Origin of the sequence: Pseudomonas sp. NPDC086581, assembly GCF_044746165.1 — a bacterium.
Taxonomy (GTDB): Bacteria; Pseudomonadota; Gammaproteobacteria; order Pseudomonadales; family Pseudomonadaceae; genus Pseudomonas.
This window is the reverse complement of record NZ_JBIVBR010000011.1, coordinates 1-56,642: the sequence shown is the minus strand read 5'-3', so window position 1 is coordinate 56,642 and position 56,642 is coordinate 1. Positions and strand designations below refer to the sequence as shown.

Annotated in this window: 49 protein-coding genes and 1 riboswitch (1 of these 50 running past the window's edge); of the genes, 20 read left to right on the top strand and 29 right to left on the bottom strand. The window is 66.2% G+C overall.

The genetic code is table 11. The features are described 5' to 3' along the window. From hflK to ACIPK7_RS21605, 8 genes are all read right to left on the bottom strand, one after another. Positions 1–188 carry the beginning of an FtsH protease activity modulator HflK gene (gene hflK, locus ACIPK7_RS21640; RefSeq protein ID WP_192434095.1) on the bottom strand. The gene continues 985 nt to the left of window position 1, outside the view, so only the first 188 of its 1,173 coding nucleotides appear in the window; its start codon is at positions 186–188; its stop codon lies beyond the left edge, outside the window. Positions 189–283: 95 nt separating this feature from the next. Continuing rightward, positions 284–1,585: a ribosome rescue GTPase HflX gene (hflX, locus tag ACIPK7_RS21635; RefSeq protein ID WP_401090081.1), complete on the bottom strand. Its 1,302-nt coding sequence runs from the start codon at positions 1,583–1,585 to the stop codon at positions 284–286. A 12-nt stretch (positions 1,586–1,597) separates the two neighbouring features. Next, complete coding sequence (gene hfq / locus ACIPK7_RS21630) at positions 1,598–1,846, bottom strand: RNA chaperone Hfq (RefSeq protein ID WP_017520393.1); 249 nt, start codon at positions 1,844–1,846, stop codon at positions 1,598–1,600. Positions 1,847–1,952: 106 nt separating this feature from the next. Continuing rightward, positions 1,953–2,915, bottom strand: coding sequence for a tRNA (adenosine(37)-N6)-dimethylallyltransferase MiaA (gene miaA, locus ACIPK7_RS21625; protein WP_401090079.1), 963 nt, complete (start codon positions 2,913–2,915; stop codon positions 1,953–1,955). Positions 2,916–2,993: 78 nt separating this feature from the next. Next, positions 2,994–4,898, bottom strand: a complete 1,905-nt coding sequence (mutL, locus tag ACIPK7_RS21620; RefSeq protein WP_401090077.1) for a DNA mismatch repair endonuclease MutL — start codon at positions 4,896–4,898, stop codon at positions 2,994–2,996. Continuing rightward, positions 4,895–6,325, bottom strand: coding sequence for an N-acetylmuramoyl-L-alanine amidase AmiB (gene amiB, locus ACIPK7_RS21615; RefSeq protein WP_401090075.1), 1,431 nt, complete (start codon positions 6,323–6,325; stop codon positions 4,895–4,897). The genes mutL and amiB overlap by 4 nt, the downstream gene beginning before the upstream one ends. 7 nt (positions 6,326–6,332) lie before the next feature. Continuing rightward, on the bottom strand, positions 6,333–6,800 hold the full coding sequence (tsaE, locus tag ACIPK7_RS21610; RefSeq protein ID WP_192434089.1) for a tRNA (adenosine(37)-N6)-threonylcarbamoyltransferase complex ATPase subunit type 1 TsaE: 468 nt from the start codon (positions 6,798–6,800) through the stop codon (positions 6,333–6,335). Continuing rightward, positions 6,788–8,284 (bottom strand): NAD(P)H-hydrate dehydratase, encoded by a 1,497-nt coding sequence (locus ACIPK7_RS21605; protein ID WP_401090073.1) that lies wholly within the window; start codon positions 8,282–8,284, stop codon positions 6,788–6,790. Before ACIPK7_RS21605 ends, tsaE begins: the two co-directional genes overlap by 13 nt. A 104-nt stretch (positions 8,285–8,388) precedes the next feature. On the opposite strand from ACIPK7_RS21605, the gene queG reads away from it, so the two are divergent. Continuing rightward, positions 8,389–9,456: a tRNA epoxyqueuosine(34) reductase QueG gene (gene queG, locus ACIPK7_RS21600; protein WP_401090340.1), complete on the top strand. Its 1,068-nt coding sequence runs from the start codon at positions 8,389–8,391 to the stop codon at positions 9,454–9,456. 53 nt (positions 9,457–9,509) lie between these two features. On the opposite strand, the gene orn is transcribed toward queG, so the two are convergent. Continuing rightward, a complete protein-coding gene (orn, locus tag ACIPK7_RS21595; protein WP_192434078.1) occupies positions 9,510–10,052 on the bottom strand; it encodes an oligoribonuclease in 543 nt (180 codons plus the stop codon). Positions 10,053–10,141: 89 nt separating this feature from the next. On the opposite strand from orn, the gene rsgA reads away from it, so the two are divergent. Then, positions 10,142–11,173 carry a small ribosomal subunit biogenesis GTPase RsgA gene (gene rsgA, locus ACIPK7_RS21590; RefSeq protein WP_184595179.1) on the top strand — a complete coding sequence of 344 codons (1,032 nt, stop codon included), beginning with the start codon at positions 10,142–10,144 and terminating at the stop codon, positions 11,171–11,173. Positions 11,174–11,465: 292 nt separating this feature from the next. On the opposite strand, the gene motB is transcribed toward rsgA, so the two are convergent. Both motB and motA read right to left on the bottom strand, forming a co-directional pair. Next, positions 11,466–12,524 carry a flagellar motor protein MotB gene (motB, locus tag ACIPK7_RS21585; protein ID WP_401090070.1) on the bottom strand — a complete coding sequence of 353 codons (1,059 nt, stop codon included), beginning with the start codon at positions 12,522–12,524 and terminating at the stop codon, positions 11,466–11,468. 15 nt (positions 12,525–12,539) lie between these two features. Beyond that, positions 12,540–13,391 (bottom strand): flagellar motor stator protein MotA, encoded by an 852-nt coding sequence (gene motA, locus ACIPK7_RS21580; protein ID WP_081515523.1) that lies wholly within the window; start codon positions 13,389–13,391, stop codon positions 12,540–12,542. A 133-nt stretch (positions 13,392–13,524) separates the two neighbouring features. On the opposite strand from motA, the gene ACIPK7_RS21575 reads away from it, so the two are divergent. The 6 genes from ACIPK7_RS21575 (at position 13,525) to ACIPK7_RS21550 (ending at position 21,979) form a co-directional block, all read left to right on the top strand. Continuing rightward, complete coding sequence (locus ACIPK7_RS21575) at positions 13,525–15,036, top strand: HDOD domain-containing protein (RefSeq protein ID WP_401090068.1); 1,512 nt, start codon at positions 13,525–13,527, stop codon at positions 15,034–15,036. Positions 15,037–15,150: 114 nt separating this feature from the next. Then, positions 15,151–15,966 carry a thiosulfate sulfurtransferase gene (gene rhdA / locus ACIPK7_RS21570; protein WP_401090066.1) on the top strand — a complete coding sequence of 272 codons (816 nt, stop codon included), beginning with the start codon at positions 15,151–15,153 and terminating at the stop codon, positions 15,964–15,966. 3 nt (positions 15,967–15,969) lie between these two features. Beyond that, positions 15,970–16,839 carry an archaetidylserine decarboxylase gene (gene asd / locus ACIPK7_RS21565; protein WP_401090064.1) on the top strand — a complete coding sequence of 290 codons (870 nt, stop codon included), beginning with the start codon at positions 15,970–15,972 and terminating at the stop codon, positions 16,837–16,839. Positions 16,840–16,914: 75 nt separating this feature from the next. Continuing rightward, positions 16,915–17,892 (top strand): HPP family protein, encoded by a 978-nt coding sequence (locus ACIPK7_RS21560; RefSeq protein ID WP_401090063.1) that lies wholly within the window; start codon positions 16,915–16,917, stop codon positions 17,890–17,892. A 128-nt stretch (positions 17,893–18,020) separates the two neighbouring features. Beyond that, positions 18,021–19,829, top strand: coding sequence for a molecular chaperone (locus tag ACIPK7_RS21555; protein WP_401090061.1), 1,809 nt, complete (start codon positions 18,021–18,023; stop codon positions 19,827–19,829). A gap of 65 nt (positions 19,830–19,894) precedes the next feature. Further along, on the top strand, positions 19,895–21,979 hold the full coding sequence (locus tag ACIPK7_RS21550; protein ID WP_401090060.1) for an EAL domain-containing protein: 2,085 nt from the start codon (positions 19,895–19,897) through the stop codon (positions 21,977–21,979). A gap of 70 nt (positions 21,980–22,049) precedes the next feature. Here ACIPK7_RS21550 and serB read toward each other — a convergent pair whose 3' ends face one another. After that, positions 22,050–23,261: a phosphoserine phosphatase SerB gene (serB, locus tag ACIPK7_RS21545; RefSeq protein WP_401090058.1), complete on the bottom strand. Its 1,212-nt coding sequence runs from the start codon at positions 23,259–23,261 to the stop codon at positions 22,050–22,052. Positions 23,262–23,495: 234 nt separating this feature from the next. On the opposite strand from serB, the gene ACIPK7_RS21540 reads away from it, so the two are divergent. Together ACIPK7_RS21540 and ACIPK7_RS21535 are read left to right on the top strand one after the other, a co-directional pair. Then, the gene (locus ACIPK7_RS21540) at positions 23,496–25,064 is read left to right on the top strand and encodes an AhpA/YtjB family protein (protein WP_192434066.1); all 1,569 of its coding nucleotides are present in this window, start codon (positions 23,496–23,498) and stop codon (positions 25,062–25,064) included. A gap of 49 nt (positions 25,065–25,113) precedes the next feature. Further along, complete coding sequence (locus tag ACIPK7_RS21535) at positions 25,114–25,650, top strand: metal-dependent hydrolase (protein ID WP_192434064.1); 537 nt, start codon at positions 25,114–25,116, stop codon at positions 25,648–25,650. 1 nt (position 25,651) lies between these two features. On the opposite strand, the gene ACIPK7_RS21530 is transcribed toward ACIPK7_RS21535, so the two are convergent. The 11 genes from ACIPK7_RS21530 to ACIPK7_RS21480 form a co-directional block, all read right to left on the bottom strand. Then, positions 25,652–26,890 carry a calcineurin gene (locus ACIPK7_RS21530; protein WP_192434388.1) on the bottom strand — a complete coding sequence of 413 codons (1,239 nt, stop codon included), beginning with the start codon at positions 26,888–26,890 and terminating at the stop codon, positions 25,652–25,654. Beyond that, positions 26,890–28,446: an ArnT family glycosyltransferase gene (locus ACIPK7_RS21525; protein WP_401090338.1), complete on the bottom strand. Its 1,557-nt coding sequence runs from the start codon at positions 28,444–28,446 to the stop codon at positions 26,890–26,892. Before ACIPK7_RS21525 ends, ACIPK7_RS21530 begins: the two co-directional genes overlap by 1 nt. Before the next feature lie 245 nt (positions 28,447–28,691). Beyond that, a complete protein-coding gene (locus tag ACIPK7_RS21520; RefSeq protein ID WP_192434062.1) occupies positions 28,692–29,414 on the bottom strand; it encodes a membrane integrity-associated transporter subunit PqiC in 723 nt (240 codons plus the stop codon). 151 nt (positions 29,415–29,565) lie between these two features. Continuing rightward, positions 29,566–31,830: a DNA topoisomerase IV subunit A gene (parC, locus tag ACIPK7_RS21515; protein WP_192434060.1), complete on the bottom strand. Its 2,265-nt coding sequence runs from the start codon at positions 31,828–31,830 to the stop codon at positions 29,566–29,568. 7 nt (positions 31,831–31,837) lie between these two features. Continuing rightward, positions 31,838–32,362 carry a TIGR02281 family clan AA aspartic protease gene (locus ACIPK7_RS21510; RefSeq protein WP_192434059.1) on the bottom strand — a complete coding sequence of 175 codons (525 nt, stop codon included), beginning with the start codon at positions 32,360–32,362 and terminating at the stop codon, positions 31,838–31,840. Then, positions 32,359–33,387 (bottom strand): esterase-like activity of phytase family protein, encoded by a 1,029-nt coding sequence (locus tag ACIPK7_RS21505; protein WP_401090054.1) that lies wholly within the window; start codon positions 33,385–33,387, stop codon positions 32,359–32,361. Before ACIPK7_RS21505 ends, ACIPK7_RS21510 begins: the two co-directional genes overlap by 4 nt. Continuing rightward, the gene (gene parE, locus ACIPK7_RS21500) at positions 33,387–35,282 is read right to left on the bottom strand and encodes a DNA topoisomerase IV subunit B (RefSeq protein ID WP_138214018.1); all 1,896 of its coding nucleotides are present in this window, start codon (positions 35,280–35,282) and stop codon (positions 33,387–33,389) included. Before parE ends, ACIPK7_RS21505 begins: the two co-directional genes overlap by 1 nt. Before the next feature lie 11 nt (positions 35,283–35,293). Continuing rightward, complete coding sequence (locus ACIPK7_RS21495) at positions 35,294–35,923, bottom strand: YqiA/YcfP family alpha/beta fold hydrolase (RefSeq protein WP_401090052.1); 630 nt, start codon at positions 35,921–35,923, stop codon at positions 35,294–35,296. A 75-nt stretch (positions 35,924–35,998) separates the two neighbouring features. After that, positions 35,999–36,808 carry a 3',5'-cyclic-AMP phosphodiesterase gene (gene cpdA, locus ACIPK7_RS21490; RefSeq protein WP_401090050.1) on the bottom strand — a complete coding sequence of 270 codons (810 nt, stop codon included), beginning with the start codon at positions 36,806–36,808 and terminating at the stop codon, positions 35,999–36,001. A 159-nt stretch (positions 36,809–36,967) separates the two neighbouring features. After that, positions 36,968–37,426 (bottom strand): DUF1249 domain-containing protein, encoded by a 459-nt coding sequence (locus ACIPK7_RS21485; protein WP_192434049.1) that lies wholly within the window; start codon positions 37,424–37,426, stop codon positions 36,968–36,970. Continuing rightward, positions 37,417–38,034 carry an NUDIX domain-containing protein gene (locus ACIPK7_RS21480; protein ID WP_192434047.1) on the bottom strand — a complete coding sequence of 206 codons (618 nt, stop codon included), beginning with the start codon at positions 38,032–38,034 and terminating at the stop codon, positions 37,417–37,419. Before ACIPK7_RS21480 ends, ACIPK7_RS21485 begins: the two co-directional genes overlap by 10 nt. A 228-nt stretch (positions 38,035–38,262) precedes the next feature. Between ACIPK7_RS21480 and ACIPK7_RS21475 the strand changes: the two genes are divergently transcribed. Further along, entirely contained in the window at positions 38,263–39,015 is a 753-nt protein-coding gene (locus ACIPK7_RS21475; RefSeq protein ID WP_401090048.1) for an RsiV family protein, read from the top strand. A gap of 179 nt (positions 39,016–39,194) precedes the next feature. On the opposite strand, the gene cytX is transcribed toward ACIPK7_RS21475, so the two are convergent. Then, positions 39,195–40,481, bottom strand: a complete 1,287-nt coding sequence (gene cytX / locus ACIPK7_RS21470) for a putative hydroxymethylpyrimidine transporter CytX (RefSeq protein WP_401090046.1) — start codon at positions 40,479–40,481, stop codon at positions 39,195–39,197. Between the two features lie 163 nt (positions 40,482–40,644). Continuing rightward, on the bottom strand, positions 40,645–42,525 hold the full coding sequence (thiC, locus tag ACIPK7_RS21465; protein WP_192434041.1) for a phosphomethylpyrimidine synthase ThiC: 1,881 nt from the start codon (positions 42,523–42,525) through the stop codon (positions 40,645–40,647). A gap of 113 nt (positions 42,526–42,638) precedes the next feature. Next, positions 42,639–42,746, bottom strand: a riboswitch (TPP riboswitch). A gap of 172 nt (positions 42,747–42,918) precedes the next feature. Between thiC and ACIPK7_RS21460 the strand changes: the two genes are divergently transcribed. Beyond that, positions 42,919–44,367, top strand: a complete 1,449-nt coding sequence (locus tag ACIPK7_RS21460) for a TolC family outer membrane protein (protein WP_192434039.1) — start codon at positions 42,919–42,921, stop codon at positions 44,365–44,367. Between the two features lie 97 nt (positions 44,368–44,464). Here ACIPK7_RS21460 and ACIPK7_RS21455 read toward each other — a convergent pair whose 3' ends face one another. Next, positions 44,465–45,253, bottom strand: coding sequence for a class II aldolase/adducin family protein (locus tag ACIPK7_RS21455; RefSeq protein WP_192434036.1), 789 nt, complete (start codon positions 45,251–45,253; stop codon positions 44,465–44,467). A gap of 62 nt (positions 45,254–45,315) precedes the next feature. Continuing rightward, positions 45,316–46,386, bottom strand: a complete 1,071-nt coding sequence (locus ACIPK7_RS21450; RefSeq protein ID WP_192434035.1) for an ABC transporter substrate-binding protein — start codon at positions 46,384–46,386, stop codon at positions 45,316–45,318. Between the two features lie 335 nt (positions 46,387–46,721). On the opposite strand from ACIPK7_RS21450, the gene ACIPK7_RS21445 reads away from it, so the two are divergent. The 4 genes from ACIPK7_RS21445 (at position 46,722) to ACIPK7_RS21430 (ending at position 50,354) form a co-directional block, all read left to right on the top strand. Then, complete coding sequence (locus tag ACIPK7_RS21445; protein ID WP_401090043.1) at positions 46,722–47,072, top strand: cupin domain-containing protein; 351 nt, start codon at positions 46,722–46,724, stop codon at positions 47,070–47,072. 164 nt (positions 47,073–47,236) lie between these two features. After that, a complete protein-coding gene (locus ACIPK7_RS21440; protein ID WP_401090042.1) occupies positions 47,237–49,186 on the top strand; it encodes an FAD-dependent oxidoreductase in 1,950 nt (649 codons plus the stop codon). A gap of 97 nt (positions 49,187–49,283) precedes the next feature. Further along, positions 49,284–49,706 carry a DUF6896 domain-containing protein gene (locus tag ACIPK7_RS21435; RefSeq protein ID WP_192434030.1) on the top strand — a complete coding sequence of 141 codons (423 nt, stop codon included), beginning with the start codon at positions 49,284–49,286 and terminating at the stop codon, positions 49,704–49,706. Between the two features lie 54 nt (positions 49,707–49,760). Next, positions 49,761–50,354, top strand: coding sequence for a helix-turn-helix domain-containing protein (locus tag ACIPK7_RS21430; RefSeq protein ID WP_401090040.1), 594 nt, complete (start codon positions 49,761–49,763; stop codon positions 50,352–50,354). On the opposite strand, the gene waaA is transcribed toward ACIPK7_RS21430, so the two are convergent. Both waaA and ACIPK7_RS21420 read right to left on the bottom strand, forming a co-directional pair. Continuing rightward, a complete protein-coding gene (waaA, locus tag ACIPK7_RS21425; RefSeq protein WP_192434026.1) occupies positions 50,335–51,615 on the bottom strand; it encodes a lipid IV(A) 3-deoxy-D-manno-octulosonic acid transferase in 1,281 nt (426 codons plus the stop codon). The two genes, ACIPK7_RS21430 and waaA, sit on opposite strands and share 20 nt — an antisense overlap. 261 nt (positions 51,616–51,876) lie before the next feature. Beyond that, on the bottom strand, positions 51,877–52,761 hold the full coding sequence (locus ACIPK7_RS21420; protein ID WP_081515494.1) for a LysR family transcriptional regulator: 885 nt from the start codon (positions 52,759–52,761) through the stop codon (positions 51,877–51,879). A gap of 135 nt (positions 52,762–52,896) precedes the next feature. On the opposite strand from ACIPK7_RS21420, the gene ACIPK7_RS21415 reads away from it, so the two are divergent. The 4 genes from ACIPK7_RS21415 (at position 52,897) to ACIPK7_RS21400 (ending at position 56,515) form a co-directional block, all read left to right on the top strand. Next, on the top strand, positions 52,897–53,229 hold the full coding sequence (locus tag ACIPK7_RS21415) for a multidrug efflux SMR transporter (protein WP_151188513.1): 333 nt from the start codon (positions 52,897–52,899) through the stop codon (positions 53,227–53,229). 78 nt (positions 53,230–53,307) lie between these two features. After that, positions 53,308–54,483 carry an NAD(P)/FAD-dependent oxidoreductase gene (locus ACIPK7_RS21410; RefSeq protein WP_401090037.1) on the top strand — a complete coding sequence of 392 codons (1,176 nt, stop codon included), beginning with the start codon at positions 53,308–53,310 and terminating at the stop codon, positions 54,481–54,483. Further along, positions 54,480–55,283 carry an aldo/keto reductase gene (locus tag ACIPK7_RS21405; protein ID WP_401090035.1) on the top strand — a complete coding sequence of 268 codons (804 nt, stop codon included), beginning with the start codon at positions 54,480–54,482 and terminating at the stop codon, positions 55,281–55,283. The genes ACIPK7_RS21410 and ACIPK7_RS21405 overlap by 4 nt, the downstream gene beginning before the upstream one ends. Before the next feature lie 320 nt (positions 55,284–55,603). Continuing rightward, positions 55,604–56,515: a metal ABC transporter ATPase gene (locus ACIPK7_RS21400; RefSeq protein ID WP_081515490.1), complete on the top strand. Its 912-nt coding sequence runs from the start codon at positions 55,604–55,606 to the stop codon at positions 56,513–56,515. Positions 56,516–56,642: the final 127 nt, after the last annotated feature.

Genomic DNA, 56,642 nt, shown 5'->3' with positions numbered 1-56,642 from the left:
CGACCGCTGCCGCCACCGCCCGAACCACTGCCGCGCTTGGGTTTGCCGAAAATTCCATTCAGGCTGTCTTGCAGCTTGCGGAACGCTTCATCCAGATCAGGAGGACCCTGGCGACCACCACCACGGCGTCCACCCCAGGGGTCCTGGTCGTTCTTGTTCGAGTTGTCACCCGGCTCATTCCAAGCCATAGCGCTCTCCATCTGATAACGCGAAAACGCGCCTACGGCGCGCCCACCTATGCTACCGAATGCCCATTACGCTGCCAAAAACAGTGTGCCGGGCTTTATTGCAAAGTGTGTTGCGCAATGAACTCTGCCGGCTGCCAGCCTTCGCGGCTCACCATGCGGTTCAACTCGACACGCGGCAGGCGGACCTGCAAAACGGCGCATCCCTGTTCGTCGTGATTCTCCGACTGTACCGCACCCAGCTCGAAGAACTGAGCCCGGAGTCGTCCCAGCCGCTGTGGCAGGCAGAGCGTTCCAACGAACATGTCCTCCCCCAGCAACTCGGAGATCGCCTGCTCCAGCAACTCCAGCCCGCGCGATTCCCGCGCCGACAGCCAGACGCGGACCGGCTTGCCCAGCTCGTCGCGCTGGATCATCGGTTGCAAGTCCGGCAGCAGGTCGATCTTGTTGTACACCTCGAGCATCGGCAACTCGTTCGCGCCGATTTCCTTGAGCACCGCCAGCACCTGTTCGATCTGCGCATCGCGATCCGGCTCGTGGGAGTCGATCACATGCAGCAGCAGATCGGAGTTGCTGGATTCTTCCAAGGTAGCCCGAAACGCCTCCACCAACTTGTGCGGCAGGTGGCGAATGAAGCCTACGGTGTCGGCCAGTACGATCGGACCGACGTCATCCAGCTCCAGGCGGCGCAGGGTCGGATCGAGGGTGGCGAACAACTGGTCGGCCGCATAGACCTCGGAAGTGGTCAGCGCATTGAACAGCGTGGACTTGCCGGCGTTGGTGTAGCCCACCAGGGACACCGCCGGAATCTCCGCACGGCGACGGCCGCGACGAGCCTGCTCGCGCTGGCTGCGGACCTTCTCCAGGCGTGACTTGATCTGGCGGATGCGCCCACGCAGCAGGCGGCGGTCGGTTTCCAGCTGGGTTTCACCCGGGCCGCGCAGGCCGATACCGCCTTTCTGGCGTTCAAGGTGAGTCCAGCCGCGCACCAGGCGCGTGCTCATGTGCTCCAACTGGGCGAGCTCCACCTGCAGCTTGCCTTCGTGGGTACGGGCGCGCTGGGCGAAGATGTCGAGGATCAGACCCGTACGATCGAGCACGCGGCATTCGAGCGCTCGCTCGAGGTTGCGCTCCTGGCTCGGCGTGAGGGTGTGATTGAAGATGATCAGCTCGACCTTCTCGGCGTGGACGAGGTCGTGCAACTCTTCGACCTTGCCGCTGCCGATCAGGTACTTGGCTGAGGGCTGATGACGCGAAATGCTGACGAAAGCAACCGCTTCCGCGCCTGCCGAACGGGCCAGCTCCTGGAATTCCTGCGGGTCTTCGCGCGCCTCGGGGTCCTGACCTTCCAGATGGACCAGAATGGCCCGTTCCCCACCACCCGGGCGCTCAAAGAACAAGGCGGACTCCCGTCAAACGTTGCCCGGCTCGGCCGGTTGATCACCGGTGGGCAGGCGCACGGGGCGGCTGGGAACCACGGTGGAAATGGCGTGCTTGTAGACCATCTGGCTGACAGTGTTCTTCAGCAGGATGACGAACTGGTCGAAGGATTCGATCTGACCCTGCAGCTTGATGCCGTTGACGAGGTAGATGGAAACCGGAACGCGTTCTTTGCGCAGGGTATTGAGGTAAGGGTCTTGTAGCGAATGCCCTTTTGACATATGCCGCACTCCTTGTAAGGGTAAAAAACTGATTTAGTAGTAGTCGAATTTGGCTTAACGCCGTCCTGAACCCCAAGGATAGACGGCCGGAATTAAGGTCTCGAGCCTATATGGAGACCGCCTCAAAGTATTTCAAGGCACGCGGCAAATTGTCGCTTGCCTGACTGTCCAACCAGTGTAGATCGCTCCAGCTACGGAGCCAGGTGAACTGGCGCTTGGCCAATTGCCGCGTAGCGATGACGCCGCGCTCCACCATCTCAGCGTAGGACAGTTTGCCCTCGAGGTAATCCCATACCTGTCGGTAGCCCACCGCTCTTATGGACGGTAGCCCTACGTGCAAGTCACTCCTTGCGCGAAGGCATTCGACCTCGGCGATGAAGCCCTGTTCCAGCATCTGGTCAAAACGTTGCGCGATACGCTCGTGCAACACCTGGCGCTGCAGAGGCGCGATCGCCAGATGAGCCACAGTATACGGTAATTGTCCACCGCCTTGCGCGCCGAGACCCGCATTTTCACTCGCCTGGCGAAGGCGGTGTGCAGTCATGGACATACCGCTCACGCGGTACACCTCGAGGGCCCGGACAAGTCGCTGAGGGTCATTGGGGTGGATGCGCGCGGCCGACTCCGGATCGACGCGCGCCAACTCTTCATGCAGGGCGCTCCAGCCCTCGGCAGCGGCCCAGGCTTCCAGTTCGGCGCGCACGGCGGCGTCGGCGGCGGGCATATCGGCCAACCCCTCCAGCAACGCCTTGAAATACAACATGGTGCCGCCGACCAGCAGCGGGATCTTCCCCGCCGCGGTGATCTCGGCCATGGCCGCCAGGGCGTCGGCGCGGAATTCCGCCGCCGAATAGGCCTCGCTGGGGTCACGGATATCGATCAGGCGATGCGGGAATTCCTCAAGCACCTCGCGGGGCGGCTTAGCGGTACCGATATCCATGCCGCGGTAGATCAGCGCCGAATCCACGCTGACCAGCTCCACCGGCAGCAAGCGCGCAAGCTCCAGCGCCAGGTCGGTCTTGCCGGCGGCGGTGGGGCCCATGAGGAATATCGCGGGAGGCAGGGACATCGGGAGCTCGTTACTGCGGACTGCTGAATCGATTGGCGTGCAGTTTACTGCACTTTCCTGAACGCAAGCTTACGAAAATCAACGGCCCCGCAAGAACAGCTTGTCCAATTCGTCGAGCCCCAACTGAGTCCAGGTCGGCCGGCCGTGGTTGCACTGGCCACTGCGCTCGGTCACTTCCATGTCGCGCAGCAGGCCGTTCATCTCCGGCAGGGTCAGCCGGCGGTTGGCGCGCACGGCGCCGTGGCAGGCCATGGTGCCGAGCAATTCATTGAGATGCGCCTGGATGCGGTCGCTGGTGCCGTATTCCAGCAGATCGGCGAGGACGTCGCGCACCAACTGGGTAGCTTCGGCCTGCTTGAGCAGCGCGGGAATCTGACGGATCGCCAGGGTTTCCGGGCCGAGCCGCTGCAGTTCGAAGCCGAGCCGGGAGAACCAAGCCCCATGCTCTTCCGCGCAATCTGCCTCGCGCTCGCTGACGGCGATGGACTCCGGCACCAGCAACGGCTGGCCCCGCAGGCCTTCGCTGGCCATGGCAGTCTTCAGGCGCTCGTACATGATCCGCTCGTGGGCGGCGTGCATGTCCACCAGAACCAGGCCGTGGGCGTTCTCCGAAAGGATGTAGATGCCCTTGAGCTGCGCCAGGGCATAACCCAGCGGCGGCACGTCCTGGCTGCTTTCCGGCAGCGCCTGCGGCGCCTGGTCGGACAGCGGCGCGAAATAAGCCTTGTAGGCGCCCTGGGCTTCCTGAATGGGCGGAATTTCCGGACGAGTTGGCTGGTAGCTGTAGCCACCACCACCACTGGAACCGCCGGAGGCTGGGCTCGGCTGCCAAGCACGCGCGGCAGCCGGGGCCTCCAGCACGGTCTCGGACAGACGCATTTCGCCCTGCGGGCCGAATTCGCCGGCTTCCGCGCCGGTCGGGCGCGGCACGGTCAGGGTGGTCGCCCCCGGCGGTGCCAGCTGGTCGTCCGGACGCACTTCCGCCAGCGCCCGATGCAGGGTGCCGTAGAGGAAGTCATGGACCATGCGGCTGTCGCGGAAGCGCACTTCATGCTTGGTCGGGTGGACGTTGACGTCCACCACCGATGGGTCGACCTCGAAGAACAGCACGAAGGTCGGATGGCGGCCGTTGTACAGCACATCGCGATAAGCCTGGCGCACGGCGTGGGCAACCAGCTTGTCCCGCACCATGCGGCCGTTCACATAGAAGTACTGCAGGTCCGGCTGGCTGCGGGAGAAGGTCGGCAGGCCGACCCAACCCCACAGGTGCAGGCCGTTGTGCTCCACTTCGATGGGCAACGCCTGCTCGAGGAAGCCGGTACTGCAAACGGCACCCACGCGGCGGGCGCGGGCGGCTTCGTCCTTGGCTTCGTGCAACGAAAGGATGGTCTTGCCGTTGTGGCGCAGATGGAAGGCCACGTCGAAGCGCGCCAGTGCCAGGCGCTTGATGACTTCCTGCAAGTGATCGAATTCGGTCTTCTCGGCGCGCAGGAACTTGCGCCGCGCCGGGGTATTGAAGAACAGGTCGCGCACTTCGATGCTGGTGCCTACCGGGTGAGCCGCAGGCTTCACGGTGGATTCCATGTCGCGGCCCTCGACTTCCACCTGCCAGGCCTGCTCGGCGTCGGCGGTGCGCGAAGTGAGGGTCAGGCGCGAGACGGAGCTGATCGAGGCGAGCGCTTCGCCCCGGAAGCCCAGGCTCATCACCCGTTCAAGGTCTTCCAGCTCGCGAATCTTGCTGGTGGCGTGGCGCGCCAGGGCCAGCGGCAGGTCGTCTGCAGGAATGCCGCTGCCATCGTCGCGCACGCGCAACAGCTTGACGCCGCCTTGCTCGACTTCGATGTCGATGCGCTTGGCACCGGCGTCGAGACAGTTTTCCAGCAGTTCCTTGATGACCGACGCGGGTCGTTCGACTACTTCGCCGGCAGCGATCTGGTTCGCCAGCCGCGGAGTTAGCAGCTGGATACGGCGTACGTCACTCATTGCTGCGACGCCAGAGAGGTGCCCGGAATCTTCAGCACCTGACCTATCTTCAGCTCGTCACTCTTGAGCGAGTTGGCGCTGCGGATCGAAGCGGTGCTGACATCAAAGCGGCTGGCAACCATTGCCAGGCTGTCGCCACTGCGCACGACATATTCGCGTGGGCCGGAAGCCAGCTGGCCGCCGTCACGCAGCGAGGCGATGTAGGTACCCGGTGGCGGGGTCTGCACGAAGTACTGACGCACGCCAGCGGCGATCGAGCGCGCCAGCGCCTGCTGGTGCGAGCCGCTGGCCAGCTTGGCGGACTCGTTCGGGTTGGAGATGAAACCGGTTTCCACCAGGATCGACGGAATATCCGGGGACTTCAGCACCATGAAACCGGCCTGTTCCACCCGGCGCTTGTGCAGTGGGGTGACGCGGCCGACGCTGGTCAGCACCTTGTGGCCAACATCCAGGCTGGAGGACATGGTGGCAGTCATCGACAGGTCGAGCAGCACGCCGGCGAGCATCTTGTCCTTGTCGTCGAGATTCACGCCGCCGTCGCCGCCGATGAGGTCGGAACGGTTTTCCGTGTCGGCCAGCCAGCGCGCGGTTTCGGAGGTTGCGCCACGGTCGGACAGGGCGAACACCGAGGCCCCGAAGGCGCTGCGGCTAGGCGCGGCATCGGCGTGGATGGAGACGAACAGGTCCGCGCCCTTCTTGCGGGCGATCACGGTGCGGTTGCGCAGCGGGATGAAGTAGTCACCGGTCCGCGTCAGTTCGGCGCGGAAGCCTTTCATCTGGTTGATCTGCCGCTGCAGTTCGCGGGCGATCGACAGGGTGATGTTCTTCTCGTGCAGGCCGTTCGGGCCGAGGGCGCCGGGGTCTTCGCCGCCGTGGCCGGCGTCGATGGCAATCACCACGTCACGCTTGCCGCCGCTACTCGGCGCGGGGATCTTGGCGACCGATTGCGCAGGGCTGACGGGCGTGGCGGGCACACTGGCCGTTGGAGTCGCGGGGACGTCCGGAGCGATATCTGCACCCTGATCGTACAGGTCGACGACCAGGCGGTTGCCGTACTGCTGGTTTGGCGGCAGCACGAAGCTCTTGGGCGTGACCGCATTCTTCAGGTCGAGCACCAGGCGCAGGTCGGTGGGCGAGCGCTGGGCAGAGCGCATCGCGGTGATCGGCGTGTTGTTCAGCTTGAGCTTGTCGAGGGCAGCGGACATCTGCGCGCCATTGATGTCGACGACGATGCGGTTGGGCGCGCTCAGGGTGAACAGACTGTGCTGCACCGGGCCGGACAGATCGAACACCAGCCGTGTGTTGTCTGGCGCGCGCCAGATGCGCACGCTCTTGATTTGCGTGGCGGCAGAAACCTCGCCGGCAAAGAATGCCAGCAGAACGGACACCCCGATAAACAACGCCCGAAGGCGCAACCCCCAACCCATCTTTTTTCTATGCTCCCGTGGCCAGGGCGGCACACCAGGCTTCGCCCCGTGTTCCGTGCGGGTCGAGGCGCAGCATGCGTCCGCCCGCATGCGGAACAATGGTAATGTCCATGTCGGCCTTTGGCAAAATGCCTTTGCCGCGCTCCGCCCACTCGATCAGGCACAACGCATCGCCCTCGAAGTAGTCGCGGATGCCGAGGAACTCCAGTTCCTCCGGATCGGCGAGGCGGTAGAGGTCGAAGTGAAAGGCGCGCAGATCGCCGATTTCGTAGGGCTCGACCAGGGTAAAGGTCGGGCTTTTCACCGATCCCCCATGGCCCAACCCCCGCAGGATGCCGCGCGACAGCGTGGTCTTGCCCGCCCCCAGGTCGCCATGCAGGTAGATCACTCCGTGCCCAGCGGTCGCGTCGGCAATCCGGCGACCAAGTTCGACCATGGCCTCTTCGCCGTCGGCGAACAGATTCAGTTCAGGCATGGGGACAGCTCCTCGAGCAACTGACGAACGGCAGGAATCAGATCAGCGGCAGCCAAGCCGCGCCCTTGCGCTCCGAGCGACTCGCCGGCGCGCGCATGCAGCCAGACCGCCAGGCAGGCGCCATCGAATGCAGGCAGCCCCTGCGCCAGCAGCGCACCGAGGATGCCGGACAGCACATCACCCAGCCCGGCACCCGCCATGGCGGGATGCCCGTGATTGCACAGCGCCAGCCGGCCATCCGGGGAAGCAACGAGGCTGCCGACGCCCTTGAGCACGACCACCGCCTGATAACGCTGCGCCAGCGCGTACGCGGCTTTCGGCCGGTCGGCCTGGACTTCGGCAGTGGAAATACCCAGCAGACGCGCCGCCTCGGCCGGATGGGGCGTGATCACCCAGGAGCCGGATGGACGAGCCACCAGTCCCTCAGCCAGCAGGTTTAGCGCATCGGCGTCCCACACCTGCCGGCGCTCCAGGCTCGCGGCAGCGCTGACCAGCACGCGCCCCCAGGCTTCGCGGCCGACACCGGGGCCGACCACCAGTACATCGGCACGCTCGGCGAGGCGCAGCAACTCGGCGGAAGAAGAGACACCGCGCGCCATCAGCTCAGGGCGGCGAGACAGTGCGGCGGGCACATGGGCGGCACGGGTAGCCAGGGACACCAGCCCGGCGCCGCAGCGCAGCGCACTCTCGGCGGCCAGCAGCACGGCGCCGCCCATGCCGGTGTCGCCACCGATCACCAGCGCATGGCCAAACAAGCCCTTGTGCGCAGCCTTCGGGCGCGCGGCCAGGCGCGCCAGCGATGCCGGAGCGAGACGGCGTGCCATGCCATCCACGGAAATCAGCGCAGGATCGGCATCGAGTCCGTCGAACACCAGCTCGCCGCATTGGTCGGGACCGCTGCCGGTGAACAGGCCGAGCTTGAGCCCGATGAAGGTCACGGTCAGGTCGGCGTTTACCGCACAGCCCAGCACTTGCCCCGTGTCGGCGCTGAGGCCGGAAGGAATGTCCACGGCCAGCACCGGCAGGCCGCTGGCGCTGATCACAGCGATGGCCGAGACGTAAGGCTCGCGCACCTCGCCACCCAGGCCGGTGCCCAGCAGCGCGTCCACCACCACTCCGCGTAGCTCGACGCGGTCGCTCCAGGCTTCGATATCCACGCCGACCGAACGCGCTTCGCCATGGGCCGAGGCGGCATCACCGGACAGCCGGGAGGCATCGCCCACCGCCAGCACGCGCACGCGCCAGCCGGCGCGCAGGGCCAGGGCAGCGATCAGGTAGCCATCGCCGGCGTTGTTGCCGTGACCGGCCAGCACGGTGATCTCGCCGGCATCCGGCCATTGCCGACGCAGGGCGCGCCAGGCGGCGTGGGCGGCGCGGCGCATCAGCTCGAAGCCGGGCGTACCGGCGGCGATCAGGCGTGCGTCGAGGTCGCGCACCTGCTGGGCGCTGTACAGATTCAGGGGCAGATCGTCGTGGGCAGTCATCGCTGTTCCGGGCGGCAGAATGTGTCGCCTTGGCGTACGGACGGGCCGACGCCGGCAAGGTCTGGCAGAATTATACGCACCCGGACTTCGCTTTCTCGCCTTCCATGCACGATTCGACACTCGACTATGCCGACCTCGCCCTCTCCATCAAGGACTGGGGGCGCGAACTCGGCTTCCAGCAGGTGGGCATCAGCGGGCTCGATCTGGAGGAGCACGGCGGGCACCTGCAGCGCTGGCTGGAGGCGGGCTATCACGGCGAGATGGACTACATGGGCGCCCACGGCAGCAAACGCTGGCGGCCGGACGAACTGGTGCCCGGCACCCTGCGGGTGGTCTCGCTGCGCACGGATTACCTGCCCGGCGACACGCGCATGGCGCAGGTGCTGGGCGACCCGGAGAAGGCCTACGTGTCGCGGTACGCCCTGGGCCGCGACTACCACAAACTGATCCGCAAACGCCTGCAGCAACTGGCCGAGCGCATCCAGCAGAAGGTCGGCCCATTCGGCTTCCGCGCCTTCGTCGACAGCGCGCCGGTGCTGGAGAAGGCCATCGCCGAGCAATCGGGGCTGGGCTGGATCGGCAAGAACACCCTGGTGCTCAACCGCAAGGCCGGCAGCTACTTCTTCCTCGGCGAGCTGTTCACCGACCTGCCGCTGCCCGTGGACGAGCCCCACGGCACGGAGCACTGCGGGCGCTGCACGGCCTGCATGGACATTTGCCCCACTGCCGCCTTCGTTGCGCCCTATGTGCTGGATGCGCGGCGCTGCATTTCCTACCTGACCATCGAATTGAAGGGGGCGATCCCCGAAGACCTGCGCCCGCTGATCGGCAATCGCGTGTTCGGTTGCGACGACTGCCAGATGGTCTGCCCGTGGAACCGCTTCGCCCGCGCCACCGACCAGGGCGACTTCCAGCCGCGCCACAGCCTGGACAACGCCGCGCTGGCGGAACTGTTCCTGTGGACGGAAGAAGAATTTCTCAGCCGCACCGAGGGCTCGCCGTTGCGGCGGGCCGGTTACGAGCGCTGGCTGCGCAACCTGGCCGTGGGGCTGGGCAATGCGCCGTCGACCATCCCGGTGATCGAGGCGCTGCGCGCGCGGCGGGAGTTCCCGTCGGAACTGGTGCGCGAGCATGTGGAGTGGGCGCTGGCGCGCCATAACGCCGGAATCTGAAGCTTTTCGTAGGAGCGAGCAAGCTCGCTCCTGCAAGAGCAGAATCGCGCCACTTACACCTTGATGAAATGCTCGCGGTAGTAGCGCAGCTCGGCGATGGACTCGCGAATGTCGTCCAGGGCCAGGTGGGTGTTGCCCTTCTTGAAGCCGTCACGCACCGAAGGCGCCCAGCGCGCGGCCAGCTCCTTGAGGGTCGACACGTCCAGGTTGCGGTAGTGGAAGTAGCCTTCCAGCTTCGGCATGTGACGGTAGAGGAAGCGGCGGTCCTGGCAGATGCTGTTGCCGCAGATCGGCGAGCTGCGCTTGGGCACCCACTTTTCCAGGAAGGCAATGGTCATCGCCTCGGCCTCGGCGGCGGAGATGGTGCTTTCGCGCACGCGCTGGGTCAGGCCGGACTGGCCATGCTGACGGGTGTTCCACTCGTCCATGCCGGCGAGCAGCGCCTCGCTCTGGTGCACGGCGATCACCGGGCCTTCCTCGAGGATATTCAGGTCACTGTCGGTGACGATGGTCGCCATCTCGATGATGACGTCCTTGTCCGGGTCCAGCCCGGTCATTTCCAGGTCGATCCAGATCAGGTTCTGCGGGTTCTGCATGATGGGGCTCCTCAGCTCAGCCCTCTAGTTTAGCGGGAAGCACGCCGGCGCATGCTAAACTCCGCCGCGATTTTCCCTGTGGATACCCTATGGCCAAGCGTCACCTCACCCGCCGGCAGAGCTGGCGGATCGAAAAAGTCCAGGAAGAACGCGCCGCGCGCGCGGCGAAGCGCGAGTCGCGCGCCCTGGAAGAACTGGAAGGCGGCGACCTCGGACCGGAACAGACCGGCCAGGTGATCGCCCACTTCGGTGTGCAGGTGGAAGTCGAGGCCCAGGACGGCGACGCTGCCGGCCAGGTGTTCCGCTGCCACTTGCGCGCCAACCTGCCGCCGCTGGTGACGGGCGACCAGGTGGTCTGGCGCCCGGGCAATCAGGGCATTGGCGTGATCGTCGCGCAGCTGCCGCGCACCTCCGAGCTACGCCGCCCGGACATGCGCGGCGTGCTTAAGCCGGTCGCGGCCAACGTCGATCGCATCGTCATTGTCTTCGCGCCGCGCCCCGAGCCCCATGCCAACCTGATCGACCGCTACCTGGTCGCCGCCGAGCACGCGGGCATCAAGCCATTGCTGCTGCTGAACAAGGCTGACCTGATCGACGAGGAAAATGCACCCTTCCTCGACTCGCTGCTGGGCACCTACCGCGAGCTGGGCTACCCGCTGCTGGAGGTCTCGGCCGCCAACGGCCTGGCGCTGGACGCCCTGCGCGCTGCGCTGAACGAGCACGTCAGCGTATTCGTCGGGCAGTCCGGGGTGGGCAAGTCGTCGCTGGTAAATGCACTGCTACCGGGCGTCGACACCCGCGTCGGCGACCTTTCGGAAGTCACCGGCAAGGGCACTCACACCACCACCACCGCGCGGCTGTTCCACTTCCCCGCCGGCGGCGACCTGATCGACTCCCCCGGCATCCGCGAGTTCGGCCTCGGTCATGTCAGCCGTGACGACGTGGAAGCGGGCTTCATCGAGTTCCACGACCTGCTCGGCCACTGCCGCTTCCGCGACTGCAAGCATGACCGCGAACCGGGCTGCGCGCTGCTCAAGGCGCTGGAAGACGGGCGCATCTCGCCGCAGCGGATGGCCAGCTACCGGCACATCCTCGCGAGCCTGCCGGAAGACGAGTATTGATCGGCAGATAACGCCGCAGCGCCGACGCTGCCCCGACCTGTAGGAGCGAGGGGGACGCCATCGTTATTGCTCGCGAACGCATTTGTCCGGGCAGAGACGGCATCAAGCGGGTTCGCGAGCAAGCTCGCTCCTACGAAAGGCCCTCTCACCATCCCATTGCGCATAACCGTAGGGCGCATAACGCCCAAGCGTTATCCGCCATCGGCCTTTGCGACGAGATGGCGGATAAAGCGTTCCGCTTTATGCGTCCTACACGAAGAAGGCCAGCTTTTCAGCTGGCCTTTTTCATTCATCACTGCTGCTTGTTCAACTCGTCGAGCTTCAGCGTGCCGCCGTCGTCGAACAGGTTGAGCTTCTGCTTGAGCTGGTCCGGCGGTAGCGGATCGCCCTGCCCGGCCGCCGGCTCGGCCGGGGTACCGGCGGGAGCCGCCGCGCCCGGAGCGGCCGGAGCCGCGCCGTCGGCAGGCTTGCCAGCCCCGCCATCCTGACCTTCGATGGCGCGCTGAGCCTTCTTGGTCAGCACGATGATGTCGATGCGGCGGTTCACCGGGTTGAGCGGTTTGTCGCGGTCGAACAGCGCAGACGAGGCGTAACCCACCACCCGGGCGATCTGCTCTTCCGGGTAACCGCCGGCTTCCAGCGCACGGCGTGCGGCGTTGGCGCGGTTGGCCGAGAGCTCCCAGTTGCCGAAATCGCCATTGCCCGCGTAGGGCTTGGCGTCGGTGTGGCCGCTGATGCTGATCTTGTTCGGCACCTGCTTGATGGTCTCGGCCAGCGCCAGCAGGATGTCCTCGAAGTACGGCTGCAGGCGCGCGCTGCCCAGGTCGAACATCGGCCGGTTGTCCGAGTCGACGATCTGGATACGCAGGCCGTCCTGGGTGATCTCGAACAGAATCTGGTCCTTGAAGCGCTTCAGGGTCGGGTTCTCGTCGACCTTGTTCTGCAGCTCCTGCAACAGCAGCTCCAGGCGTTCCTTCTCGACCTGCTCGGCGACGTCCTGGGCCTGTTGCTCGGTGATCTTGGCGTTCTCGTCCGGGTTGATCCGCGTCTCGTCCGCGTCCGGCTGGGCCTGGATCTGCGGGTTCAGGGTCTTGTCCGGCGCCGGCGTCGGCGTGCCGCCCAGGTCGATGACGTAGGGGCTGGCGCTCTCGGTGAAACCGATGGGGTCCTGGAAGTAACCGGAGATGGCCTTCTTCTGCTCCGGCGTGGCCGAGGACAGCAGCCAGAGCACAAGGAAGAACGCCATCATGGCGGTGGCGAAGTCGGCGAAGGCGATCTTCCAGCCACCGCCATGGTGGCCGGCGGCATAGCGCTTGATGCGCTTGACGATGATCGGCTGGTTGTTATCCATGCGTCAGACGACCTATCAGCGACCGCGAACGGCCTGCTCCAGTTCGCTGAAGCTCGGGCGGTGCGCCGGCAGCAGCACCTTGCGGCCGAACTCCACGGCCAGCGACGGCGGCATGCCGGAGGCGGAAGCCACCAGGCAGGCCTTGATCGATTCGTAGAGGTTCAGCTCTTCCTTGGCGTCGTGCTCCAGGGCGTTTGCCAGCGGGCCGACGAAGCCGTAGGCGGCGAGAATACCGAGGAAGGTACCCACCAGCGCCGCGGCGACGTGGTGGCCGATCTCGGCCTGGCTGCCCTGGCCGAGCAGGGCCATGGTGATCACGATGCCCAATACCGCCGCGACGATACCGAAGCCCGGCAGGGCATCGGCGACGCGGGTCACCGCATGGGCCGGATGTTCAAGGTCTTCCTTGAGGCTGCCCAGCTCCATGTCGAACAAGCCTTCCAGCTCATGGGGCGCCATGTTGCCGGAGGACATGATGCGCAGGTAGTCGCAGACGTACGCGGTCATGCGTTCGTCCTTGAGCACCGCCGGGTACTTGCTGAAGATCGGGCTGGCTGCCGGGTCCTCGACGTCGGCCTCGATGGCCATCATGCCTTCGCGGCGGCTCTTGTTGAGCACTTCGTAGAGCATGCCCAGCACTTCCAGGTAGAAGGTGTGGGTGAAGCGGTTGCCGAACATCTTCGGCGCTTTCTTCAGCACGGTCATGAAGGTGCTGCCAGGGTTGGCCTGGAGGAAGGCACCCAGCGCGGCGCCGCCGATGATCAGCACCTCGAACGGCTGGATGATGGCCGCGATCTTGCCGCCGGAGAGCATGTAGCCACCGAGCACGCTGGCCATGAGAACGATGATGCCGATGATTTTTGCCATGGGGACCGGACTGAAACGGTGAACAGAAAGGGAGGCATGTTTCCCGCCTCCCTGTTGTTATCGGAGATTTCGGGCAAGACTATAGGCCGAAAACACTAAAAACCAGTTCGGCGCCTCACGCATGTCAAAGCAAATGCTTCATCCAGAGCGTCTCAAGGCCTGGCTCGACCAGTTGGAAGATCTGCCTTTGCCGGTTCCGCTGGAGCAGCGCGATGACATTCGCCGTGCGTTGAACGATAGCCGGCGCTCGATCCGCGATATTGCCGACTTGTTGCAGGACGCGCCGACACTGGCTTTCGCCATCCTGCGCGAAGCCAACCGGGCGCAGAGCGCACGGGACAATCCGGCGGAAAGCCTGGAGGTCGCGCTCAACCGCCTGGGCCTGAGCCGCGCCAGCCAGTTGCTCGACAGCCTGCCCGCGGTACCCGAAGCGCAGATGCCGCGCGCGCTGAACCAGCTGCTGCTGATCAGCCGCCACGCCATGCAGCAGGCCAGCGGCCTGTTCGCCAACCGCCTGGCGCGGCTCTGGCAGGAAATCCACTGGGGCAGCCTGTTCACCCTGGCACCGCTGTGGGCGCTGGCCACCGCAAGACCGGAGCTGATGGAGAACTGGCAGCGCCAGGTCTACGGCCTGGGCCGCTGCAGCAGCGAAGTCGAAGAGGAACTACTTGGCACCCGCCTGCTGCCGCTGTGCCGTGCGCTGGCCGACAGCTGGCGGCTGCCAGACTGGGTCGGCCAGGGCTACGCCCTGCTCAGCGACGACAAGCGCCTGCTGGTGCGCGCCCTGCATGTCGCCCACACCGAACACGATGCGCTGGGACAGCAGCAGCGCCTGGACGCCGACCCGGAGCTGCAGCGCTGGCTGACCCGCCCGGCCAACACCATCCTCCTCGCCAACAGCATCGCCATGGCCGCGCACCAGTCCTGGGGCGGCGTGCACATGCTGCGCTGGCAGCGCCTGACCAGTCTCTACCTGCAGATGCCTCTGGACGAGCTGCAGCGGACTGTCCACGGCCTCGCCGCGCAGAGCGCCCGGCGCCACGCCCGCCCGCAGCTCTGGCACCCAGCCGAGGCGCTGCTCTGGCCTTGGGAAGCCCGCCGTTGGCTCAACGGGCCGAAAGCCGAGGAACCCGCCAAGGCGCCAGACACCCTGGCGCAATGGCGCCAGCACTGCACCCGCCTGATGCAGACGCCCAGCCCGTTCGGCAACGCCGTGCAACTGCTCGACTGCGCCACCGACGCACTAAAGGCCTGCGGGCTGCAACGCGGGATCATCCTGCTGGCCGACAAGAGCGGCAGTTGGCTGCAGGCGCGTCGGCATTTCGGCCTGGACAGCGAGATCGGCGACTTCAAGCTGGAAGTCGCCGCCAGCCCGGTGCTGCGCAAACTCCTGCAACAACCCGGACAGTTACGCCTGAGCCCGGCCAACATGGCTGAGTTCTCGGCGCTGATTCCCGGCGCGCTGAAGGCGCTGATCCCCAGCGAACACCTGCTGCTGCGCTCGCTGGGCAATGGCGTGCGGGTCGTCATGCTGGTCGTCTGCGATCGCCACGGCCAGCCGCTGGCAGACCTGCACGCGCAGGCCTTTGGCCGCACCATGCAGTGCGTCGAGCACGCGGTGAAACACATGGCGCGAGGCGCTTGATCCGCGAAAGGTTTGCGCCCCGCCTCGTCCCCTTTAAACTAACCGCCCTCACGGGGTAGCCCAGGGCGCCTGCTCACGTTGCCTCCCCCACCGTTCCCGCCGGGAGACTCCGACATGTCCGCCTTCTCCGCCCTGCCCCTGGTGATCGAACCGGCTGACCTCGCCAGCCGCCTCGACGCCCCCGAACTGATTCTGGTCGACCTGACCAGCGCTGCGCGCTATGCCCAGGGCCACATCCCCGGTGCCCGCTTCGTTGCCCCTGCGCGCACCCAGCTGGGCGGCACGCCGGCACCGGGCCTGCTGCCGGCGAAGGCCGACCTGGAAGCGCTGTTCGGCGAACTGGGGCACAACCCTGATGCCGTCTACGTGGTCTACGACGATGAAGGCGGCGGCTGGGCCGGCCGCTTCATATGGCTGCTGGATGTGATCGGCCACAGCAACTACCACTACGTCGACGGCGGCCTGCACGCCTGGCTCGCCGACGGCCTGCCGCTCTCCGAGGACGTCCCGGCGCCGGCCGGCGGCCCACTGCCGCTGACCCTGCACGACGAGCCCACCGCCACCCGCGAATACCTGCAGAGCCGCCTGGGCGCCGCCGACCTGGCCGTCTGGGACGCCCGTAACCCCAGCGAATACAGCGGCCAGAAAGTCCTCGCCGCCAAGGCCGGCCACGTGCCCGGCGCCGTCAATTTCGAATGGACCGCCGGCATGGACCCGGCCCGCGCCCTGCGCATCCGTACCGATATGCCGCAGATCCTCAAGGACCTGGGCATCACCCCGGACAAGGAAGTGATCACCCACTGCCAGACCCACCACCGCTCCGGCTTCACCTACCTGGTGGCCAAGGCCCTCGGCTATCCGCGGGTCAAGGGCTATGCCGGTTCCTGGTCGGAATGGGGCAACCATCCCGACACCCCCGTAGAGGTTTAAGGAATGTCGTTCAAAGATCGTCTGTTCATCCTCGCCCAGTACCTGCTGCCGCATCACCTGCTGTCGCGCCTGATCGGCTGCGCCGCGGAATGCCGCGCGCCCTGGTTCAAGGACCGGCTGATTCCCTGGTTCGCTCGCCGCTATCAGGTGGACATGCGCGAAGCCCAGGTCGAGGACCTGCGTGCCTACGAGCACTTCAACGCCTTCTTCACCCGCGCCCTGAAAGAAGGCGCGCGCCCGCTGGACGAAAGTGAAGGCGCGGTGCTCTGCCCCGCTGATGGCGCCATCAGCCAGCTCGGCCCGATCGAGCACGGCCGCGTGTTCCAGGCCAAGGGCCACAGCTACAGCCTGATGGAGCTGCTGGGCGGCGACGCCGAGCGCGCCGCGCCCTTCATGGGCGGCGAGTTCGCCACCGTCTACCTGTCGCCCAAGGACTACCACCGCGTACACATGCCGCTGGCCGGCACCCTGCGCGAGATGGTCTACGTACCGGGCCGCCTGTTCTCGGTGAACCAGCTGACCGCCGAGCAGGTGCCGGAACTCTTCGCCCGCAACGAGCGCGTGGTGTGCATCTTCGACACCGAGCGCGGGCCGATGGCCGTGGTTCTGGTAGGGGCGATGATCGTCGCCTCCATCGAGACCGTCTGGGCCGGCCTGGTCACGCCGCCCAAGCGCGCGCTGAAGTCCTTCTCCTACGACGAAGCGTCCCGCGCGCCGATCCACCTGGAAAAGGGCGCAGAACTGGGCCGCTTCAAGCTGGGCTCCACCGCCATCGTGCTGTTCGGACCCGAGCAAGTCAGCTGGGCGGAAAACCTCGCCGCCACCAGCGCCGTGCGCATGGGCGAGCGCCTGGGTGGCGCGCGCCAGGGCTGACGCCCACTCTTATAAGGCGGGCGGCCAACGAGTCGCCCGCCATCGCTTTTCGCCTCACCGTGCCACTTCCCTGCCATGAAACACTTCCTGCATCTCTTCGGCTGGCGGACAAATGCCACCAGTCATCTGGAAAAATGGCTCTCCGCAATTGGAGCGCTGTGCGGCATCGCCGCCATCTATGCCTTCACTCACTGGGTCCTGCCCAGCGAAGCGGCCATCTGGGTCGTCGCCTCGATGGGCGCCAGCGCCGTGCTGCTGTTCGCCGTGCCCCATGGCGCGCTGTCGCAGCCCTGGGCCGTGCTTGGCGGCCAGGTCCTCTCGGCCATCGTCGGGGTGGTCTGCCAGAAACTCTTTCCCGACCAGCCCTTCACCCCCGCCCTGGCGGTAGGCGCGGCGATCCTGGTCATGCACTACGCGCGTTGCATCCATCCACCGGGTGGCGCCACCGCGCTGGCAGCGGTTTCCGGCGGCCCGGCCGTCACCGCGCTGGGCTTCCACTACGTGCTCAGCCCGGTGCTGCTCAACGTGGTGCTGATTCTCACCGTCGCCGTGCTGTTCAACGGGCTGTTCGCCTGGCGCCGCTACCCCGCGCCGCTGGCGCGCCTGCCGGGCTCGCCAAAGCTGCCCGCCGGCCCGTCCCCGGAAGACCTCTACCACGCGCTGCGCAAAATGGATTCCTTCATCGACGTGCAGTTCGACGACCTGCTGAAGATCCTCCAACTGGCCCAGGAACACGCCCAGGCGCAGCGCCTGACGCCAGACGACATCCAGCTCGGCGCCTGCTACAGCAACGCCCTGAGCGGCGACGCCTGGGCCGTGCGCCAGGTAATCGACGACCACCCGGACAAGCGCGGCCGCCAGGACCAGGTGGTCTACAAGGTGGTGGCCGGCGCCGGCAAGGGCAACACCGGCGTGTGCCGCCGCCAGGATCTGCTCGACTGGGCCGCCCATCCGGTGATCGCCCAGGGCGACGGCTGGGTACGCAGCACGGCGCAGGACTCGGCGAAAAACGCCTTGCAACGCCAGATCAAAGGCGAAGCGCCGCCAGCGTGACCTGCGCGCGCACCATCCGGGCGATGGGCTGCGGCGGGCGACGGATGCTGCTAGAGTTCGGAAAAAGCCGACAGTTATGACCAACCGGTTCGTACAACGAAGCGGATTGTGGAGAAACCATTCCCGCCATGGACAACAGTCCCCAGCAGTTTCTGCGTGTTCCCACCCCGACGCACGAGAGCCTGAGCTTCTGCAACGCCAACCCGCGCGAGCTGAAAAACTGGCTGGATCACCTGCCCAAGGCCAACCTCGGGGAAACGGCCCGCCAGCTCTACCAGGGGCTGATCGAACTCAACCAGCTCAAGCTGCCGGTCGAGACGCGTCTGCAATTGCTGGAATTGTTCCGCCCGGAAGTGCACTTCGTCTGCCATAACCTGGAACGCCACTTCCTCAACCAGTCCATCGTCCTGGACGAACGTCCGCGCAAGGTCGCCAACCTCTGCCAGGCACTGCAGAACCACCTGGCCATCGGCTACAAGCTGATTGTCGTGCGCGAAGCCTCGCGCTTCACCCGCGAGCGCGCCCAGGTCATGACCGCTGCCATCCAGCGCGCGATCCGAAGCCTCTGCGGTCCGCTGGTGCGCGCCTCGCAGCTGTACTGCCCGGTGCCGGAAAACCTCTGGCTGGAACTCCACCAGCTCTACCAACTGGCCCGCCAGCACGGTCTGCAACACACCCCGGTGCGCGACGCGCTGGCCCGCCAGGCCCAGGGACTGTCCATCGAACAGTCCTACCTGGTGGCGCTGATGCTCGGCTCTGCGCGCTGCAACCAGATGCGCCAGAACAACATCGCCCGCGTTGCCGAAGTCCTCGAGGGCTGGGCGGCGCAGGTGAAAGTGCAGGCCGCCGATGCGCCCTCCACCCTGTTCGTCGTAGTTCCGCAAGTGGATGGCCCGCCGCGCTACCGCACCCTGTTCAAGGAGAGCGACCTCGTCGGCGCCCTGGGCATCGACCCGCAGCCGCTGGTGGACGTGATCCGCGAATACCTCCTGCTGCCCCCGGAAAACCGCGCGCAGGCCCGCCTCAAGGTGCCCGAGGGTGTCAGCATCGATCTGCTGCAGCACCTAGCCGCGGCCTGGGGCGATATCGCCGAGCGCACCTTCCACCGCACGCCCGGTCAGAGCCAACTGACCCTGTGCATCGGTATGAGCGCCCTGCACTACTTCCTCGCCGGCCGCAGAAGCTTCAATGACCTGCTGAAGATTCAGGTGCAGGAACAGATACCGACCTTCAAGACCGAGGTGAAAGACGCCTGGTCCGACGCCTTCGACGCGCAGAAGCTCAACGACTGGCAACCCGGCATGCCGCTGGAAGAGATCGAGTACACCGCACCGCGCTCCACCGATGAGAGTGCCCTGGGTGGGGTGACGGAAACTCCGCGCGACGATTACCCGGTACACACCCTGGCCATTGTCAACCACAGCCCCGGCGGCTACTGCCTGACCTGGCCGAAGGACATTCCCAGCCAGCTGCAAGCCGGCGAACTGCTCGGCATCCAGGACACCCCGGAGCACAGCTGGAGCGTCGCCGTGGTGCGCTGGATCCGCCAGGTCCGTGGCGGCGGCACGCAGATGGGTATCGAGCTGATCGCCCCGCTCGCCCAGCCCTGTGGCCTGCAGCTGCTGCGCAAGACCGAGCAGGGCAGCCAGTACCTGCGCGCCCTGCTGCTGCCGGAAATCGCCGCGATCTCCCGCCCGGCCACCGTCATCACCCCGCGCCTGCCCTTCCAGGAAGGCAACCGAGTGCAGCTCAACCTGCATGGGGATGAACGCCGCGCCAGCCTGACGCGCAAGGTCACCGCCACCGCCAGCTTCACCCAGTTCGAATACCAGGCACAGGATGCCGCCGGCGCACCGAGCGATAAGCCCATCACAGCCCCGAACGCTCGCGGCCCTGGCGGGGAGGAAGACTTTGACTCGCTGTGGAAGTCTCTGTAGATTCCGGGGACTTCCCTTTCGTCGCCTTTTTGCTGCCGTCCAGCGCGGTATAAGCAGCCTTCCTCATGGCCAATGAAAAGAAAACCATCCGCCTGCTGATCCTGGAAGACTCGCAGAACGAAGCCGAGCGCCTGGTCAGCCTGTTCCGCAACGCCGGTCGTGCGACCCGCGTCCACCGCATTACCTCCAGTGAAGACCTGACGGACATCCTGCCCCAGGGCTGGGACCTGTTGATCGCCGCCCCGGAAGCCGAGGCGCTGGACCCGAGCGAAGCGCTGGGCGCCATTCGCCGCCAGGCCAAGGACATTCCCTTCATCCAACTGGTCAGCGGCAATGATTCCGACGCCGTGACCGAGGCCCTGGCCCTCGGCGCTCAGGATGCCCTGCCGCAAGGCGAGGACGAGCGCCTGATTCTGGTGGCCAACCGCGAGCTGGCCAACCTTGAGGAACGCCGCGCGCGCCGCTCCGCCGAAGTTGCCCTGCGCGAAGCGGAGAAGCGCTGCCAGTTGCTGCTGGACAGCTCGGTGGACGCCATCACCTACGTCCACGACGGCATGCACATCTACGCCAACCGCGCCTACGTCGGCCTGTTCGGCTACGAGGACGCCGAGGAACTGGAAGGCATGCCGATGATCGACCTGATCGCCGGCTGCGACCAGGCCACCTTCAAGGACTTCCTCAAGGGCTACCACATCACCAAGGAAAGCAGCGAAGACAACGCCGACCTCGCCTGCAGCGGCATCCGCAGCGACGGCCAGGCCTTCGCCGCGCGCATGACCTTCTCGCCCGCCACCTATGACGGCGAGCCGTGCATCCAGGTGGTGATCCGCGCCGAGTCTGACAACGCCCAGCTCGAGGAAAAACTCCGCGAAGTCAGCAGCCAGGACCTGGTCACCGGCCTGTTCAACCGCGCCCACTTCCTCGACCTGATGGACAGCGCCGTGGAGCGCGCGGTGACCGCCGGCCAACCGGCCACCTTCGCCTACATGCAACTCGACCGTGCCCAGGCGCTGCAACTGGACCTGGGCGTCGCCAGCATCGACCTGCTGCTGGCGGACCTGGGCAACCTGCTGCGCGCGCAGTTCCCCGAGCCGGCCCAGCTGGCGCGCCTGGGTGACGACGTATTCGCCGTGCTGCTGCCGGGTGAAGCCCCGGAGCAATCCGCACCACGCTTCAACTCGCTGCTGAAGAAAATCGAAGGCCACCTGTTCGACATCCATGGCCGCAGCGCCCAGGTCACGCTGTCCATCGGCACTGCCGGGCTGGACGAGAAGACCACCCGCGCCCAGGACGTCATCGAACGTGCCCACCGTGGCGCCGACGAGGTCGCCCAGAAGAACGGCAACGGCCTGAAGGTCTTCAATCCGGCCGACGAACTGGCCGCCGCCGCCTACCGTGGCGACATCAGCGCGATCATCCGCCAGGCGCTGGAGCAGAACAGCTTCCGCCTGCTGTTCCAGCCGATCATCAGCCTGCGCGGCGACACCCACGAGCACTATGAAGTGCTGCTGCGCCTGCTCAACCCGCAGGGCGAGGAAGTGCCGCCGGCTGATTTCCTCAACGCCGCCAAGGCCAGCGGCCTGGCCGAGAAGATCGACCGCTGGGTACTGCTCAACTCCATCAAGCTGCTCTCCGAGCATCGCGCCAAGGGACACGAGACCAAACTCTTCGTGCACCTCTCCAGCTCCAGCCTGCAGGACCCGGAACTGCTGCCGTGGCTGAGCGTGGCCCTCAAGGCTTCGCGCCTGCCGGCCGACGCACTGATCGTGCAGATCAGCGAACCGGACGCCATCGCCTTCCTGCGTCAGGCCAAGGTGCTGAGCCAGGGTCTGGCCGAGCTGCACTGCCAGATCGCACTCTGCCAGTTCGGCTGCGCGCTCAACCCGTTCAACACGCTCAAGCACATGAACGTTGACTTCGTGAAGGTCGACGGCTCCTACGTGCAGGACCTGAACGTCCCGGAGAACCAGGAAAACCTGAAGACCCTGATGGCCAGCCTGCACGCCCAGGCCAAGCTGACCATCGTGCCCATGGTGGAAAGCGCCACCGCCCTCGCCACCCTGTGGCAGGCCGGCGCCAACTACATCCAGGGTCGTTACCTGCAGGGCCCGAGCCAGGCGATGGACTACGACTTCGCCTCGGATGAGTGAATCCGACCGGTAGATGCAAAAAAGCCGCCCCCGAAGGGCGGCTTTTTCATTCCGGGTCGCTCAGTGCAGGTCAGGCGCCTTCTCGATCACGGAAGCCGAGCAGGTACAGAATGCCATCCAAGCCGAGGGTGGAGATCGCCTGCTTGGCCGACTGCTTGACCAGCGGCTTGGCGCGGAACGCCACGCCCAGCCCGGCCAGGCCGAGCATCGGCAGGTCGTTGGCGCCGTCGCCCACGGCAATCGTCTGCTCCAGTTGCAGGCCTTCCTTCGCCGCCAGTTCGCGCAGCAGGTCCGCCTTGCGCTGTGCATCGACGATGGGCTCGATGGCCACGCCGGTCAGCTTGCCGTCGACGATCTGCAGTTCGTTGGCGAACACGTAGTCGATGCCCAGCTTTGCTTGCAGTTGCTTGGCGAAGTAGCTGAAGCCGCCGGAAAGAATCGCGGTCTTGTAACCCAGGCGCTTGAGCTCGGCGAACAGGGTTTCGGCGCCTTCGGTCAGGCGCAGCGAAGCGCCGATCTCTTCCAGCACGCCCTCGGAAAGGCCCTGCAGCAGCGCCAGGCGCTCCTTGAAGCTGGCGCGGAAATCCAGCTCACCGCGCATAGCGCGCTCGGTGATCTCGGAGACCTGCTCGCCGACTCCCGCGGCCTTGGCCAGCTCGTCGATCACTTCAGCCTCGATCAGCGTCGAGTCCATGTCGAATACCGCCAGGCGACGGTTGCGGCGAAACACCGAGTCCTGCTGGAAGGCGATGTCGACGTTCAGCTCCTGGGCAACGCTGAGGAACTCGGCGCGCAGGGCCGCCGGATCGGCAGGCTCGCCGCGCACGGAGAACTCAATGCAGCCCTTGCCCTCGTCGGCCGGCATATCCAGCGGCATGCGCCCGGACAGGCGATCGATCTGATCGATGTTCAGGCCGTACTTGGCGGTGATCGAGCTGACGCGCTGCAGCTGCTCAGCGGTCACCCGGCGAGTCAACAGGGTAACGATGTGGCGGGGCTTGCCCTGGCCACCGACCCACTGGCGGTAGTCGTCTTCGGAGACCGGCGTGAAGCGCACCTGCTGGTCGAGCTTGTAGGCCGTGAACAGCACGTCCTTGAGCACCGACGAGGCCCGCTCGTTATCCGGGATTTCCACCAGGATGCCGAAGGACAGGGTGTCGTGGATCACCGCCTGGCCGATGTCGAGGATGTTCACGCCACCCTGCGCCAGGACGCCGGTAATGGCCGCGGTGAGGCCGGGGCGGTCTTCCCCGGTGATGTTGATCAGGACGATCTCGCGCAAGGCGCTGTCTCCGCCATGGAAAAAAGGCGGTCATTCTACCTGCTTTCATTGCTTGCGGATGCTCCGCTCGCCCGTCAGCACCCGGAGCAAGAGACGGCGCCGCCGATCGGAATGCACGCCTGATCGATGCAGCGCGCAGACTTTCGCCGCCTTGACAGCGCCTGCGGCGCTTTGCCCCTCGGTAGGGCATCGTTATACTGCCCCGCATCTGCCCTAAAGAAGACCGAGCCCGCTGTGACCCGGCCCACCTCCGTCAAGCCTGACAATTTCTTCCTGCTGCTCTTCCACGCCCTGCGCCAGCGCCGCGTGCCGATTGCCTTGCGCATTGCCGTCCACGGCTTGCTGCTGGTGGCCACGGCCCTGGTGATCTACGCCTGCGTGATGGGCCTGCAGTTCAAGCAGGCCATGCAGCAGCAGGCCGATGCCCTTGGCCAGAGCCTGACCACGCAGACCGCGCAGTCGGCCACCGAGCTGCTGGTGTCCAATGACATCCTCAGCCTCAATGTGCTGCTCAACAACCTGACCAAAAACCCGCTGGTGGCCCACGCAGCCATCTACAGCGTGGACAACCGCATCCTTGCCGAGTCCGGCACGCGACCCAAGCAAGGCCTGCTGGGCGACGCCGAGGGCCTGTACTCCACGCCCATCACCTTCCAGGAAGTGATCGCCGGCCACCTGCGCATCAGCCTCGACATGCACCAATTCGAGCAGCCGATGACCGTCAGCCTGCAGAGCATGGGGCTGATCAGCCTGATCCTGTTGCTGCTCACCCTGACCTTCGGCCTGCGCCTGGGGCGGCAGATTTCCACCCCCCTGCTACAGCTTCGTGTCTGGCTGCGCGATCCGGACGACAGCGCGCCCGGCGCCGGTCTACAGAACGAGATCGGCGACCTCGCCCGCCAGCTCCAGGCGCGCCTGGCGCCAGAGAAGCCGCCGGTCCCCGAGCCGGTGATCAGCACCCCCGCACCGCGTCCGAAAGCGCCTGCCAAGGCTGGCAAGCCCGCAGCCAAGGAGCCTTCTCTGGAAGCTGCCGACGCCACTGACGAACACGAATTCGACGAGAACATCTTCTCCGACGACGAACTGCTCGCTCCCGCCGCGCGCCGCAAGTCCGAAGCCGACGAGGACTTCCCCGAGGAAGAGTTCGAGGCGGTGACGGACGAGGAAGCCGAAGACGAGATCGGCGTCGAAGAACAAGAGCCCGAAGCCGAGCCGGAGCCGGTTTCCGCCGGCACAAGCGCCGTGCTGGCCGTACAACTGGGCGCCCAGGAACAACTGCGCCGCCTGCCGCGGGCGCGACTGGTCGATTTGTTGCAGCGATACCGCGACTGCCTGGAACAGGCCGCGCGTCTGTACAAGGGCACGCTTTACACCCTCAGCGACGGCGGCAGCCTGATCCTCTTCCACAGCCGCGACCAGGACGAAGAGTTCCTCACCAACGCCCTGTGCTGCGGCGAGCTGATGCGCGCCCTGGGCCATGCCCTGCAGATCGAAGTGGCCGACAGCGGCATCACCCTGCAACTGCAACTGGGCCTGGTGCTGGGCGAGGACATCGCCGACCTCGAACAGTCCGAGCTGCTGCAGGACTCTTCCGCTCAGGATGCGCTAGCCCTCAGCCAGCACAGCCGCAACCTGCTGCTGGTGGAGAAGTCCATCGGCGACGATGAAAAAGTCCGCGAGCGCGCACGTATTCGTCCTATCGCCAGCCCGGAAAACGCCTGCTGCGTGGAATGGCTGAAGGAACCTTATCCTTCCATGCTCGAACGCCAGCTCTCGCGCATGCGCGCCCTGCGCACCACCTGACCCCCAATAGAAAGAAAGGGGCCGCCGGGCCCCTCGTGGAAAGGATTCCATGACCACCCTGATCACCCATCCCCTGCCCGCGCTCGCCGTGGGTCTTGCGCTCGGCTCGCGCTTCATCCCGCCACGCCTGCTCCTGGCCGGCATGCTCGCCGCCTGCCTACCCGACCTCGATGTGCTTGCCTTCAAGCTGGGCATTGCCTACAACGACGCGTTCGGCCATCGCGGCTTCAGCCATTCCCTGCTGTTCGCGGCATGCATGGGTGCGCTCGGGGCGCTGTGCTGCCGCCCGCTGGGCAGCGGCCCGCTGAAGGCCGGCCTGTGGATGGGACTCGCCACCGCCTCCCACAGCGTGCTGGATGCGATGACAGACGGCGGCCTGGGCGTCGCATGGTTCTGGCCGTGGAGCGATCAGCGCTACTTCCTGCCGCTGCACCCCATCGAAGTCTCGCCCATCGGCCTATCGCGCTTCTTCAGCCAGCGCGGGCTGGAGGTGTTGATCTCGGAGGCGCGCTGGGTCTGGCTGCCCTGCCTGGGCGTGGCGGCGGCCGGCATCGGCCTACGCCGCGCAGTGCGTCGGAGCAACTGACTCAGCGCTTGCCCAGCTGCACCTGAAGCTGCTCCAGCAACGGCGCCTGCGCGCTCGGCAAAGGCAGCTTCGCGCTGTAACCCTTGAAGCTGCTGAACCGCGCCTGGTAATCCAGTTCGAGCCGGAAGCGGTTGTCCCAGCCGGGAGAATCTTCCGGCATCAGCTGATCGCAATCATGCAGGGCCTGCGGCGTCGCGCAGGGTTTGTACGCCTGAGGGTAGAACTGGCGCTTCCACAGCACCCAGGGCGACAGCGACAAACCGGCGAGGCTGTTGCGCCGCAGGTCCAGTTCCAGCAGTTGCAGCAGGCCATTACCGCCCAGGTACTGGTGCTGGTAGTCCACCATCACCATGTCCACGCTGTGCCCCAGGTCGTTGAGCATCCGCGTATGCACTGCCCCATCGGAATGGGCGTTCAGGGTGAGGAATACCTGATCGTTACGGCGAATGAGCCGATCCCACAACCGCGCGCCGCTGGCGTTGTCTTCGCGGGACAGCTCCGCCACGCCACCAGCGCTGGGCCTCAGGATGCTATGCGAGGCGAGGATCACCGGCACATGGGGATGCTCATCGATGACGCTCTGCGCCCACGCCAGGGTAGCCTCGGAAGGGCTCCAGTCCAGCGCCAGCAGAAGGAACGACTGGCCGTAGCGCTGGAACAGGTGCACCTGGCTCAGGCCCTTGGGATCGCTGCCGACGTAGGTGCTCTGCCAGGCGGCTCGCTCGGGGCCGAAGTGATCCGCGAAACGATCGAGGAAGGAGCGGCGGTCATCCGTGCTGGCCTCTTCGTGCACATCACGCTCACCCGTAGCGATGCTATAGGGCACGCCGCGCTCCTCCAGCGTGCGCATGGCGCCGCTGGCGGTCTGCCACTGGGTGGCGACACCGGCGTTTTCCACCACGTCGCCCAGGTGCACCACCAGCGGGACCTGCAGTACCTCGGCGTACTTGGCCAGCCAGAAAGTCTGCGCGAAGAACGCCAGCGCCGGCTGATACGGCAGGCCGGGGAAGCGCTGCTCGCTGCGAAACAGGTGACGCTTGCGGTGGTTGTTCTCCGCGTAGAACTGGGTATCAGGCAACAACGGCAGCACGAAGCTGCCGTCGCCTGAAGCGATCTCCAGCGCCGGCAACGGGTGCTGGCGGAAGAATGCCTGGTCCCGCTCGACCACATCCTGGGTATCGGAATCGCCGCAGCCGCTCAGCAACAGGCAGCCGGCAAGCAGGGAAGTCAATGCTTTCATCACGGGTTGGAGCCCACTCCGGGAAGGCGCAGCAGGCGGAAGGTTTCCTTGTCGAAGCTGCCTTCGAACAGCAACTCGGAGGCGGCAGGCAAGGAGGCGGCCATGCGCTTGGCATCACGGGCCTGGATCATGAGGTAGAACGGGCCGCCTTGCGCTGCCAACTGTTCCGGGCGGTCGAGGAACAGTGGCCTCAGGTCGCGGTCGAGGTTGACCATGAGCTTGATCGCCTGCGCGTCCGGCGCCATGCCATAGAGCGCCAGGGGCGCAGGCTGGGCATCGAGCTGGCGCAACACTTCGCGGGAAAAGCCCTGGCTGTCATACAGGCGGTGTTCCATCGGCTCGAAAACCAGGATGTAACTTGCCCAAAGCGCGAGCGCAGCGCCCAGCGCCAATGCTGCTGGACGTCGCCAGCGCAGCGCGCCAAATACCAGCAGCGCGGCAAGCACGACGATACACGCCGGCAAGCGCCAGCCCAACGCGGCAAGCTCCTGCGGATAACGCTTCCAGGCCAGCCACAACCCCACCAGCAACAAGGCCGGCAGGGCCACCCACAGCACACTCAGCAAGCCCCGCAGCACTTGCGCCAGTCGACTGCCGGCGACCATGAACGGGTACCCCGCCACGATGGCGGCCAGCGGAGCCAGCGCGATGATGTAGCGGGCCTTCTTGGCCTGCGGCACCGACAACCCGGCCATAACCACCAGCGCCGCCAGGGCGCAGCCCGCTACCAGACGGAACGCCGGCTCGCGGCGACGCTGCCAGAGCAGCGCCAGTGCCGGCAGTGCCAGCGGGAAGGCCAACGCGTAATTGCCCAGGGAGCTTCGGAAGTAATACAGCGCGTCGCTGGAACCAGCAGAACCGTCCAGTCGACCGATCACTTGCATCCGCAGGACGTCCTGGACGAAGACTTCGCCCCCTACCGAACGCGCCAGGGCGATCAGCGCGAAGACGCAGAGAATCAGCAGCGCCAGCGCGCTCGCCGAGAAGGCGAACAGCGGCTTCCAGCGCCGGTCCAGCAGCAGCTGACTGCACACCATGCCCGCCGGCACCACCAGCCCCAACGGGCCACGCAGAGCGAAACCGAGCAGCAACAGCGGCAAGAGGCGCAGCAGCAAGCCTGGGACGCCATGGCGTTCGGCGTGGAAGGCAACGTAGAAGGCAAGCAGGCCGACGGCGGCCACCATCAGATCCAGGGAGACAGCCCGTGTTTCGCTGACGAAGGTGGCGGTCAGCAGCAGCATAGCCACGCTGACCAGCGCCCAGGAGCGCGAGAACGGAGCCACCAGGCGGTACACGACGCCGGCGCAGATCGCCCCGGCCAGCGCGGTGGGCAGCCATGCGGTGAACTCGGTGACCCGGCCCAGCGGCAGCGACAACAGGTAGGTCAGGAAGGTCGAGGTGGCCGGATAGTCCGGATAGGGTGCGCCGTAGGTGGTCGGGAACCAGCCTGGCCCGTGGCGCAGCATTTCGCGCGCGAACAACACGAAGCGCGAATCGAAGCCGACGAAGGCATCGCCCTGCACACCAAGCAGGAACAGCACCAGCGCTGCCAGCATCACGCACAGCGTCTGACGACCCAGGGCGGAATCCGCCTGAACACCGGAGAATTGAAGGAGTGAAGACACGCGCGAGTCTCTCGCAGGTTCCGCGCGGAAAGCGTCCGAGCGCCAATCACCTGCACAAGCCCCTGTAGATACCACGGGGGCCGTCAAGAAGATGTCAAAACGGGCCACAGTAGAAGCAAAAAGGCCCGCAAAGCTATGCTCTGCGGGCCGTGAATGCTGCGATCACGAAGATCGACTTAGAAGCGGTAGACCTCGACATCAGTGCGGATCGGCACCACCAGCGGGATCTTCGGCCCTTCTTCCTTGGGCTTCGCCGCCTGCTCGGTGTTGGCCACCGCCGGCTTGCGTGGCGGCGCAGCCTGCTGCTCGGCAACCGCTGCGGCAACCGGGCGCACGTCACGGGCCAGTTGCACGGACAGCTTGCGCAGCAGGTCGCCTTGCGCCCGTACCTGGTCCTGCACGCTACCCGAATGCGCCTCTTCCTCGCGGAAAACGCGGCTGTCGCGCAGTTCACCCTTCTGGTCGAGCAGGCGCCAGCGCGCCTCCAGCACCGCCGGCTCCTTGGGGCCGGAGTCCAGGCGGCTGATGGTCAGCATGACCTGGACCTGCGGGGTGAAGCCGGGCTTCTCCGGGAACAGCGCCAGCCGGGTGCTGTCCAGCTCGCCCGAGAGCAGGCGCATCAGCTGCTGGCTGACGTTGGTCTCGAGGCTGCCGGCCCAGCGGGCTTCGGTGGACAGGTTGAGGATACCGTCTGCCTGACGCTGGACCATGGTCTCGCGCTTCAGGTAATCGGCCAGGGAGACCGGGCCGAGCAGTACGGCAACGCCGTTGTCACGGGTAGGGACGGGAACCGCGCCCGCATCCAGCTGGAACAGCTGGGTCGGTCGATTCACCGTGCAACCCGCCAGCCCGAGGAGGCTGACGAGGGAAAGATAGGCCAAGGCGCGCAATGCGCTCATCTGGATCACCGTCATTCGCCGAATATCGGCGCTACTTCCAACAAAACCAATATGACTTCAGGCAACGCGCCGCGGCGCCGGCTACCCAAAGGGACGTATCATCCCTTAACCGGCGCCTCAGCTCCAGAGGCAGAGTGTATCGAGCCGCGTTTCAATCCTGAGACAGCGATTCTACCAGCAAGGCGTCCACTCGCTGGAAACCGCGCGGCAGTTTATTGCCCCGGCGGCCCCTTTCACCCTTGTAGTGTTCCAGGTCGTCACCCTTGAGCGAGAGCGTCCGCTTGCCAGCCTGCAGCACCAGGGTCGCGCCCGTCGGAAGAACGGCGAGGTCGGTGAGGTACTCCTCGCGGCTCGCCACGCGGTCGCCCGGCACGCTGATGATCTTGTTGCCCTTGCCCTTGGCCAGCTGCGGCAGGTCGGACACCTTGAACAACAGCAGGCGACCTTCGGTAGTGACTGCGGCGATCCAGTCCTGTTCCAAATCGTTTACCGGGCGCGGCGCCATGACCTGCGCGCCGTTGGGCAGGCTGAGCAGCGCCTTGCCGGCCTTGTTCTTGGCCTGCATATCCTCGCCCTTGGCGACGAAGCCGTAGCCGGCGTCGGAGGCCAGCACATACAGGGCATTATCCTCCGGCAGCAGCACGCGATCGAAGGAGGCGCCCGGCGGCGGCGTCAGGCGACCGGTGAGCGGCTCGCCCTGGCCACGGGCGGACGGCAGGCTGTGGGCCGCCAGCGAGTAGCTGCGCCCCGTGGAATCGATGAACACCGCGTACTGGTTCGAGCGGCCCGGCGCGGCCACCTTGAAACCGTCGCCAGCCTTGTAAGACAGGCCGGTGGCGTCGATATCGTGGCCCTTGGCGCAACGCACCCAGCCTTTCTCGGACAGCACCACGGTCACCGGCTCGGTCGGCATCAGCTCGGTTTCCGACAGGGCACGGGCCTCGGCGCGGGCGACGATGGGCGAGCGGCGGTCGTCGCCGTAGGTCTCGGCGTCGGCCAGCAGCTCGTCACGCACCAGCTTGCGCAGCTTGGCGTTGGAACCCAGGATCGCCAGTAGTTTGGCGCGCTCCTTGGCCAGCTCGTCCTGCTCGCCGCGTATCTTCATCTCTTCCAGGCGCGCCAGTTGACGCAGGCGAGTGTCGAGGATGTAGTCGGCCTGCAGCTCGGAGAGCTCGAAGCGCTGCATCAGGACCGGCTTGGGCTGGTCCTCGGTGCGGATGATGTGGATGACTTCGTCGAGGTTGAGGAAGGCGACCAGCAAGCCTTCCAACAGGTGCAGGCGCTTCTCGACCTTGTCCAGGCGGAACTGCAGGCGACGGCGCACGGTGTCGGTGCGGTAGGTCAGCCACTCGCTCAGTACCTGGCGCAGGTCCTTGACCTGGGGTTTGCCGTCCAGGCCGATGACGTTCATGTTCACCCGGTACGAGCTTTCCAGGTCGGTGGTGGCGAACAGGTGGGTCATCAGCTCTTCGGCGTCCACGCGGTTGGAGCGCGGAATGATGACGATGCGGGTCGGGTTCTCGTGGTCCGACTCGTCGCGCAGGTCGGCCACCATCGGCAGCTTCTTGGCCTGCATTTGCCCGGCGATCTGCTCCAGCACCTTGGCCCCGGAGACCTGGTGCGGCAGCGCGGTGACCACGATGTCGCCGTCCTCGACGCGGTACACGGCGCGCATGCGCACCGAGCCACGGCCGGTTTCGTAGATCTTCTGCAGGTCGGCGCGCGGGGTGATGATTTCCGCTTCGGTGGGGAAGTCCGGGCCCTGTACATGCTCCATCAGGTCGGGGATGGTCGCCTGCGGCTCATCCAGCAGGCGGATACAGGCAGCGGCCACTTCGCGCAGGTTGTGCGGCGGAATGTCTGTGGCCATGCCCACGGCGATGCCGGTGGTGCCGTTGAGCAGCAGGTTCGGCAGGCGCGCCGGCAGCACGGCCGGCTCGTCCAGGGTGCCGTCGAAGTTCGGCACCCAGTCCGCGGTGCCCTGGCCCAGCTCGGACAGCAGGGTCTCGGCATAGCGCGACAGGCGGGCCTCGGTGTAACGCATGGCGGCGAAGGACTTGGGATCGTCCGGCGCACCCCAGTTGCCCTGGCCGTCCACCAGCGGGTAGCGGTAGGAGAACGGCTGCGCCATCAGCACCATGGCTTCGTAGCACGCCGAGTCGCCGTGGGGGTGGTATTTACCCAGCACGTCACCGACGGTACGCGCCGACTTCTTGTGCTTGGAATCCGCGTCCAGGCCCAGTTCGCTCATGGCGTAGACGATGCGCCGCTGCACGGGCTTCAGACCGTCGCCGATGTGCGGCAGGGCGCGGTCCATGATCACGTACATGGAATAGTTCAGGTAAGCCTGTTCGGTGAAGTCGGCCAGTGACCGGCGCTCCACGCCCTCCAGACTCAGATCGAGGGTTTCGCTCATGCGTGCCTCACGGTGTAGATCGCTGGCGCAGCACCAGGGTGCCGTCCTGCTGGGTGAAATCGAGTTGTCTGAGTGCGCTCATGCCGAGCAGCACCTCGTCGCCTTCCATGCCCGGCGCGATCAGCGCCGGCACATCGGTCAGGCGGATGTCGCCAAGCTGCAGGCTGGGCAGGCGCGTGCGCCAGCCCTGGCTGCGGCCGTTGGCGGTGTCCAGGGTCACCGGCAAGCCGCGCGGCAGGCCGAGGCGGTCGGCCAGGCGCTGCGGCAGGGCCACCTGGGTGGCACCGGTGTCGAGCATGAAGGTCACCGTCTCGCTGCCGATCCTGCCGTCCACCACGTAGTGGCCGCCACGATTGCCGATCAGCCGTACTTCCACGTAGCCGTCGCCGCGGGTCGACTGCGGCTGCGGGTTGGGGTTGTGCTGACGGGTTTCCCAGGCACCGAAATAGCGGGTGGCGAGCAGGATGCCCGCGCCCCAGGCGAGGAACATCATGATCTTGCCGATCCGCTTGCCCGGCACCGCGTCGTTCATTTGCCACCGAGCCAGCCGCCGGCCGGCGCCGCGAAGCGCAGCACGTAGGGGCGACTGTCGCCATCGGCACGGGCATGCTCGCCGTTGTCCAGGCCGATCCAGGCGCCCTGGTCGTCGAGGATCAGCGCTTCGGCCACGCCATAGGGCAGGTCATAGCGCCGTTCCGGGGCCAGGGCGCCAGCGGCGAAGGACCAGCACAGCTCCTGCGCGCCGGACTTCGGATCGCGGCGGCAGATCTGGTGCGCCAGGCGCTCCAGGGTGAACAGCTTGTCCTTGTACAGCGCAAGGTCGGAGAAATCGATTGGCAGGGCGCGCTCGGCGCCCAGCTCCGGGGGCGGCAGCGCGGTGCCGCCTTCGCTGAGCATCACGCAGTTGCCATCGCACTTCCAGGTGCCGTTTTCGTTATGCACCTTGAGCAGGCCGCGGCGCTGACGCTCGGCGGCCAGCCACAGCTGCTTGCCGTCGGCGCTGATGGCGATACCTTCGTAGAGCGCATTGAATTCCATCAGCAGGCCACTGGCGCGGGCCTGACGCAGCAGGTTCTGCGGCAACGGCAGCCAGCTCGGCTCGCCAACGGCGGGTAGCAGCAGGACGGCAGCATAACCCTCGCTGACCACATAGCGGTTGCCTGCCTGGTCGCAGCTGATGCCTTCGAAGTCCATGGCGCCGCCGCGCAGCAGGCCGCCGATGCTGACCCGCGCGCGGGTACCCCAGGACAGGCCGCTTTCCGGCGTGCCCGGCACCAGGAAGGGTTCGGCGCTGGCCTGCCAGGCCTTGCCCGGCGTCTCGTCGATCAACAGGCGGTAGATGCGGTCGTCATCACGGTCGGACACCGTCCACATCTCGTTGCCGCACAGCGCGAGCCCGGAAAGATTGCCGCTGGGCATGCCTTCCACCGGGTGTTCCGCGACGAACTGCAGCGACGCCGGCGCCAGGGGGGCGGCGAGCGGCGCGACAGCCTTGGGAGCCTGGGCGCCGACGGCAAGGCCGGCACAAAGCCCAAGCGAAGCCAACAACCAGCGCATCAGGCGATGTCCGCCAGGTTGCCCTTGGTTTCCAGCCAGGACTTGCGGTCGCCGGCGCGTTTCTTGGCCAGCAGCATGTCCATCATCTCCACGGTGCCCTCGGTGTCTTCCAGGGTCAGCTGGACCAGCCGGCGGGTGTTCGGGTCCATGGTGGTTTCGCGCAGCTGCGGCGGGTTCATCTCGCCCAGGCCCTTGAATCGGGTGACCTGCGGCTTGCCGCGGCGCTTCTCGGCGGCCAGGCGGTCGAGGATGCCGTCGCGCTCGGCTTCGTCCAGGGCGTAGAAGACTTCCTTGCCCAGGTCGATACGGAACAGCGGCGGCATGGCGACGTAGACATGGCCGGCTTCCACCAGCGGGCGGAAGTGACGGACGAACAGCGCGCACAACAGGGTGGCGATGTGCAGGCCGTCGGAGTCGGCGTCGGCGAGGATACAGATCTTGCCGTAGCGCAGCTGGCTGAGGTCGGCCGCGCCCGGATCGACGCCGATGGCCACGGCGATATCGTGGACTTCCTGGCTGGCGAGCACCTCGCCGCCGTCCACTTCCCAGGTGTTCAGGATCTTCCCGCGCAGCGGCATGATCGCCTGGAATTCCTTGTCGCGCGCCTGCTTGGCCGAGCCGCCGGCGGAGTCACCTTCCACCAGGAACAGCTCGGAGCGCATCGGGTCCTGCCCCGCGCAATCGGCCAGCTTGCCGGGCAGCGCCGGGCCCTGGGTGATCTTCTTGCGCTCGACCTTCTTGCCCGCCTTGAGGCGGCGGCCGGCGTTGCTGATGGCCAGTTCGGCCAGCTGCAGGCCCAGCTCGGGGTGGGCATTGAGCCACAGGCTGAAGGCGTCCTTGACCACACCGGAGACGAACGCGGCGGCCTCGCGGGAGGACAGGCGCTCCTTGGTCTGGCCGGAGAACTGCGGCTCCTGCATCTTCATCGAGAGGACGAAGGCGATACGCTCCCAGACGTCTTCCGGGGCCAGCTTCACGCCGCGCGGCAGCAGGTTGCGGAATTCGCAGAACTCGCGCATCGCATCCAGCAGGCCCTGGCGCAGGCCGTTGACGTGGGTGCCGCCCTGGGCGGTGGGAATCAGGTTGACGTAGCTTTCCTGCAGCGATTCGCCGCCCTCGGGCAGCCACAGCAGGGCCCAGTCCACCGCTTCCTTGTTGCCGGCCAGCGAGCCGCAGAACGGCTCGTCGGGCAGGCGCAGGTTCTCGGAGACCGAGTCGACCAGGTAGGAACGCAGGCCGTCCTCGTAGTGCCACTCGATGCGCTCGCCGCTGGACTTGTCCTCGAAGCTGACCAGCAGCCCCGGGCACAGCACGGCCTTGGCCTTGAGCACGTGCTTGAGGCGGCTGACGGAAAACTTGTGCGAGTCGAAGTACTTGGCGTCCGGCCAGAAGTGCACGCTGGTGCCGGTATTGCGTTTGCCGACAGTGCCGACGACCTCGAGGTCGCTGGACTTGAAGCCGTCGGCGAAGGTCATGCGGTACTCGTTGCCGTCACGCTTGACCCGCACCTCGACCAGGGTCGACAGCGCGTTCACCACCGAGATGCCCACGCCGTGCAGGCCGCCGGAGAACTGGTAGTTCTTGTTGGAGAACTTGCCGCCAGCGTGCAGCTTGGTAAGGATCAGCTCGACACCGGGCACGCCTTCTTCGGGGTGGATATCCACCGGCATGCCGCGGCCGTCGTCGATCACTTCCAGCGAGTTGTCCTCGTGGAGGATCACCTGCACGCTCTTGGCGTGGCCGGCGAGGGCTTCGTCGACGCTGTTGTCGATGACTTCCTGGGCCAGGTGGTTGGGCCGCGAGGTGTCGGTGTACATGCCCGGGCGCTTGCGCACCGGGTCGAGGCCGGAGAGAACCTCGATGGCGTCTGCGTTATAGGCGTTCTGCTGGGCCATGGGGTTCCTGCTTAATCAGTCGAAGAGGTGATGGCTTCAAATTCGGAGAAATCCACGTCGCGCCACTGGCTGGACGGCACCCCGGCAAAGGCCAGGAGCGCCGGCAGATGGCTGACGAAGCGCTGGAAGCCGTGGTCGCCGCCGGATTCGATGCGCAATGCACCTGCTCGGTAGTAACGCTCGGCGGCGCGGTAGTCGAGGGTTTCGTCGGCGGTCTGCAGCCACACCTGGTAGCGCGAGCCGTCGATGGGCGCGGGGACTTCAAGTTCCGCCAGCGCAGCGACGTGGTCCGGGGTCAGTTCCCAGGTCTCGCCACTGTAGTAGTTGGTCTGCGGGCCGAGCTGGCCGTCAAACAGCCGGTGCGGCGCCACGGCCGGGTTGATCAGCACGGCCTTCAGGCCATGGCGCTCGGCCAGGTACGTCGCGTAGTAACCGCCCAGGGAGCTGCCGATCAGCAGCGGCTGGCCCAGTTCGGCGATGGCGGCTTCCAGTTGCGCCAAAGCCTTGCGCGGATGGTAATGCAGCGCGGGCACGCGCAGCTGGTCGGCCAGACCCAGGCGCTCCATGGCAGCCGTGAACTGGCGCGCCTTCTGCGAGCCGGGCGAACTGTTGAATCCGTGGATATAGAGGAATGCGGTCATGGGCCGGGAGGCTACAAGCTGCAAGTGGCATGCCGCAAGTGGGTCAGCGTCGCAAGGCGTTCGAAGCGTGACCGTTCAATAGCCCTTGATGCTGTAGTCGACTTCAAACTCGATGTCGGTCACACGCGAAACGCCGGTCTCGACCTGACCATTGGGCAGCAGGCGCAGCCAGCGATAGCCCGGCGCCGGGCTGTCGACGCAGAAGTCCTCGCTGCCCGGAGTGAACTGCACGCAGGTCGACGGCGAGGCGAGCAGACGCACGTCGCCGCGCATGCGGTCGATTTCCTGATGCACGTGGCCCCAGAGCAGGCAGCGCACGTTCGGGTAACGGTCGATGACGGCGAACAGCCGCTCCGGGTTGTAGATGCCGATACGGTCCATCCACTGGCTGCCGATGGACACCGGGTGGTGGTGGAAGCTGATCAGCAGGTGTTTGTCCGGCGCGGCCTGGATGGCACGCTCCAGCAGCTGGATCTGTTCGACGGTCATCTGGCCCGGCACCGCCCCGGGAATGGTCGAGTCCAGCAGGATCACCCGCCAGGCGCCCAGGTCGATCACCGGGTCGAGCAGGTCGGTACCCGCGGCGGCTTCGCGCATCGGCTCCATTTCGTCGTGATTGCCGGGGAACCAGCGGGTCAGCGCAGCGATGGGCGCAGTAATGTCGCGAAAGCGCCGGTAGGACTCGACCGAGCCGTCCTGGGAGAGGTCCCCCGTGGCCAGTACCAGATCGATCGCCGGTTGCTCCTCGCCCACCAGGCGGACGACCTGGGTCAGGCTGTCGGCGGTGTCCATGCCCAGCAGCCGGCCGTTCTCTTGCGCGAACAGGTGGCTGTCAGAAAGCTGGACGACCAGGACGGAATCGGAAGCGCTGGACTGGGTGGGCAAAACGCCTTCTCCTGTGAGGCGGGCGTGCGGGGATTCGTGACGAAGTATGGTGACAGGCGCCCCCCTGAGCAAACCGGGAAAGCGTCACAGATCACAGTTAGGGACACGAGTGAGCGATGGACGGGCAGGATATCATGGCACGCCGCCATCATCCTGATTTCAGCGTTGCAGCACCGGCTCCAGCTCGTGGCCGCAGGACAGGCAGTGGCTCAGCCATTCGCCGAGGAACTGGTTGAGCTGGTTCTTCTCGTCCGGCTGGTGCATCGCCTGGTTCGGGTAGGGGTAGATCGCCAGCAGGCGGCGCGCCTGCTCGGCGCCGACCACTTCGGCCATGCGCGCGTCGTGGTAGACCCGCACTTCCAGCCTGGGTGCCGGCAGCCAGGGCAGCCCCAGTTCCTGGCGCACCTGCAGCACGGTGGTGTAGGGGCAGGCTTCGATCACGTCCAGCGCCAGCACGCCGAGCAACCGCTCGCCTTCACTGAGCGCCACACGGCGCGAGACCTGGGTCTCGCGCATTTCCGGCAGCAGGCGCATCAGGCGCAAGTAGTTCGCCTCGCAGGTCGCCTGCAGGCCCGCCAGGTCGACGCGATAGCGCTCGCGCAACAGATTCACACCCATAACCCCCTTACCTCGGCGCGATTGAGCGCCAGCCATTGCAGGGCGAGCATGCTCGCCGCGTTGTTGATGCGACCGTCACGTACGGCCTGCAGTGCTTCCTCGAACGGCATGACGTGGACGCGAATGTCCTCGCCCTCCTCCTCCAGCCCGTGGATGCCCGAGGCGTTGCTGCTGTCGCAGCGGCCGACGAACAGGTGCACCAGCTCGTTGCTGCCACCGGGCGACGGCAGGTACTGGGCGATCGGCCAGAGCGCGCCGAGGGTCAGGCCGGCCTCTTCCACCGCTTCGCGGCGGGCGACTTCCTCGGGCTCCTCGTCCTTGTCGATCAGCCCGGCCACCAGTTCCATCAGCCAGGGATTGACCCCGGCGTCCATGGCGCCAATGCGGAACTGTTCGATCAGCACCACTTCATCGCGTTGCGGATCGTAGGGCAGCACGCACACGGCATCGTGGCGCACGAACAACTCGCGCTTGAGCACCGGGCCCATGCCGCCGGCGAACTGGCGGTGCCGCAGGTGCAGGCGGTCGACCTTGTAGAAGCCCTTGAAGCACTGCTCGCGCTTCTGGATCTCGATGTCCAGGGGGCCTGGTTTGAACGTTTCCGACATCCCGTTCCTACTCCCGTTCCTACTGACAGTGCATTGAACTTCGCGCCATCCTATCGCGCCGCCGAAGGCGACGCAGCCTCTTTCGCGGGCGGCCGGACGGCCAGATTGGCTGTGACCGCCGCACGCAGCCGGGGTTCGCAAAGTGGTTCATAATCAACCGCCGAACCGGCAGCGCCGATGGCGGTCGAACCACTCCATTGCCGGCGAACGTCCACGACAAGGAATCCCATGCGACTTCTGAAACTAGCAGCCCTGTGCGGCATCAGCCTGTCACTGGGGGCGTGCCAGGGTCTGTTCAAGCCCGCGCTCGACGAACCGCTGCCTGCGCAACACACCGCCTTCGAACATGCCAAGCCGGGTTGCCAGGGTGACCAATGCCCGCTGTTCAACCTCGACACCGTAAGCTTCGACGACGAGCCGGCGCTCAACGAAGCGATCAACACGCAACTGCTGCAACTGTCCCGCGAAGGCGACGGTGCGCCCCCGGCGAGCCTGGACGTCTACGAGAAACGCTTCCTCGATTCGGCCCAGCCCGGCTGGAGCAGCTACCTGCAGGCCAAGATCCGCGAACAGCATGACGGTCTGGTGATCATCGAGCTGTCCAGCTATCGCTTCACCGGCGGCGAGTACGGCCAGCCCGGCCGCGCGTTCATCAATTATGATCGACGCATCCACAAGGTGCTCGCCCTGCAGGACATTCTCCTGCCCGGCCAGGAGGACAACTTCTGGAAGGTGGCGCGCATGGCGCACCAGGCGTGGATCCTGCAGAACAAGCTGGACGAGCAGGACCCGAATTTCTCGAAGGACTGGCCGTTCCAGCCCACCGAGCATTTCGCGCTGACCTACGGTGCGCTGACGCTCAAGTACAACATCGACCGCATCGCCCCGCATTCGGTCGGGCACCCGGAGCTGAAGATTCCGTATCCGCGCCTGAATGGCATCGTGAAGACCTACTACTTCCCGGGACGCGGCGCACAGTAGGCAGGGTTCGCAGCGGCCGGCGGCCAATCGCGGACGGAGTCCGCTCCTACGCCAGGTTTCAATGCGTGCGCGATCAGCCGACAAGGCTGGCGTTGGGCGGGTTCGCGAGCAAGCTCGCTCCTACAAGAGCCGTTGCACCGGCTTCAAGCCTGTAGGAGCGAGCTTGCTCGCGAACCGCGTCACGCCGAAGCCGGCACCTTCGCCCCAATCCGCCCCAGCAGCAGTTGCAGCACAGCCGCCACCGCCAGCGCCGGCAGGGTCGCGCCCAGCTCCGGCAGGTAGTTCGCCAGCAGGTGATACACCACCACGCCACCGCCCCAGGCGATCAGCGAGCCCCAGCGCAGGCCGTGGGGAATCGCTGCCGGGGCGCGGCGGCGCAGGACGAAGTGGTCGATCAGCACCACGCCGAACAGCGGGGCGAACACCGAGCCGATCAGCAGCAGGAAGTTCTGGTACTGCTCAAGTGGCGCAAACCAGGCGATCAGGGTGCAGATCACGCCGATGGCCAGGGCCAGCAATTCGACCTTCAGCGGCAGCAGGATGCCGCTGGAAACCGCCGCCGAGTGGATGTCGGCGAAGGCCTTCTCCGACTCGTCCAGCAGGATCAGCAGCAGCGGGATGCCCATGCCGGCGCCGGCCAGCGCCAGCAGCAGCACATTGGCGTCGCTGCCTTGGGCGAACGCCAGAGTGTAGGCCACGCCCAGGCCCATCAGCCAGAAGCAGCCGATGAAGAAGCCCAGCGCCGCGCCGGTGAAGGTCTGCCCGGCGTGCTTGCCGAAGCGCGAGTAGTCGGCGATCAGCGGCAGCCAGGACAGCGGCATGGCGATGGCGATGTCGAAGCCCACGGCGAAGGACAGCGAGCCGTCGCCGGCCTTGGCCCAGAGCGCGGCCAGGTCTGCGCGCTGGAACAGGTCGAAGGTCAGCCAGACGCACGCCGCGAGCAGCAGCCAGATGCCCCAGCGACGCAGCACCTTGCGCACGAAAGCGAGCGGTCCGGCAATCGCGAGCAGAGTCGCCAGCGCGCCGAATGCCAGGGTCCAGAGGGCTGGATTGGTCCACAGGCTGCCCTCGCCGAAAGCGCGGGTCGCCAGCAGGCTGGCGGCGTCGCGCATGACGATGATCTCGAAGGCACCCCAGCCAATCAGCTGCATCAGGTTCAGCAGCGCCGGCAGCGCGGCGCCGTGGCTGCCCAGGCTGAGCTTTAGCGAGGCCATGGCGGACAGGCCGGTGTCGGTGCCGATCACCCCGGCGCTGGCCAGCAGCAGCACGCCGACCAGGGTGCCGAGCAGGATTGCACCGAGTGCGCCGGCCAGGCCCAGGCCCGGCGCCAGCAGGGCGCCGGTTTGCAGCACCATCAGGCCGATGCCCAGGGAGAACCAGAGGGAGAACAGGTCGCGCAGGCCGAGCACGCGCTGGGCGCTGCCCACGGCGGAGGTCGGTGAATAGTCGATGGCGGTAGTGGTCACGATGCGTGCAGGGCTCGAAAGTTGAATAGGATTTTGTTGTTTTTCGTAGGAGCGAGCTTGCTCGCGAACGGTGCCCGCTGGCGGCTCCGCAGTTGGGCTGTTCGCGAGCAAGCTCGCTCCTACAAGTCTGCCCACCCTTGTCGTCAAGGGTGAGCGCGACCGGTCACACCTGCTTGTAGATCACCGAACCTTCGTCCTTGAAGCGCGCGGCCTGCTCCTGGAAACCGGCCTCGATGGCTTTCTGCTCATCGGTGAGGCCGTTCTCCTTGGCGTAGTCGCGGACTTCCTGGGTGATCTTCATGGAGCAGAATTTCGGCCCGCACATGGAGCAGAAGTGCGCCACCTTGGCCGAGTCCTTGGGCAGGGTCTCGTCGTGGAAGGCGCGAGCAGTGTCCGGGTCCAGGCCGAGGTTGAACTGGTCCTCCCAGCGGAACTCGAAGCGCGCCTTGGACAGCGCGTTGTCGCGGATCTGCGCGCCCGGATGGCCCTTGGCGAGGTCGGCGGCGTGCGCGGCGATCTTGTAGGTGATGATGCCGGTCTTCACGTCATCCTTGTTCGGCAGGCCCAGGTGCTCCTTGGGCGTGACGTAGCAGAGCATGGCGCAGCCGAACCAGCCGATCATCGCCGCGCCGATGCCCGAGGTGATGTGGTCATAGCCCGGCGCGATGTCGGTGGTCAGCGGGCCGAGGGTGTAGAACGGCGCCTCGTCGCAGCACTCCAGCTGCTTGTCCATGTTCTCCTTGATCAGGTGCATCGGCACGTGGCCGGGGCCCTCGATCAGAACCTGGACATCATGCTTCCAGGCGATGCGGGTCAGCTCGCCCAAGGTCTCCAGCTCGCCGAACTGCGCGGCGTCGTTGGCGTCGGCCACCGAGCCCGGACGCAGGCCGTCGCCCAGCGAGAAGCTGACGTCGTAGGCCTTCATGATCTGGCAGATTTCCTCGAAGTGGGTGTAGAGGAAATTCTCCTGGTGATGGGCCAGGCACCACTTGGCCATGATCGAGCCACCACGGGAGACGATGCCGGTGACGCGCTTGGCGGTCAGCGGCACGTAGCGCAGCAGCACGCCGGCATGGATGGTGAAGTAGTCCACGCCCTGCTCGGCCTGTTCAATCAGGGTGTCGCGGAAGATTTCCCAGGTCAGGTCCTCGGCGACACCGTTGACCTTCTCCAGCGCCTGGTAGATCGGCACGGTGCCGATGGGTACCGGGCTATTGCGCAGGATCCACTCGCGGGTCTCGTGGATATGCTTGCCGGTGGACAGGTCCATCACCGTGTCGGCGCCCCAGCGGATGCCCCAGGTGAGCTTCTCCACTTCTTCCTCGATGGAGGAGCCCAGCGCGCTGTTGCCGATGTTGCCGTTGACCTTCACCAGGAAGTTGCGGCCGATGATCATCGGTTCCAGTTCGATGTGGTTGATGTTCGCCGGGATGATTGCGCGGCCGCGAGCGACTTCCTCGCGGACGAACTCGGGGGTGATTTCCTTCGGGATGCTCGCGCCGAAGCTCTGGCCCGGATGTTGGGCATCGAGCAGGCCGGCGGCGCGGGCTTCCTGCAGCTTCATGTTCTCGCGGATGGCGATGTATTCCATCTCCGGCGTGATGATGCCCTGGCGCGCGTAGTGCATCTGCGTGACGTTCTTCCCGGCCTTGGCGCGGCGCGGGGTACGTACGTGGGCGAAGCGCAGGGCGTCAAGGCTTGCATCGGCCAGGCGCGACTGGCCGAACTCGGAGGTCAGGCCGGGAAGGATTTCGGTGTCACCACGCTCGTCGATCCAGCGCGAGCGCACGTCCGGCAGGCCCTTGCGCAGGTCGATGCGCACGTCCGGGTCGGTGTAGGGGCCGGAGGTGTCGTAGACCATCACCGGGGCGTTCTTCTCGCCACCGAAGGCGGTCGGAGTGTCGGCGAGGGAGATTTCCCGCACCGGGACGCGGATGTCCGGGCGCGAGCCGGTCAGGTAGACCTTCTTCGAATTCGGAAAGGGCTGGGTCGACTGGCGGTCCAGCTGTTCAAGGCGGGTGACGTTGTTTTTCTGGGTGCTCATCCTGGCTCTCCTGGGGTTGATTGCCGGGGGAGAACCTGGGACGAGAGGAGCTGCTGGCTGCAGCGAAGGGACGCATCCCGAAGAGGGCTGGGGCCGGGGCGGAATGCGCCGCGGGATGCGTACTTCTTGTTCCCTACGCGGGTGCTAACCCGATCAGGTTCAACGGGATCCGGAACTATCCGATCTCAGCCCCTCGCAATGGGGCACCCCGACAAGAACGCCCGCAGTCTAATCAAGTGCACACGGATAAGCCAACGCCGCCCGGCCGAAAACGCGCAATTGCCTACACGCGGCTACACTCCTGCCTCGGAAGGCTCGTACGAACGTGCCTTGACCGCCACCGGCGGCGACCGTAGCCTTGCCCCACCTCGCATCACTTTCCAGGATGAACGAATGCTGCGCAGACTCTCTCTGGCTGTCGCTGTAGCCGCAACGACAGGCTTTGCCTGGGCTGCACAGCCCGCTCCGGCCGCCCCTTCTCTGCCCACCAAGACGGATCTGATCAGCGTCTACAAGGACGCGGTCGACAACAACGCCGACCTCGCCGCCGCCCAGGCCGACTACCTGGCGCGCAAGGAAGCCGTGCCCCAGGCACGCTCCGGCCTGCTGCCGCAGATCAACGCCGGGGCCAGCACGGGCAGCACCCGCACCTCGCTGGACACCCCCAGCGCCACGCTGAACCGCAATACCCAGCTGGTGCAGGCAACCCTGAGCCAGCCGCTGTTCCGCGCGGATCGCTGGTTCCAGCTCAAAGCCGCGGAAAACACCACCGAACAGGCCCAGCTCGAATTCTCCGCAACCCAGCAGCAGCTGATCCTGCAGACCGCCCAGACCTACTTCGGCGTGCTCCGCGCCCAGGACAACCTGGCCGCCAGCAAGGCCGAGGAAGCAGCGTTCAAGCGCCAGCTGGACCAATCCAACGAACGCTTCGACGTCGGCCTCTCCGACAAGACCGACGTACTCGAATCCCAAGCCAGCTATGACACCGCGCGGGCCAACCGCCTGGTGGCCGAGCAGCAGGTGGATGACGCCTTCCAGGCACTGGTGACCCTGACCAACCGCGAGTACAGCGCCATCGAGGGCATCCTCCATTCGCTGCCGGTCGTCGCGCCGGTTCCCAACGACGCGAAGGCCTGGGTGGACACCTCGGTCCAGCAGAACCTACGCCTGCAGGCCAGCAACTACGCGGTCGATGCCGCCGAAGAGACCCTGCGCCAGCGCAAGGCCGGCCACCTGCCGACCGTCGACGCCGTGGCCCAGTACCAGAAGGGTGACAACGACGCGCTGGGCTTTGCCAACGATGGAAGCCAGCCGCATTACGGCAAGTACGTCGACCAGAGCAGCATCGGCCTGCAGCTGAACGTGCCGATCTACAGCGGTGGCCTGACCAGTTCCCAGGTCCGCGAGGCCTACCAGCGCTTGAACCAGAGCGAGCAACTGCGCGAAAGCCAGCGCCGCCAGGTGGTCCAGGACGCCCGCAACCAGCACCGCGCGGTGAACACCGACGTGGAGCAGGTAAAGGCGCGTCGCCAGGCGATCATCTCCAACCAGAGCTCGCTGGAAGCCACCGAGATCGGTTACCAGGTCGGTACCCGCAACATCGTCGACGTACTGGACGCCCAGCGTTCGCTGTACAACTCGGTGCGCGACTACAACAACACGCGCTACGACTACATCCTCGACAACCTGAGCCTCAAGCAGACCGCCGGCACCCTCGCGCCGAGCGACCTGGAGGCCCTGGGCACCTACCTGAAGCCAGACTACAACCCGGACAAGGACTTCCTCCCGCCGGACCTGGCCAAGGCCGCCGAGGCGCAGCTCAAGGCCGGCGCGAAGTACTGATCCTGCCCCAAGAAAAAGCCCCGCATCGCGGGGCTTTTTCTTGCCGGACAATCGCCCTGGCATTGATCGCAGAAGCGGACCGAAACGACGGCGCCGGTCAGTCGCGATACCCCGGCGACACCCGGTCCAGCATGCGCAGCAATGCCGACCACGCCAGGTCGTAGCCATCCGGGTCGCTCAGTTCCCCTTCCGCCAGCGGCCGCGCCGGAGCGTTGAATTGCTGCTCGGTGTGACGGCACACCTCTTCCGGCGGGATCACCAGTTCACCGCCCGCCTGGGCCGCCAGCTGGATGTCGCAGGCCTTCTCCAAGTAGTACATGCGCAGGAACGCCTGCTGCACCGTCTGCCCTACGGTCAGCAGACCGTGGTTGCGCAGCATCAGGCCGTAGTGGTCACCCAGGTCGCGTACCAGGCGCTCCTGCTCGTCCATCGACAGGGCGATACCTTCGTAGTTGTGGTAGCCGATGCGTCCGTAGAATTCCAGGGATATCTGGTTCAGCGGCAGCAAGCCACAGGCCTGCGCCGCCACCGCACAACCCGCGCGGGTGTGGGTGTGCAACACGCACTGCGCGTCTTCGCGAGCCCCGTGGATGGCGCTGTGGATCACGAAGCCGGCCGGGTTGACCTTGTACGGCGACGGCTCCACGGCATGACCGGTGAGATCGATCTTCACCAGGCTGGAGGCGGTGATCTCGTCGAACATCAGTCCATAGGGATTGATCAGGAAATGGTGTTCGGGACCGGGAATGCGCACCGAGATATGAGTGAAGATCAGGTCGGTCATGCGGTAGTGCGCGATCAGGCGGTAGCAGGCCGCCAGCTCCTCACGCAACTTCCACTCCTCGGGCGAACAGGTGGCGCGACTGGGCGCCTGCAGCGACGTCATGGTGCACTTCTCCTCTTAAGGAAGCCGGGGCACGCGGCCCCGGCGTCACGGTCAGGTCCTGGTCATTGCGCGGCCCAGGCGTTGAAGCGCTCTTCCAGCTCCTCGCCATGGTCGACCCAGAACTCATCGTCCATCGCCAGGCCTTGCGGCAGGTTCTGCGTGGATGTCGGCACCCAGCCGGCCAGGTCGGACGGCAGGCGCTCGGCGGCCTGCTTGTTGGTCGGACCATACGCAATGTGCTTCACGTAGTCGACCTGGGCATCGGGCTGGTTGGCGAAGGCGATGAAGCGCTTCGCCGCGTCGACGTGCTGCGAGCCCTTGATGATCGCCCAGTAGTCCATGCCATACAGGCTGCCTGGCCAGACCAGCTGCAGATTGCGTCCCCCTTTGTAGGCATCGGCGATGCGCCCGGTGTAGGTGGTCGTCATCACCACGTCACCGGCGGCCAGCCACTGCGCCGGTTGCGCGCCGGCTTCCCACCACTGCACGTAGGGCTTGATCTGATTGAGCTTGGCGAAGGCGCGATCGACGCCGGCCTTGGTGCCCAGTTCCTTGTAGACATCGGCGGGCTTAACGCCGTCGGCCATCAGGGCGAACTCCAGGTTGTAGATCGCACGCTTGCGCAGGCCGCGCTTGCCGGGGAATTTCTGCACGTCCCAGAAATCCGACCAGGACTGCGGCGCCGGCTTGAGCTTGTCGGCGTCATAGGCGATGGCCACGCCCCACACCAGCGCGGCCGAGCCGCAATCCTTGGCGGCATTGGGGATCAGCTGGTCCTTGCCACCGATCTGTTGCCAGTCCAGCGGCACGAACAGGCCTTCATCGCAGCCACGGGCCAGGTCCGGCCCCTCGATCTGCACCACGTCCCAGTCGGCGTGGCCGGTGTCGGCCATTACCTTGATACGTGCCATTTCGCCGTTGTATTCGGTCTGGGTCACGCCGACCCCGGACTGCTTGCTGAAGGGCTGGAAGAAGGCAGCTTCCTGGGCCTTCTGGCCAGCGCCGCCGTAGCCGACCACCACCATGTTCTCGGCGGCCTGGGCGCCGCCGCACAGCCCGAGAGCGAGCAGCAGCGGCGAGACGGCAGTCTTGAGGAAGGAGCGTTTGTGGCAGGTGTTGCGGTGGAAAGTCATCGAGCATACCCCCAGTCGTAGGTGGCAATGGGCGCAGCCGGGATGGCCGCGCACACGCTGGACGGGCGCGCCGAAACAACGTTGCAAGAAAGGCAGGGCAGAGAGAAATCGATTGCCAGCGGGTGGGCCCGCCATGCGAGGGGGAACCGTACGGGACGGTTCATGCGCCTCTCCTCTTGTAGTTGTTGTGGAGCACGTCGCGGTTGCCCCGGAGGACTCCGGGTGCGCTATCGAAACTACCCAGTCATCTTTAAAAAAACAAGTTGATTTTTTACTGGTGGTAAATTTTCATAGGAATAACTTAAACAACATTTTCCACGACAGGAGAAGCCGCCGTGTCCCAGGTCCGCCACTTCCAGCAGTCATCCCTGCAGTTCCAGCCCTACGGTGGGCAAGACATCGAAAGTGCCGCCATCTGCCGGCTGATCGGCCCGGCGGACAGCGAAACCATGGGCGCGGGCCTGGCGCGCTTTGACGGCGTCTCCATCGAATGGACGGTGCTCTACGACGAGCTGATCGTGGTGCTCGAAGGCAACTTCCGCCTGCGCCTGGCCGACCAGGTGATCGACGCCAAACCGGGCGACGTGATCTGGGTCCCCGAACGCACGCCGCTGGCCTACGAAGGTGAGAAAGCCTGCGTGTTCTACGCGCTCTATCCGGTGGACTGGCAGGCGCGCAACGCCTAGTTGATCGACCGGCTGCGCGTCGGCGGAACTGCGTTGGAAACCGGCTCGGCATGCTCATTGACTGGAGTCAACTCCGCTGCCTCACCGGTTTCCGCCTTGTTCCGCTCTAGCTCGCGCGGTCGATGTTTAGTGCTGAATTGACAACAAGAATCCGGAGTTGCCCGATGAGCCAGTTTCCCCACTTGTTCAGCCCGCTGCGCATCCGCGGCAAGGAGCTGAAGAACCGCATCATGTCCACCGGGCACGACACCTCGATGCCCACCGACAACCTGGTCAATGACCAGTTGGTGGCCTACCACACCGCCCGTGCCAAGGGCGGCGTCGGCCTGATCGTGCTGCAGGTAGCCGGCGTTCACGACAGCGCCCGCTACACCTCCCACGTGCTGATGGCCACCGATGACGAGTGCATCCCCGGCTACCGACGCATCGCCGAGGCCTGCCATGCCGAAGGCACCGTGGTGCTTTCCCAGGTGTTCCACCCCGGCCGGGAGATCATGGAATCCAGCGACGGCCTGCTGGCCGTGGCCTACGCGCCGTCCGCCTCGCCCAACGAACGTTTCCGGGTGATGCCCCGCGAGCTGAGCCAAGCGATGATCGACGAGATCATCCAGGGCTACGCCGACGCCGCTCGCCGCCTGCATGCCGCCGGCATCGACGGCGTGGAAGTGGTCGCCAGCCACGGCTACCTGCCGGCGCAGTTCCTCAACCCACGGGTGAACCGCCGCACCGACGGCTACAACGGCGACCTCGACGCACGCCTGCGCTTCACCCGCGAAGTGATCGCCGCCATACGCGCCGCCACCGACGAAGGTTTCATCATCGGCCTGCGCATCTCAGCCGACGAGCGTGACCCCGAAGGCCTCACTGAAGACGAATCGCTGCAGGGAGTGAAAGGGCTGCAGAACTCGCTGGACTACGTGCACATAGTCGCCGGCACCTCCGCCTCGCTGGGCGGTGCCATCCATATCGTGCCGCCGATGGCCGTCGAAGCGGCTTACCTGGCGAACGAAGCCGGCACCTTCAAGCGCAACCTGGAGGTACCGCTGTTCGTCACCGGGCGCATCAACCAGCCGCAGGAAGCCGAGCTGATCCTCGCCCGCGGCCAAGCCGACGTCTGCGGCATGACCCGCGCGCTGATCTGCGACCCGCAGATGCCGGGCAAGACCGAAAGCGGCCACGTCGAGGACGTGCGCGCCTGCATCGCCTGCAACCAGGCGTGCATCGGCCACTTCCACCGCGGCTACCCGATCTCCTGCATCCAGCACCCGGAAACCGGCCGCGAACTGATCTACGCCGAACGCAAGATGGCCACCCAGCGCAAGCGCGTGCTGGTAGTCGGCGGCGGGCCGGCGGGCATGAAGGCAGCTGCCGTCGCGGCGCAGCGCGGCCACGCAGTCACCCTCTGCGAAGCCAGCGGCCAGCTTGGTGGGCAGGTCAACCTCGCCCAGCTGCTGCCGCGCCGTGCGGAGTTCGGCGGCGCCTCCACCAACCTGCAGCGCGAAATGCAACTGGCCGGCGTCGAAGTGCGCCGCAACACCCGCGTCGACCGTGCGCTGGTCGAGCAGGAACGCCCCGACATGGTGATCGTTGCCACCGGCGCCAAACCCTATCGCCCGCCTTACGAAGAGGCAGGCGACCTGCAGGTGGTCGACGCCTGGCAAGTGCTGCGCGGCGAAGTGAAGATCGGTCGCTCGGTGCTGGTCACCGATTGGCGCGCCGACTGGATCGCCCCCGGTATCGCCGAGCGCCTGGTGCGCGATGGTCACCAGGTACAACTGGCGGTGAACGGCACCCATGTCGGGGAAAACCTGCCGCTCTATGTCCGCGACCACCTCGCCGGCGAGTTGCACCGCCTGGGCATCACCATCACTCCCTACGCCCGCCTGTACGGCGTCGACGACAGCACCGTCTACCTGCAGCACACCGCCAGCGGCGAGCCGATGCTGGTGGAAAACATCGACACCCTGGTGCTCTGCCAGGGCCACCAGCCGGTGGACGAATTGGCCGAGGCTATCGCCGACCTCGCTGAGGTGCGCCGCATCGGCGACTGCCTGGCGCCGCGCACCGCGGAAGAGGCGATCTACGAGGGGCTCAAGGCAGGGTGGGCAATCTGAGCCTGCTTGAGCCCTGGGGACGGATCAATCCGTCCCCAGGGCCCATCAACCAGGATTGCACTCTAGAATGGCCGTTCTGTAGCCAATCGTTGAAGCCATGAACCCAGGTCTAGCCAAACTCGTCGCCGACTATCAGCGCGCCGTACGCCAGGCAGTGGCGCTGCTCGAACAATCGGCCATCGCTCGCCCCGCCAGTAATCGCGAATGGGCATTTCTCGACATTCCCCATCGGGGAACACTCAAAGACGGTGTGCACTACTTCAAGCATGGCTACGGCTGCGCCGTCCAACTGCCTGACGGAACCGTGGACTTCGACTTTGGCGCCAAGGGTGAAATCGACGGGTTCGATTTCTGGCGTCTGGCGGGCTTCGCGGAAGCGAAGCTACCCGACTATGGTTTTGCCGACGAAGATGCCCTCAAGGAGTGCTTCAGCCAAGAGGTCGAAGCAGGAACGCTGCGCTACTCCGGCTACATCCTCTACTACCTTGTGCGTTTTGAGCCGAACTGCGCGCAACGATGAATCGACGCATTGTTTAGAATGCCCCACGACGCCAATCGCCAGGACCCCCGCCGCATGAGCCGCAAAGCCCCGCAGGAAGCCCCCGCCAACGCCGAAGCGCAGTTCCTCGGCACCCGCATCCGCGGTCTGCGCAAGCGCCGCGGCATGACCCTGGCGGAGCTGGCCGAGCAGAGCGGGCTGACCGCCGGCTACATCAGCCAACTGGAACGCAACCTCGCCTACCCGTCGATCCCGGCGCTGTTCAACATCGCCCGCAGCCTGGGCGTGACCATTCAGTGGTTCTTCGCCAGCGAAGTGCAGGTCGACCCGGCCGACGCCGGCTACGTGGTGCGGCGCAATGCCCGCACCAGCGTGCATTACGAAGACGGCATCATCGACGAACTGCTCAGCCCGCAGCCCAGCCGCCAGCTGGAAATCCTCCATTCGAAGTTTCCGCCCGGAACCTACAGCCAGCAGAGCTACAGCCACGACGGCGAGGAAGCCGGATACCTGCTCAGCGGCACATTCGAGCTGTGGGTGGGCGAACGCCATTTCGTGCTCAACGAGGGCGACAGCTTCAGCTACTCCAGCCAGGAGCCGCACCGTTACGGCAACCCCGGCGATGTGGATGCCGTGGTGCTCTGGGTGATTACGCCGCCGACTTTCTGATCAGTCGCCCGAGGCCATCCAGCAAACGCTCCAGCGCACCCTGGTTGGCCTTCATCACGCCCAGACCGGCATCGGCCATGCGCTCGGCAGAAGCCGGCTCGTCCCACAGGGCGGCCACCGCCACCGCCAGCGAAGGCGCATCGACCACTTCGCGCAGCGCGCCGACCTCGCGCAGTTGCGCCGCGATCTCCAGGAAGTTGAACAGGTGCGGGCCGGACAGCACCGGCTTGCCCAGAGCCGCCGGCTCAAGCAGGTTATGCCCGCCGTTGGGCACCAGGCTGCCGCCGACGAAGGCGACATCGGCCAGCGCATAGAGGAACAGCAACTCGCCCATGGTGTCGCCCAGCAGCACCTGGGTGTCCGCCGTGACCTGCTCACCGGTGGAGCGGCGCAGGGTGCGCAAGCCTTCGCGATTGCACAGCTCGAACATCGGGTTGAAGCGTTCCGGGTGGCGGGGCACCAGGATCAGCAGCGCCTCCGGGTGTTTTTCCAGCAACTGGCGATGCGCAGCGAGGACGATCTCGTCTTCCCCGGCATGGGTACTGGCGGCAATCCACACCGGCCGCTGCTGCGCCTGCCACTGGGCGCGCAGGTCATCGGCGCGCACCAGCAGTTCAGGGTCGATGGTCAGGTCGAACTTGATCGAACCGGTCACGCTCACACAGTCCGGGCGCGCGCCCAACTGACGGAAGCGCTCGGCTTCGGCCTCGGTCTGCACGGCAATCCAGCTCATCTCTTCCAGCATCGGCCGGGTCAGCCCGGCGAAGCGTGCGTAACCGCGCGCCGAGCGTTCGGACAGCCGCGCGTTGGCCAACGCCACCGGAATGCCGCGTTTGGCGCACTGGTGGATGTGGTTGGGCCACAACTCGGTTTCCATGATCACGCCCAGCACCGGCTGCGCACGGTCGAGGAAGCGCGCCGCCGCCCAGGGCAGGTCGTAGGGCAGGTAGCAGTGCTGCACCTGGTCGCCGAACAGCGCGCGGATGCGCTCGGAGCCGGTGGGCGTCATGCAGGTGACGGTGATCGGCAGGCCGGGGTGGCGCTGCATCAGCGCGCGGATCATCGGCGCGGCGGCGATGCTCTCACCCACCGACACCGCGTGCACCCAGATGCCGCCGGGCATGAGCGCCGGCAGGCTGAGGGAGAAACGCTCGCCGACGCGCAGGGCATAGGCCGGCGCCTTGCGCGAACGCAGGAACAGGCGCAGCGCGACCAGCGGCAGGCCCAGGTGGAGCAGCAGGGTATAGAGGGTCCGGTTCATGGCGGCGGAGAGTAGCAAATTCGCGGGCCAGCAGGCTGCACCACGTTTCACCGCAACGCCGAAGCCTCCGCGCGGCCGAGAGCAAGAGCCCCTCACCCTAACCCTCTCCCGCAAGCAGGAGAGGGGACCGTTCGGTGCAGGATGAAATCGTGGTGTGAGCCGGCACGATCTGCCCCCTCTCCCTTGGGAGAGGGCTAGGGTGAGGGGAAAGCGCAGGCAGAGACATATCCGGGCAAGCCAGCTATTTCCAAGCGAAGCCAGTCACACCGGCGAAGCAAGATGCTCCGCAAAGCACTCGCCCAACCACTGCGCCGCCGGCCCCAACGGCTCGTCGCGGCGCCAGACCAGCTCCACCACCAGCGGCGGCGGTGTCCAGTCGCTGGCCAGTTCCACCAGCAGCGGCTGGTAAGCCGGGTACTGCGCCACGTGGGTCGGCAGCCAGGCCCAACCGAGGTCGCGCATCAGCAGTTCGGCCATGGCGTAGAAGCTGTCGGCGCGCCAGACCAGCGGGCTGATCTGCTCGCCGCCGGGGTAATGGCTGTCCTGCGGGGCCATCAGCAACTGGCGATGCCGCGCCAGCTCACGGCGGTCGGCGTAGTCCAGCCTGGCCAGCTCGTGCCCGGCGCCGCACACGGTGACCATTTCGATGGTGCCCAGCCGCTGCCGCTCCAGTTGCTCGGGCATGCCCTCATGATGGAACAGCAGGCCGAGGTCAGCGCGGCGCTCCAGCAGCTTGCGCGCCACGTCGCCCTGGGCGCCGCTGGCCAGTTGCACCTCCAGGGTGGGAAATTCCTGCGCCAGCGCCTGCAGCCCGGAAAGCACCGGCTGGTAAGGCATCGCCTCGTCCTGCGCGAGGCGCAGCAACGGCTCGGTGCCGCGCACCAGCGCCAGCGCCCGGCTTTCCAGGCGCTCGCACTGTCGCAGCACCTCGCGGGCTTCGTCCAGCAGCGCCCTGCCCTCGCCGGTCAGCACTGGCTGGCGGCCGCTGCTGCGCTCGAACAGGGTCACGCCCAGGTCGCTCTCCAGCAGCGCGATGGAGGAACTCACCGCCGACTGCACGCGCTGCAGCTGTCGCGCCGCCGCCGAGAAGGAAGATTGATCGGCGACGCTGACGAAGAGTCGCAACTGATCCAGGTTCCACTGCATCGCCGCCACCTATCTTCAATTCAGATAGGTAATGACTTTATCCCATCATCCGGGGGACTAGAATGCCCGGCAGTTTCGAACGTCAGCTGCGTGTCGCTCATACCGAGCGGCGTGTCGTTCCGGGGAGCACCCACCATGCCCGGCTATCTCTACCTCGCCATCGCCATCGTCGCCGAAGTCATCGCCACCGCTTCGCTCAAATCAGTGAAGGGCTTCTCCACACCCCTGCCGCTGGTGCTGGTGATCGTCGGCTACGCCATTTCCTTCTGGATGCTCACCCTGGTGGTGCGCAGCATTCCGGTCGGCATCGCCTACGCCATCTGGGCAGGGCTGGGCATCGTGCTGGTCAGTATTGCTGCGCTGGTGCTCTACCAGCAGAAGCTCGATACCGCCGCCCTGTTGGGTATGGGCCTGATCGTCAGCGGCGTGGTGGTGATCCAGCTGTTCTCCGGCAACGCCGGTCACTGAAGTGGCCATGGTGCGCGGCCTGTCGCCGCGCGCCATCGGGTTATACTGCGCGCTTCGTTTTTCCCTCGAGGCGTTTTCATGTCCGAATCCCTGAGCACCGACATCCTCATCGTCGGCGGCGGCATCGCCGGTCTCTGGCTCAATGCCCGCCTGCGGCGCGCCGGCTTTTCCACCGTGCTGGTGGAGAACACTGCGCTGGGCGGCGTGCAGAGCATGCGCTCGCAGGGGATCATCCATGGCGGCACCAAGTACGCGCTGCACGGCGCGCTGACTGGCGCCTCGGAAGCCATCGCTGACATGCCGGCACTGTGGCGCGATTGCCTGGCCGGCACCGGCGAGGTAGACCTGCGCGGCGTGCGCCTGCTGTCCGACGCCCATTACCTGTGGTCGCCCGGCGGCCTGGCCGGCAACCTCACCAGCTTCTTCGCCAGCAAGGCGGTGCGCAGTCGTGTCGCCCAGGTGAAGGGCAGCGACCTGCCACCCGCCCTGCAGGACAAGGCCTTCAAGGGCAAGGCCTACCGCCTCACCGAGCTAGTGCTGGACGTGCCCAGCCTGGTCGCCCGTCTGGCCGAACTGGCCGGTGACAGCCTGCTGGCCGGCGAACACATCGAAGCCCTGCGCGAAGGCGACAAGCTGGTCGGCCTGCGCGTGGACGGCCGCGAAGTCCGCGCCCAACGCGTGGTGCTCAGCGCCGGCGCCGGCAACGAGGCGCTGCTGCGCGAACTGGGCCAGGAACGCCCGGAGATGCAGCGTCGTCCGCTGCACATGGTGCTGGTCACCGCGCCGACCCTGAAACCGCTGTACGCCCACTGCCTCGGCGGCGGGCCGAAACCGCGCGTCACCGTCACCACCCACCCGCTGAGCAACGGCGACTGGGTCTGGTACCTGGGCGGCGACATCGCCGAAGCCGGCGGCGTGGCGCGCAACGAGGCCGAGCAGATCGCCGAAGCACAGCGCGAGCTGCACAAGCTGGTGCCGTGGATCGACCTCTCGGCCGCTCGTTGGGCGACCCTGCGCGTGGACCGTGCCGAGCCTTCGCAGAACAACCTGCTGCGCCCGGACAGCGCCTTCCTCGCCGAGGACGGCGCCCTGCTGGTGGGCTGGCCGACCAAGCTGGCCCTGGCGCCGAACTTCGCCGACCGCGTGCTGGAGTCGCTGGAGAAAAGCGGCATCCGCCCGCAGGCCAACGCCGCCCTGCCGGACCTGCCGCGCCCGGCCATGGCCCGCCCGGTATGGGAGGAACTGCTCGGATGAAGACCCTGCATCACCTGCATCGCCCGCTGGGCAGCACGGGCCTGAACGTCTCGCCACTGGGCCTGGGTACCGTGAAGCTCGGCCGCGACCAGGGCGTGAAGTACCCCGAAGGCTTCCGCATCCCCGATGACCGCGAGGCCGCCGACCTGATCGCACTGGCCCGCGAACTGGGCATCAACCTGATCGACACCGCGCCGGCCTATGGTCGCAGCGAAGAGCGCCTCGGCCCGCTGCTGCGCGGCCAGCGCCACCAGTGGGTGATCGTCAGCAAGACCGGCGAGGAATTCGTCGGCGGCCAGTCGCAGTTCGACTTCAGCGCCGCCCACACGCGCCGCTCGGTGGAACGCAGCCTGCAGCGTCTGGAGACCGACTACATCGACCTGGTGCTGGTGCATTCCGACGGCAATGACCTGGACATCCTGCGCGGCACCGAGGTCTACGCGACCCTTGAGCGCCTGAAGGACGAAGGGCTGATCCGCGGCTTCGGCTTCTCCGGCAAGACTGCCGACGGCGGCCTGCTGGCCCTGGAGCGCGGTGACTGCGCGATGGTCACCTACAACCTCAACGAGCAGGCGGAAAAGCCGGTGATCGACCACGCCCACGCCCATGGCCGCGGCATCCTGATCAAGAAGGCCCTGGCCAGCGGCCACGCCGCCCTCGCCCCCGGCGTCGACCCGGTGCGCGCCAGCTTCGAACTGGTGCTGGGCCATCCGGGCGTCGCCAGCGCCATCGTCGGCACTATCAATCCACTGCATCTCGCGCACAACGTGGACATTGCCGCCGAGGTCCTCGACCGCTGATCGGCGGTCATGTGGATTACGCATTCCTGTGCCATGCTCCAACTCCCCCGGCGAAAACCGCGGGCACAGAAACTGTCGCCAACCGGCGATTCCCACGCAAAAGCCTCGGAATCGCAAAGCCTTTCAGGGAAAAATCCGGAAATCCTTTGGATTTTCGATGACACCAGGAGCGGTGTCAGGCTGTCTAGGTTGTAGCGACCCCGTAATTGAACGATCGGCCGGACCGTCCCCAGCAGACGGTCAGCGTTCGCGTCGGCGTCGCTTACCACGGTAAGGACGCGCCAGCGCAACCCGGCGCCCTGTACGAGAAGGAAGACCCTATGCCCCGTACGCTCGCCCGCAAGGACCCGACCGCCTTCAAGACCCTGCCGCTGCTGGTGGAAGCCAGCCCGGAAGGTCTCATCTACCAGACCCTCGGCAAGCCCCTGAACTTCGCCCAGGTCCTGGAAAAGCGCCGCCCCATCGAGATCAACGAGACCGAGCGCTTCGTCACTGAACTGGCCAACCTCGGCGTTTCGGTGCGCCTGACCCTGAACTACCAGGGACGCGACCACTGGATCCTGGTGCGCCAACGCCGCCTGGACCGTGGCGACACGGTGCTCAAGCTGATTTCCGGCTATGTGCCGGCCCACGAACTGAACCTGCCGCTGCTCACCGCGATCCAGGAAGTCGCCGAGGAATGCCTGGTGGAAACTGCCGACGGCTGGCTGGGCGGGCGCTTTGGCGACACCTGGCTGCCGACGCCCTACGAGGGCATCCTGCGCTATCGCGAAACCAGCCACTTCTCCCTGACCCCGCTGTCCGGCGCCTCGCGCCCGGTTCAGGCCGGTGCGCTGCGCTTGCTGGAGCGCCCGCAGGCCTATGTGCACCTGCCGACGGCCTCGCTGCAGTTGGTCTATGACCTGCGCATGGAGCTGCCCAAGGATGCCCGCGAGGTGAGCCTGTTCCACGTCGACGAGAAACTCGAAAGCGGCCCGCTGGTGGCGCGGCTGGACCGCCGTCGCCCGGACATCTACCTGCTGCCGCTGGAGCATGGGCAGCCGACCGGCGAGCTGCTTACCCTGAGCAAGGGCGAGCTGTGCAAGGCCAGCACCCGTGGCCTGTGGCTGTCGGAGAGTTTCGCCGAGCAGGATGGCTGGCTGGTGCGCGAGGAACGCATCCGCTTCCGCGAATGGATGGAGCAGTGGCCGCCCGCCGCCGGCAATGCCGGCAGCGGGCGGCGCACGGCCTGATTCCGCCGACATGATCACTCCGGCCTGACGGCCGGTTCGCGGGCATGGCCCGCTTGTGTCTGCAAAGCTCGATAAGCTCGAAGGTGAGAGCGACGGGAGGCAAGCTGCAGGTCCGCGGTGTTGGTCG

Excerpts from the sequence above, each read along its gene's own strand:
- amiB (WP_401090075.1), bottom strand. The coding sequence starts at position 6,325 with ATGGGTTGGGGGTTGCGCCTTCGGGCGTTGTTTATCGGGGTGTCCGTT.
- ACIPK7_RS21575 (WP_401090068.1), top strand. The coding sequence starts at position 13,525 with ATGCTTCATCCAGAGCGTCTCAAGGCCTGGCTCGACCAGTTGGAAGAT.
- ACIPK7_RS21485 (WP_192434049.1), bottom strand. The coding sequence starts at position 37,426 with ATGGGTGTGAATCTGTTGCGCGAGCGCTATCGCGTCGACCTGGCGGGC.
- miaA (WP_401090079.1), bottom strand. The coding sequence starts at position 2,915 with ATGTCCCTGCCTCCCGCGATATTCCTCATGGGCCCCACCGCCGCCGGC.
- ACIPK7_RS21530 (WP_192434388.1), bottom strand. The coding sequence starts at position 26,890 with ATGAAAGCATTGACTTCCCTGCTTGCCGGCTGCCTGTTGCTGAGCGGC.
- ACIPK7_RS21525 (WP_401090338.1), bottom strand. The coding sequence starts at position 28,446 with ATGCTGGCAGCGCTGGTGCTGTTCCTGCTTGGTGTGCAGGGCGATGCC.
- waaA (WP_192434026.1), bottom strand. The coding sequence starts at position 51,615 with ATGAACCGGACCCTCTATACCCTGCTGCTCCACCTGGGCCTGCCGCTG.
- ACIPK7_RS21475 (WP_401090048.1), top strand. The coding sequence starts at position 38,263 with ATGCGACTTCTGAAACTAGCAGCCCTGTGCGGCATCAGCCTGTCACTG.
- ACIPK7_RS21450 (WP_192434035.1), bottom strand. The coding sequence starts at position 46,386 with ATGACTTTCCACCGCAACACCTGCCACAAACGCTCCTTCCTCAAGACT.
- mutL (WP_401090077.1), bottom strand. The coding sequence starts at position 4,898 with ATGAGTGACGTACGCCGTATCCAGCTGCTAACTCCGCGGCTGGCGAAC.
- ACIPK7_RS21605 (WP_401090073.1), bottom strand. The coding sequence starts at position 8,284 with ATGACTGCCCACGACGATCTGCCCCTGAATCTGTACAGCGCCCAGCAG.
- ACIPK7_RS21555 (WP_401090061.1), top strand. The coding sequence starts at position 18,021 with ATGGACAACAGTCCCCAGCAGTTTCTGCGTGTTCCCACCCCGACGCAC.
- ACIPK7_RS21505 (WP_401090054.1), bottom strand. The coding sequence starts at position 33,387 with ATGCGCTGGTTGTTGGCTTCGCTTGGGCTTTGTGCCGGCCTTGCCGTC.
- ACIPK7_RS21410 (WP_401090037.1), top strand. The coding sequence starts at position 53,308 with ATGTCCGAATCCCTGAGCACCGACATCCTCATCGTCGGCGGCGGCATC.
- ACIPK7_RS21520 (WP_192434062.1), bottom strand. The coding sequence starts at position 29,414 with ATGAGCGCATTGCGCGCCTTGGCCTATCTTTCCCTCGTCAGCCTCCTC.
- ACIPK7_RS21440 (WP_401090042.1), top strand. The coding sequence starts at position 47,237 with ATGAGCCAGTTTCCCCACTTGTTCAGCCCGCTGCGCATCCGCGGCAAG.
- ACIPK7_RS21550 (WP_401090060.1), top strand. The coding sequence starts at position 19,895 with ATGGCCAATGAAAAGAAAACCATCCGCCTGCTGATCCTGGAAGACTCG.
- ACIPK7_RS21455 (WP_192434036.1), bottom strand. The coding sequence starts at position 45,253 with ATGACGTCGCTGCAGGCGCCCAGTCGCGCCACCTGTTCGCCCGAGGAG.
- thiC (WP_192434041.1), bottom strand. The coding sequence starts at position 42,525 with ATGAGCACCCAGAAAAACAACGTCACCCGCCTTGAACAGCTGGACCGC.
- parE (WP_138214018.1), bottom strand. The coding sequence starts at position 35,282 with ATGGCCCAGCAGAACGCCTATAACGCAGACGCCATCGAGGTTCTCTCC.
- ACIPK7_RS21415 (WP_151188513.1), top strand. The coding sequence starts at position 52,897 with ATGCCCGGCTATCTCTACCTCGCCATCGCCATCGTCGCCGAAGTCATC.
- tsaE (WP_192434089.1), bottom strand. The coding sequence starts at position 6,800 with ATGCCTGAACTGAATCTGTTCGCCGACGGCGAAGAGGCCATGGTCGAA.
- queG (WP_401090340.1), top strand. The coding sequence starts at position 8,389 with ATGCACGATTCGACACTCGACTATGCCGACCTCGCCCTCTCCATCAAG.
- ACIPK7_RS21480 (WP_192434047.1), bottom strand. The coding sequence starts at position 38,034 with ATGTCGGAAACGTTCAAACCAGGCCCCCTGGACATCGAGATCCAGAAG.
- rhdA (WP_401090066.1), top strand. The coding sequence starts at position 15,151 with ATGTCCGCCTTCTCCGCCCTGCCCCTGGTGATCGAACCGGCTGACCTC.
- hfq (WP_017520393.1), bottom strand. The coding sequence starts at position 1,846 with ATGTCAAAAGGGCATTCGCTACAAGACCCTTACCTCAATACCCTGCGC.
- ACIPK7_RS21460 (WP_192434039.1), top strand. The coding sequence starts at position 42,919 with ATGCTGCGCAGACTCTCTCTGGCTGTCGCTGTAGCCGCAACGACAGGC.
- motA (WP_081515523.1), bottom strand. The coding sequence starts at position 13,391 with ATGGCAAAAATCATCGGCATCATCGTTCTCATGGCCAGCGTGCTCGGT.
- orn (WP_192434078.1), bottom strand. The coding sequence starts at position 10,052 with ATGCAGAACCCGCAGAACCTGATCTGGATCGACCTGGAAATGACCGGG.
- rsgA (WP_184595179.1), top strand. The coding sequence starts at position 10,142 with ATGGCCAAGCGTCACCTCACCCGCCGGCAGAGCTGGCGGATCGAAAAA.
- ACIPK7_RS21435 (WP_192434030.1), top strand. The coding sequence starts at position 49,284 with ATGAACCCAGGTCTAGCCAAACTCGTCGCCGACTATCAGCGCGCCGTA.
- ACIPK7_RS21405 (WP_401090035.1), top strand. The coding sequence starts at position 54,480 with ATGAAGACCCTGCATCACCTGCATCGCCCGCTGGGCAGCACGGGCCTG.
- motB (WP_401090070.1), bottom strand. The coding sequence starts at position 12,524 with ATGGATAACAACCAGCCGATCATCGTCAAGCGCATCAAGCGCTATGCC.
- parC (WP_192434060.1), bottom strand. The coding sequence starts at position 31,830 with ATGAGCGAAACCCTCGATCTGAGTCTGGAGGGCGTGGAGCGCCGGTCA.
- ACIPK7_RS21495 (WP_401090052.1), bottom strand. The coding sequence starts at position 35,923 with ATGACCGCATTCCTCTATATCCACGGATTCAACAGTTCGCCCGGCTCG.
- asd (WP_401090064.1), top strand. The coding sequence starts at position 15,970 with ATGTCGTTCAAAGATCGTCTGTTCATCCTCGCCCAGTACCTGCTGCCG.
- ACIPK7_RS21535 (WP_192434064.1), top strand. The coding sequence starts at position 25,114 with ATGACCACCCTGATCACCCATCCCCTGCCCGCGCTCGCCGTGGGTCTT.
- ACIPK7_RS21400 (WP_081515490.1), top strand. The coding sequence starts at position 55,604 with ATGCCCCGTACGCTCGCCCGCAAGGACCCGACCGCCTTCAAGACCCTG.
- ACIPK7_RS21510 (WP_192434059.1), bottom strand. The coding sequence starts at position 32,362 with ATGAACGACGCGGTGCCGGGCAAGCGGATCGGCAAGATCATGATGTTC.
- ACIPK7_RS21430 (WP_401090040.1), top strand. The coding sequence starts at position 49,761 with ATGAGCCGCAAAGCCCCGCAGGAAGCCCCCGCCAACGCCGAAGCGCAG.
- ACIPK7_RS21420 (WP_081515494.1), bottom strand. The coding sequence starts at position 52,761 with ATGCAGTGGAACCTGGATCAGTTGCGACTCTTCGTCAGCGTCGCCGAT.
- ACIPK7_RS21560 (WP_401090063.1), top strand. The coding sequence starts at position 16,915 with ATGAAACACTTCCTGCATCTCTTCGGCTGGCGGACAAATGCCACCAGT.